Here is a 57457-nt window from a genome sequence, read left to right on the forward strand (position 1 = left end):
CAATTAATGCGTTAGTTTTGAAATCTAAAACATAAACCGTAGGTGAATATGTACTGATTACATAAACTTCCTGACCCTCTTCATACTCATCAATAGTTAATGGCTTTGTGAATGTAATGCCAGCCAGTTCAATAGTTTCGATTTTGATGCAGAATTCAAAACCCGGTTTGCCAAAAACAGAAGCGGGGAATTGATCTAAATCGGCAAAGTCCAACATGTCTCCGGCTGGACGACATAGAACAGTTTTACCGTTTTGAAGAGCTGCAAATGCTTCAGCTGCAGTTAGTAAGTTAGACATAAATAGCTCTCCTTTTAGTGATGTAACGACTGTTGTTGCTGAACTTGCTGAGGATTGTTTTTAGGTGCCCAACCCATCTGATCGGCACGTGCTTGGCATGCTCTATTGATACCCGCCTCATACGTAGTACCTTTAAACTTCTTAATCGCAGCATTTAAGATGTTGGTGTCTGGTGCATCTTTAATTGCTTTTAATGCATCTTGATATAGTTGGTCCTGAGTACGAGGCGGCTTCTGGTTACCACCCTGAGCGATTGTCTGATTATTTTGATTTGTATTTTGACCTGCTGGGGTAGAGGCATTTTGCTCTAGATAGGCATAGTCATAGTTGTATAGATATTTACTTCCATCAAAATTACCGAGGTAGACATCAGCTGCCACACCAATAGCTTTAAACGCTACACCAAGAGCATCAGTAACGGCCTTTTTATAACCTTCATCAATCGCTACTAATTTGCCCTTTTGAACTTCAACAATTGCTGAACCGCCGTTGCCGAAAAATTCCTCACCCCAAACACCATCAATCTTGGTTTTTACTGCTACTTCAGCAAAAGCCATAATGGTTCCATCTGGCGCAGTTTCGGACCACAAACGCACATGTCTATAAGTCCAGCCATGACCAACAGGTCCAAAGGCCTGAGTCATAGCCATTAATCGCCATTGAGGGTTAATATCTGATTTACCTTTTAAATAACCAAACTCAATTTTTTTAAGAAAATTGGTAGGCGTTTGCTTAACTGCATTCCAGATATGTAAGTTGTCTTTTGAGTTTTCAGTTGTCATTTTTCTTATCCTCATCTAGAGCCGGTGAAGCCGCGTTTTTGCTTGTAAGCTTTGCGGTCATAAGTAGGGATATTTGTTTCACGCAGTTTTATAGCGAGCTGCTTTCTGCGCTGAAAATCGATTTCTTGGGTGAGTTCATTCCAAACTTTTGGATAAGAAGTTTGGAACCTAAACACATTTAAAGGCGTCTTAACTCCGTCTTTAACTTTGTAAAGAACTGAGCCATTAGCATTAGATGCGTACACTTGCCAGCCAATACGAACTGAATACGGCCCTTTATCATCACGGCCTAAAAATGACTTGTAGCCGTCAGGGTGTTTTTTGAAATTAGTCATCTTTAAGCCTCCACCAACTTGTTACGTTCGATGAAGCCTTTTAGAAGGCCATTGATGTTTCGGATGTCTTCAAATTCGGTGAAATCGTTATATGACTTACCATTAACATCAGTAATTTCATTTACTGTGAGTTGAGTAATTTCAACAGCAGTGAATTCAGAACCCGGAACGCCGTAGCTGTCTGGATGAGCTTCAAAATCAAAGCTAACGTTTAAACGGAAGCTATCTAATTTAATTACAGCAACGCCAGAATGTTTACCTGTGATTTTTGCGGTTAAAACCCTGTAAGTACTTGGTTGCGTTTTTGGAGTAAATAGAGAAGGAGCTTCTTTTGTTTGGAAAGCTGGCTGCAATTGGCAAGCAACTAAAGAACCACCAGAGATTGCAAGAGCAGCCATGCTGACAAATGCAAATGAGTTGAATGAGTTTACTTTTACGTTCATAATTGATCTCGCAGTTTGCAAAAGCACATCGAGAGGTAGGAGGTTCGGTGTGCTTTTTTGTTGTCTACGAGACAAATACTACTTTAAGTAGAAATTAAGTCAATACATAGTAGGGATTATTTCCTACTTAAAGTTGTATATTATTAGTTTTAAATAATAAAAAACCCACAAAAAGTGGGTTTAAAGTAAAAAATTAATAATTGGTTTCAAAGAAAATAAGCTGAAATTCAATAAATATCTCGGTACAAGCCAACCACTTTTCCAACAAGGCGGCAATCTTCGGAAAGTTTAATAATTTTATCAGGCCAGTCTGGGTTCAATGGTTCCAAGAATTTACTTGTTCCTTCGCCCTCAATGATAAGCTTTTTAAAAGTCGCCTCTGAATCGCCAGCGCAAGCTACAATTACAAGATCATCTGTTTTAAGATCAAATGTTTGAATGTCTGGATTCACATATATTCTATCACCCGGTAGAAAGGTTGGAGCCATAGAATATCCTACTACTTTTAAAGCATATCCATTTTTCCCGCATCTTTTATTTGGCGGTAAATATTCTTCAATTTCCGTATCTTTCAAAACTGTCTCAATCGGTGTAAATGAACCAGCCGCAACCCAAGAGATTACTGGAACCCTGCGTCCTTCGAAACCAACTTTATCTGATAAATCAATATTATTGTCTAACTTAGTGCCATGGTCTAAGTAACTAATTTCCACTCCAAAAATATCAGCCAATGTTTGTAGCTTTTCAATTCTTGGTTTAGCAGAACCGAGTGTATATCTACGAGCCATCTCATAAGAAACACCAATAGCATTTTTTAACTCATTGATAGTTTTAATTGGAGAGTCTTTTGCCTTCATCAATGCGTTGAGTCGGTCCGCAAAGTCTTTGTATTTAGCGTCATCCATCAAAATAGGCTTCTTTTCTACTGTGGGTAGAATTTTACTATCAATTTTTAGTTGCACCAATTCTATTTTTGGTAGTATATTTCTTTCTACTTTAAGTAGGTTTTTTGGTGTCATTTATGACTACTCCACATGAAGCATTTAATAACGCTGTGACTTTTGCAGGGAGCATCTCAGCTTTAGCTCGAAAAATAGGGGTTACACCTTGGGCTGCTAGCAAATGGAATCCTGAGAAAATTCCAGAAGATCGCTGTTTGAAAATTGAGGAAATTACTCAGGGTCAAGTTAAGGCAGAACAATTACGACCAGATATTAACTGGGAATATGTTCGCAAGAACCTTAAGAAGCAAAACCAATCCGTGAGCTAATTCTCACAAATTAGCAAACGTGCGTATACGTGAAATTTAAAGAGGGATTCACATATGAGTGAAATCAACTTAAGCCCAGAGGCTAAAACAGCAATTTACAAGATGATTCACCAGTCACAAGGAGTTACGCCGCAAGAAATTGCAAACGTACTTGGTGACTCTTACAAGAGCGTACTTAATTACGCAAACCCAAATATGGAAAGCCATTTACCAAGTATTAAGAAGCTTGAGGCAATGATTCAGTTTACACGCAACCCAGCTTTAGTTAAGGCATGGGCACACATGCTTGGTTATGTTCTAGTGCCAGCTAATCAAGTGGATGAGAAAGGCCATGAAGTCAGCATTGTTGAAACCTTGCTACATATAAATATTAACAATGGCCAAACCAATCAACAGGTCCACAAAGTTTTAGAGGATGGAGTTGTTACACCTGCGGAATTAGCAGATACAGAAGAAATCTTAGAAGAAATGGAAAACCACATTCACCAGTTGCGTGAAGCACTTAAATCAGAAGCAGCAATCTACATTTCAAAATCACAAAAAGAAAAAGCTTGATCTGCGAAATCAAGCTTTTAGGTGATTCATTAATTTCAAGGGTCAATGAATATGCAAACTAATTTAGCAAACCAAACAGCTAAAGGCAATCTGCAAGAGCAGAAACGTCAGCAAAGTTACCAGTCGTGGCATGAACCAGCTTTAAAAACTTTGTCGGATTTGTTGGAAGGACGCAAAGCGAACTTAAAAAAACGAAACCATGACGTAAATCAAGCGGCAGTAACGCGTGATGAGTTTATGCAAGGTCTGGTGGATGAGTACGGAGTGCATGGCATAAATCTCTACCATGCTGGCGTAATTATATCGAGTCTTTATAGAGCTAAGCGGATCCGCTATTTGGGCTCATTCATTCAGGCGAATGAAGAGGGGGATAAATGAGCTTAGACGCTACTGTGTGGGCTTGGAAAAAGAAATTCACTCAAGCTAAGGGTGGTTCGTCTCCAGCTCTAAAAAAATTAGTGCTGCTTTCAATGGCTGATCGTGCGGATGAGCAACATTGCTGTTATCCGAGTTCAACACGTTTGGCTGATGACTGTCAGATTAATAAAAAAACCCTTTTTAAGATTCTGGATGAGCTCTGTTCTGAGGGATTAATTTTCGATACTGGTGAAAGAAAAGGCAGAACAAAGCAGGTAATTGTCTATCGTTTAATTGGTGTACAAGGTCGAGAAAATACAGTACCAACGTTGGAACAGTTAGGCTCAGAAAGCCTTGATACACAAGGGGAAGATTTTGAAACAGTACCAACATTGGAACAGTACCAACATTTCCAGCAAACAGTACCAACATTTCCAGTAAACAGTACCAACGTTGGTACACGGAATCTATCAAGTAATCTTTCAGATGAATCTAAAAATAAAAAAACTTGGCTTTGTTTTAAAAAACTTCGTGAAGAAATTTTACTTTCTGACAAGTCTGTAGATTTTGATCAACTCGTAATGGAGTCATGGTACCACCGTGAATTAAGAGCATTTGAACTCAACAATGCATCAAAGAATCTTTGTGATGATCTTTTGATTTTCCATTTTGCTGATTGGTTGCTGAATGCAAAAGCTAAATACGAACGCCGTCAAAAAGCATCACAACCGGCTAAGTCATTTTCTGGTGAACAAAACAATTCAACCGGTTTAAGTCAAAAGCAGATTGCTGTCTTCGCTGACAAGCTTTCTAAACATCCTGAGTTTTCTAGCAAGTATGCCGAAGGTAACGAGAGCTATGAACAACTTGCAGCACGGATCGCAGTAAAACTCGCAGATCCTGCACAACAGCAAAAATGGATGCCTTACCTCATTCAAGTTGGATTTCAACAAGGCAAAGGAGCAGCAGCATGAATAAATTCGAGATTTTAGCGTGGGGGTTACTCATTTCATGTTTTACCGCAGCTATTAGCGGTGCGGTGGTTTTGTGGTGGTTGGCACGTAAAGAACATGATGAGGTGAAACAATGATTAAAGCAGAAGTTACTGTTGAGGGCGACTGGTTAAAAATTGGTAATCGCAGTATTCGAATGAACCAATATCTTGATTGGGTTGTTCTATTAGATGGGGTAGCAGAAAAACAATTTCGCTTACTTGAAGATGCTATCAAACATTGTTTGGAGCAAAAATATGATTGGTCTGTAATTCCTGCACACGTCAAATTTATGGCCACAGATGAGGATGGGATGGCATGTGGTTGGTTGGTTGAGCCTCATATTGTTGGTAATGCTTGGAGAAATCAATCACATCTTTCAGCGTTTTTTAACTTAACGAAACGCCAAAACCCCTTCAGAGGTGATTGGAAAGACTCACTTGAGAAACGTCCTGAATATGTAGAGCCAGTGCTTAAGGATGGTGAAAAATGAGTCATTTTCAAGATGTGCAAACTATTCAGGTTGATAAAGACAAGCAGGTTATTCAATTCACACTCAAGCGTGAAATTAGTGAATGTGATCATGGCCATATCCAAATTTCTGAAGAAGACAGTGAAGTTTTATGCACTGACTGCAATACGAAATTAAACCCTGTTTTATGGATAGCAAAATATTTAAAAGATCTAAATCAAGTTACTCAGCGCAATAACCGGATGTTAGCGGAGGTAAGAGTAATTCAGGCAAAACTTCAAAATAAAAACAAATTTATGTGCAAGCACTGCCATGAAGTAAATGAAATTGACTTTAAAAAATTACCTTCACAAGCAGCTGTTACACGTGGAATGTCTGTAATAGACCAAGAGTTTGAAGGTATGAAAGTGGAGATAAGCCAATGAGCAAATTAACGCATCGTCAGCTTTGTGAAATTGGTGCCAAGTTTTTAAAACGTCCTGAGTCAGCAAACGGTCATGGCTGTCATTTCACCATTATTGAGGCTTCATGCTATGGCGAGAACCCTGATGTTTTCGGTGTACGTCACGGTATCCATTCGCACGGACTTGGAACGTTCTTACTTGAAGCTAAAACAAGCCGGTCAGATTTCTTAGCGGACCGCTGTAAACCACATCGTTTAAATCCTGAAATGGGTATGGGCAAATACCGATATTACATTTGCCCAACTGGATTAATTAAGCCAGAAGAGCTACCAGCTAAATGGGGCCTAATTTACGTAAGTGAAAAAGGCACTTGTAAAGTAATTGCTGGGGTTTTATCAGCGCCCAAAATTAAATATTTCTGCCAATGGTCAAAGAAAAATAAAAGTCATTTCGATCATGGGAAAGTAGAAGAGAACTTTAAGACTTTAGCTTTTGAAGTACGAAACATCCAAAACGAGATGAATCTTTTAACGATGGCCTTAGCACGTTTACAGGATCCTGAGCAGATCCTCTACATGCAGCGCAACTACACCCGTTTAGAGCAAAAGAACTTTGAGCAAGAAGGGCAGATCAGGAAATTACAGCAAGATTTGAAACATAGAGGCTTAGTTTCAACTGTACATGAATTGGGTAAAGGGGGATTAGCCCATGATTGAAAAAGTAATTCTTTTAGGCGTAATCGCCTTAATCCTCATCGGTTTTATTAAGTCTATGGCTTATTTCTTGGCGCCTACTGTAATGCTTAAACATTCCGTTGAATACCACAATGAAAGCGCCAGAGGGAAAAAGCGCACCTTGTTTAATATCAAGAATGGCAAATTAAAAGTTGTTTTCTTAAGGGTGATCGCTTTGGTTGTTTTTGTATTTTTTGCTTTAGCTCTAAAAGTTTTAATTAAGTTTCTGTAGTGGGGCTAAGTAATGACATCGATGAGCCTTGTTGATTACCGTGCAAAAGTTAAAAAAAACCGAGAGGGGGATAAACCTAAACAAAAGCGAAATAAGTTTAATGCATCAAAAATCAAATTGGATGGGATGACTTTTGACAGTAATAAGGAATTTAAGCGCTACATAGAGCTTAAAGCCATGCAGCAAAGGGGAGAGATTAAAGACTTGCGGCACCATACAAAATTTGAGTTAGCACCAAGAACCAAAATTGAGGGGGAAAAGAGAGTTAAGCCCGCATTACGTTACTTTGCTGATTTTACGTATTTCACCGCTTTGGGTGTTTACGTTGTGGAAGATGTGAAATCAGTAGCTACAAGAAAACTGCCGAGTTATCGCAATAAAAAACACTTGATGAAAACTGTACACAATATCGATGTAAAAGAGGTCTAAATGGAAAAGCATAATGAATTAAGAGTAGCACATGATTTACATCGATTACTTTTTTCACCGAGCAATCCGAGAGTAGATTTCACATTGCTAGACTTGGCACAAAAAACTATGGATGGATTTAAGGACAGTGTAGGGGGCGCACCGACTTATGGAAGTAAAGCAAATTCAGCCGCTTTAATGATGCAGGATATGGCAGCAGAACAATATGCATTGTTGTGGGCTTTGGTGCGTTCAATTACGCCGTCAGATCGACATTTTGTTTTATTGCATAATTTACTTACCAGTGAAATACGTTTGAAGTTTCAAAAGGACGGTTTTAAAACAAAGCAGATCACTACCAAAGAAGCCGCTAAAGGTGTGGCCAGATCTGCATTAATTCAATTTCTGTTTAAACGTGGGTTGTGCACTAAGTGCAATGGTAAGGGTTTTGTATATTCAAAACTTGAGCTGAAACATATTGATTGCAGTAAATGCGAAGGCAAAAAAGAAAATGCCTACAATCAATCCGAGAGATACCGGCTTTCAAATTTAACTATTGATCGTAAAGCCTATATCCGTACTTATGAACAGTATGAAAAATTTGCTATTGATGTGCTAGGGAAATGGCGTATAGACCTTGATTCACATTTACGTGGTTTTTTTCGTCATGCTTCAGAAGAATATGATTTATGATTGCATAGTCCCAAAATTACGGGTATATTTTTCTATACTGGTCGTAGCTGTAAGCATCTGACCAACTTTAAATTAAGCCTGCATTTATTTGCGGGCTTTTTTATTGCCTATAGAAAAGTGAGCAAAGAAATGCACAACCAACATCAAAAGATCAAAGGTTATCGTGACCTAAGTAAAGAAGAAATTGATTTAATGAACCGCATTAAAGAGAAAGGTGCGGAATTACTTGCGCTTCAAGCTGAATTGGCTGGACGTCTTGATACTGATGCAGAAGTTAAATTAGCTAACGCACGTCGATCTATTGAAGGGCATGAGTACGAAGGTCGTCCTTATAATGTTTATAACGGCAATACGGATGAATGTCGTGAATATCGACGTTTTGAAGAAGCTGAGCCATTGCGCTGGGCAGCGATTGGGAAAACTGATATTCAAACAGGCATCATGGCTTTAGTTCGTGCAGTAGGCCAGCAAGCTACAATTCAAATCACTGCATCCATATCAGGAGTATAGGGCATGGGTAATACATGGCATGCTGACCAAGACAATAATATGCGCCCAGATGTTGAAGGGTTGCCCTGTCCATTCTGTGGATGTACTCATGGTTTAGCAGTAGATTCAGATTCTCATGATTTAAAAGAACATGGAGTGATTTGGTCAGCTCGCGCTTTTTGTCATGAATGTGGTTCGCAAAGTCCATCTACACATGTAACCACTTGGCCCGATCACCCATTAAGTGATGAAAGAATTTATGTTGATTGGGAAAACGAACGTGAGGTCGTAAATCTCGCCGTTAAGATCTGGAATATAAGAGCCAATGCAGAATAGATATTAAATTTGATATGATTGGGTAAGAAGTTTTAATAAAAATTGAAAGGATATTCCATGACTTCAAGAGAATTTAAAACAATTACTGGCAAAACATTAGTTATTGAATTGCCTAATGAAGGCCCTTGTAGGCATAAAGAAATTGCCCCAATAAGTCTTGCTGAGGCTATGGGATACCATTGGGGATACATGCATAGATGTGTGAGTTGTGGGATGAATTTTAATGCTGAAGAGCTAGCTAATTTGAAGGAAAGTTAAAAGAACTTCAAAAAGCCTGTATTTTATTTTGGGGGCGCTGAGATTGCGCCTTTTTGCTGCATTGTGCAGCGGTATGGCCCCGCTAAATATCGATTATTGGCGGGGCCTTTTATTTTCTGGTGGATTTATGACAGACAAAGTTGAAGCAAAAAAATCTTTAGAGTTCTGTCGTACTGAACTCGGTAAATACCAAAGCCTTGCAAGACAGGGATTAAGCATTGAAGAGCTAATGACCATTGATAAAATTATTATCCGGTTCAAGGAAAGTATTAAAAATATAGAGGATGCCTTAAATGGATCCTGATAAATATTTTAAGCTGACCGGCAAAAAGGAGCCTAAGGCTAAACCGAAAACTAGACCTTTGCCTAAGGCTACTCAAAAATATTTAGAAGCTGAAGCAACACTACAAGAAGAATTAACGGATCTGGCAATTGGTTTTGAAAGCAAGTTTCAACCAATACATACCAAAAATTGGCGTTTTGATTTTCATATTGTGAAATTGCGCTTGCTTATTGAAATAGCGGGTGGCCCTTGGTCTGGTGGCCGTAGCGGTAAGCTATCAAATAAGGCTTGGAGTCTTGATCGATATGATCAGGTTGAAGAATTGGGATATAAGATTGAGCGGTTTCATCCAGACTCAGTTTTGTCAGGTCATGTAATTAATTGGATTACAGCCAAATTAGAGAGTTTAGAAAATGGAACAGATCCGACCATTTCCACCAATTGACTTACTTGAACAGGCAGAAGCTGAAGAAGCTTTACGCTTAGCACCGGCACAAGATCTTAAAGAATGGGTGGTAAAGAATTTTTTAACTATTGGTGGGCCACTTCATAATCCTGACCATGACCACATAGCAGAGCTGCTGCATGATAGTGATGAGTTTTTAGCATTTGCATGGGCGTCTTCTGCATATAAGAGCAAACAGTCTGCTGTACTGGGCCAATGTGAAAAGGTCATGTTTAATGTCGGAGGCTGGCGCAAAGCCCGCCAAGAGCAGCAAATGCGGGATTGGTTTGGTTTTGTTCCAACATATTTAATTACTATCGATGCTTCATTTTGTGATGAAGCTAACGACAATGAATTTTGTGCATTGTTAGAACATGAGCTCTATCACATCGGCGTATTAAAAGATGATGATGGGGAAATTATCTATAGTGATCATACTGGCCTACCTAAACATTATTTAGCTGGCCATGACGTTGAAGAGTTCATCGGTGTTGTGAAACGCTGGGGCGCAAGTGAAAGCGTCAAGCGTCTTGTTGAAGTTGCGAAAAACCCGCCGTTTGTATCAGAGCGGGATATTTCAAAATGCTGCGGTAACTGTGTAATTAATTGAGCCTTAGGGCTCTTTTTTTTGCCTTGTTTGTTGTACGTAGTTGTACGGAGTTGAATTTATGGCAGCACTAAAAGAGCCTGTAAAAATCTTTATTGTTCAGTCTCTTGCTTGCCGTGATACCCCTCAAGATGTAGTGGAGAGCGTCAAACAAGAATTTGATGTAGTTATTACCCGAAGCCAGTGCCAAGCATATGACCCAACGAAATATCAAGGCCGCAATTTAAGCCCAAAATTCAAGGAGCTTTTTGAGAAAACTAGAAAAGATTTTGATGCCGGCTTGGTGGACATTCCGATTGCAAATAAGTACTACCGTTTGAGGCAGTACCAAAAGTTTTTGGAACGAACACGAAATCTAAAAACGGGTATGAATATCCTCAAACAGGCAGCTCAAGACATTGGCGGGCAATTTACCAATCGTCAAGAAATTACAGGTAAGGACGGCGGGCCAGTTGAAACGGTCCAGTCAGCGATTACAAAAGAAGAGTTTCTTAAGGCGAGGAGGGAAGTACTAGATGAGTACTAATGCGGCTCGGGATGAAGCAATTCAAATTGAGGCGCAAGAAGACTTATATTTTTTTACTAGGTACATGTTTAAAGAGCGCCGTGGGTACAAATGGTTGCAAAACTGGCACCACTTAGAAATCTGTAAGGCTTTAATGAAAGTCTATAACGGGGAGACTAAGCGGTTAATTATTAATGTTCCACCTCGCTACTCTAAAACAGAAATTGCTGTAATTAATTTTATGGCTTGGTGTTTCGGCAAAAAGCCTGATTCTGAGTTTATTCACATCAGTTATTCGGCAATGCTGGCCGCTAATAATGCATTCCAAATCAGGGGCCTTGTACAAGAGGAAGCTTATAAAAAGGTTTTTCCAGATTTAGCATTACGCGAGGATAGTAAAGCCAAAGACTTTTGGCGTACATCTAAAAATGGTGTCTGCTATGCCACTGGTACTGGCGGTACCATCACCGGCTTCGGTGCGGGGAAGATGCGAGAAGGCTTTGGCGGGTGCATCATTATCGATGACCCACACAAAGCACATGAGGCATCATCTAAAACAATCCGCGAAGGTGTTATTGAATGGTTTCAAAATACCCTTGAGTCTCGTACAAACTCACCAGATACCCCGATTATTGTCATTATGCAGCGTCTGCATGAGGATGATTTGGCCGGGTGGTTATTAGGTAAGAGAAAAGACGGCGTACCGGTTGCTGGTGGTAACGGTGATGTATGGGAGCACCTTTGTTTATCTGCTATTCAGCCTGATGGTTCAGCATTATGGCCAGCTAAGCACTCAATAGAGCGACTTAAGATAATGGAGCAGGCCGCGCCGTATGTCTTTGCTGGCCAATATCGACAATTACCGGCACCACCTGCGGGTGGTTTCTTTAAGCCGCACATGATTAGTGTTGTTGATGCATTGCCGGCAACAACAAAACAAGGTTGTCGAGCATGGGATCTAGGCGCTACTGCTGATGGTGGAGACTATACCGCAGGTCCTAAAATCTTTGATGGTGGAGATGGTTATTGGTACATCGCTGATATGGTCCGTGGTCAGTTTGGACCTGATGAGGTGGAGACAACCATTAAAAATACTGCATCCCGTGATGGGGTGAATATCAAAATCAGATTGCCGCAAGACCCCGGTCAGGCAGGCAAGTCACAAGCTAAAAGTTTTGTTAAAAAACTATCAGGTTATTCCGTTGTTGCTAAACCTGTTTCGGGCGATAAGGCAACAAGAGCACAGCCTTTTGCAGCTCAAGTAAATATCGGAAATGTGCGTATGTTACGTGGGGCTTGGAACGATGACTTAATTGAAGAATTAAGGAATTTCCCTAACGGTACTCATGATGACCAGATAGACGGGTGCTCCGATGCATTCAATGAGCTTAACGAGGGTAATTTGGGCTTATTAGAACATCTGGAGGAACAGGCAAGACTTGCAGAAGAATCACAATCTAAACAGGATACAGCGCAATCATGGCTAGATCTAATGGAAAAATAACGTCACTTGCTGCTGATGTGGTGCAAATGTTTGCTCATGGTGTTTCAAATATTGGTAACGCTTGGTTTGGGCCTTCCCAACCTTTGGAGCCAGTGGCACCAAAAGAACAAACCTCAGGGCGGCAATTTGATTACGCAACATCTTTCAACGTCAATTCCAGACCTCGGCAGGGTGAGGCTTTAACTTATGACCATTTAAGGGCGTTTGCAGATAACTATGATCTTTTACGAATCATTATTGAGACACGTAAAGATCAGATGGCCAAGCTTCCTTGGGTTATTCGTCTTAAAGACAAACCCAATACTGATGCAGATGAAGCGCTTGTACATGATGCACGTTGTGAGGAATTAACAAACTTCTTTGCATTTCCTGATAAGGAGCACTCTTGGGATGCGTGGTTGCGTATGTTGCTTGAGGATCTATTGGTTATAGATGCACCTGTAGTTTATACACGCAGAACACGGGGCGGTGAAGTGTATGCAGTTGAACCAATTGACGGCGCAACTATTAAACGAGTATTGGACATTTATGGCCGTACACCGTTGCCGCCTGAGGCAGCATATCAACAGATCTTAAAGGGCTTACCAGCAGTAAATTACACCCGTGATGAGTTGATTTATTTGCCACGTAATCCACGTACACACAAGGTATATGGATTCTCACCAGTTGAGCAGATTGTCACGACAATTAACATTGCTCTACGCCGTCAAGCTCATCAATTGGGATTTTATACCGATGGTAGTACACCAGACTTAATTTTTCAGGTTCCCGCTGAATGGACGCCTGAACAGATTAAACGCTTTGAGGATTACTGGAACTCGTTACTTTCTGGAAATATCCATGAACGACGGAAGACACGTTTTGTGCCTCAGGGTGTTACGCCATTCGATACTAAAGATAAGGCAATGAAAGACGAGTATGACGAGTGGATAGCTCGGATTGTCTGTTTTGCCTTTTCAATTAGCCCTCAGGCTTTTGTGAAGGAGATGAACCGAGCAACGGCCCAAACAGCACAGGAAGCAGCTTTAGCCGAAGGATTAGCGCCGTTAATGCTTTGGGTAAAATCCTTGATGGATCGGATAATTCAGCAAGTATTTGGTTATTTAGATATAGAGTTCAAATGGGATACTGAAGAATCTGCTAAACCAAAAGAGCAAGCGGAAATCGATAAAATCTATGTTGAAGCAAAAGTGCTGCACCCTGATGAGGTGAGGGCCGAGCGGTTTAACATGCAGCCTATGGATCCTGCATTAAGGTCTTCATTGAACCCAGCGACATTATTGCTGCAGCCGCAGCAAGTGGATGAAAGCAAGCCTACTGATGAAGCAAAGGAGAAGTTTGCAAAGTCAAAAAAGTATGTAGCTCCAATCGATCGGGAACGGGAAAAAGTGGAGCAAGTACGGGAACAACTAAAGCAGCAGATTCACCAGTTCTTTCAGGAACAAGCCAAGGATGTAGCCATACAGGTTGTGACAGCAAAGGATCAACTTGGGAAAAGTATTAAGGATAATGTCAGTAATATTCTTGATGGGCTTAGTTTTGGTGCTTGGTCTGGTATAGCTGCATGGATTAGCGATTTAACAAGTCAATTGGCAGTTGATGGGGTAGAGGTTGCTTTAACCCAAATCAATGCAGAGCTTGAGAAAAAGGCGCTTAATCTGGCAAATGAGCAGGCAATTAAGTTTGCCGAAGATCGAGCAGCTGAGCTAGTCGGAATGATTTGGCGTAACGGCGTTTTGGTCGAAAACCCAAGCCCAATATTTAGTATCACTGAATCAACTCGGGAAATGCTGAGAGCTACAATCACACAAGCATTAGAGGAAGGCTGGAGTAATGACAAATTAGCCGATGAAATTGGCAATAGTCATGCATTTAGTGAAGATCGTGCGGAAATGATTGCAAGAACTGAAACAGCCATAGCAGACGTACAGGGCAACATGATTGCCTATAAAGCTGCTGGGGTTGAGTCAAAAGAATGGATGGCCGCACCAGATTGCTGTGACGCATGTCAGGAATTGGATGGAAAAATTATTCCTATCAATGAATCTTTTGTGGCTGGCAGCTACTTCAAAGACGCACCACTTCACCCTCATTGCCGATGTGACACATTGCCAGTAGTGACATGATTTTTAACTTTAACTGAACCACCTTAACCGGTGGTTTTTTTACATCTGAGGTTTTCTTATGAAATTAAAAAAACTTTTTGGAGCAATCCAGAAAATTCAAGATCAGGACGATGGAACAATCATTGTTGAAGGTGTGGCATCTACTGAAGATGAAGACAGCGATAAGGAAATTGTGAAAGCTGATGCCATGCGTTCAGCTATTCCTGATTACATGAAGTTCGGTGCAGTCCGTGAAATGCATCAACCCCTTGCAGCTGGCACGGCGTTAGAAATTAATGTAGATGACAATAATATCACTACTTTAAAAGCTCACATTGTTGATAGTGAAGCAATCAAAAAAGTTAAAACTGGTGTCTACAAGGGTTTCAGTATTGGTGGAAGTGTTACCAAACGGGATGATCTTAACAAATCAATTGTTACGGGCATTCAGTTGGTAGAAATCTCACTGGTAGACCGCCCAGCAAACCCAAGCGCCGTGATTACCTGTTATAAAGCGGATGGTTTATCTGCTGGCGAAGAAAACGCAATTGATCCGCTAACTAAGAGCATGGGCGATGTAAAGGAGATGGCCAATGTACTACAAGACATCATGTGGCTCATTTACTCCGTTAAAGACGAATCTCGCTGGCGTGGAGATGACAGCCCAATCCCTGAGCAACTCCGTGCATGGATTGAATCAGGCGCTGAAATCTTTAGCACTATGGCTCAAGAGGAAGTTGCCACAATGGTTGCACGCGCTAATGAAATTTGTAAGGCCGAAGGGTGTGAAAACTTACGAAAGGCCGAAGTCATCGTATCGAATCCAACAAAAGCAGAGTTGGATGATATTCGTCAGACCATTGAAAAATGTGCAGAGAAAATTTCTAACATCAAAGCCTATAGCCCAGAAGATGCGAGTGCTCCAAATGATGCGGCGCAAACTCAAATCGAGAAAGGAGCGGACGCAGGTGAACTTAAAAAGGTCACAGATGATTTAACTTTAACTAAAGCAAATCTGGCCAAAGTCGAACAAGAGCGCGATACGTTGCAAAAGCGTGTCACTGAACTGGAGAAACAACCTGAAACACCAAAAGCTGCGTTAATGAACCTTAGTAAAGCGGAAGATACAACCGTTATTAAAAAAGATCAGGTTGAGCCGGTGCTAGATGGTAACGGCGAGGTCAATGAAATCGCAACAATGATTAAAAGCGCGCAAGCACAACGTATTTAATCAATTAGTCCTAAATTAAATTTTATGCCCGCTTTTGCGGGCTTTTCTTTGGCGGGAGATAACACATGCCAGATTTAAATGACGCTCTAGATGCAATCAAAACCGCTCAGGGTAAAGCAATGCAAGATACTAATGACTTAACCAAGTCATTTACACAACCCGATGGCCCAACTACAGGCCTACAGGCATATGACTTAGAAGCTCCTTCTAAAAAGTTTTATCCTGTATTAACTCCTTTACGTAACAGTATTTCCCGCGTGACGAATGGTTTTGCAACTCAAGCGAACTGGCGTGTAATTACTGCAATTAACGTAAATAACCAACGTGCAGGGGTTTCTGAAGGGCGCCGTGGTGGAGTTATCCAACATAAAACAGAAGATTACTTTGCTTCTTTTCGTGGTTGGGGCTTAGAAAATAGCGTTACTTGGGAAGCTGATTATGCTGCTAAAAATTTTGAAGATGTCAAAGCTTTGGCAGTACAACAAACCCTTGAAGCAACTATGATCGAAGAAGAGCGACTAATCATTGGTGGTAATACTTCTTTGGCTATGGGTACTACACCAACACCAACACTTGCAGCAGTTGGCACAGGTGGTACGTTGGCTGCTCAAACATGGTCGGTTATCTGTGTTGCCCTTGGTCCACAAGCTTATTTAGATGTGGTTGGGGTGAATAACGGCGGGATTGGTCAGCAATTCGATGCAAGCTCAAAAGTACCAAGCAAAATTACCCGTACAAATGCAGATGGTACTACTGAAGAGTTTGGCGGTGGTTCGGCTCGTAAATCAACGGCAGCCACTGTAGCCACTACAGGTACAACCAGCTCTATCACAGCTACAGTAACACCAGTTATTGGGGCAGTTGGTTATGCTTGGTATATCGGGGCGGCAGGATCTGAGCGTCTAGTAGTGGTTTCAACTGTTAACAGTGTGATTCTCAAGCAAGCGGCAGATCCAAACGCACAGTTAGCAAGTACGTTAGTGGATGAAGATAACTCTACAAGTACAATTGATTTTGACGGACTTTTAATCCAAGCATTTAAACCTAGTAGCAATGCATATGTAAAAGTTATGCCTACAGGTACTGCTGGTGTTGGTACCACACTAACAAGTGATGGTGCTGGCGGTATAGTGGAGTTTGAAGAAGCTTTTGAATATTTCTACCGCAAATATCGCTTAAGCCCTGATGTGATTTACGTTAGTACGCAAGAGTTATTAACCATTACATCTTTAATCATCAAAAATGGTGGTGCTCCATTACTACACTTGAATGTAGATGCTAATAACCCTGCATCTCTTCAAGCAGGTGTGGTGGTTGGTAGCTATCAGAACAAGATTACTGGCCAGCGCGTTCCTTTGCGTATTCACCCTAACTTAGCGGCTGGTACCATCTTTATGTTTACCTCACGCTTGCCTTATCCATTGGCGAACGTTGGTAACATCGTACAGATGAAAATGCGCCGTGATTATCATCAAATTGAATGGCCACTACGTACACGCCGCTATGAATATGGTGTGTATGCAGATGGGGTGCTTCAACATTACGCACCTTTCTCGATGGGTATCATCACCAATATTGCAAAACCAGTTCAATCTTAAATTTATTGCCCAGCCTAATCCGCTGGGCATTTTCTTGGAGTAAAGCAAATGGGATTATTTAAAGCCCCTGAGGGTGTGACATCGGTTAGTGTCGCAGGTGTAGAGCTTGAAGTTAAAGACGGTTTTGTTGAGACAGATGAGAATATCTGGCCATTTGTAGAGCCGTTAGGTTTTACGGTTGGGAAGCCGGATGATTTGGTAGCTCTTCGTGAAGCCGCAGCTAAAGCCGCTAAAGCAGCTGAGGCCGCAGCCAAAGAAGCGGCAGAAAATGAAAAGCTGGCTAAGGCTAAAGCCGAGGAAGAGGCCAAGGCAAAAGCGCAGGCAAAAGCGGATGCAGCCGACAAAGCTAAAGCGGAGGCTGAGGCCGCAGCTGCTGCTAATGCATCAGCTCCAGCTGAAGCAGATGCCGACAAAGCTAAAGGTAAAAAGGCGTAATCAATATGGCACTTACAACATTAGAAAAAGTTAAGGAGTTTTTAGGGCTTAAATCGTCTCAACTTGAAGCAGATGCCTTACTTTCACGCATGATCGATGCTGCAAGTGCCTTTATTGAAAATTGGCTAGAGCGGGAAGTCTTAAGACATTCAGTAACTGAATATCGAGATGGAAACGGAAAATCTGAACTAGTTCTAAAAGAGCCTGATATACGCCTTATTAGCAAAGTTCTTGTAAATGGTAGGGTAATACCAGAATCGTCCAATTTTCACGACTACGGTTATCGATGGGCTGATTGGTGGTTAATTTTGCAAGGTGATTGCTTTCATCATGGCCGGCGAAATATTCAGATTGAATATGAAGCCGGATTTGATGAAGTCCCGAGTGATATTGAACAAGCTGTAATTGACCTTGTAGCGCTACGTTACAAGGAAAAAGACAGAATCGGTATACAGTCTAAAACATTGGCAAATGAAACTATTTCATTTTTCATAGGCGAATTAACTCCATCGGCAAGAGCAACACTACAGCAATATAAGCGAGTTGTTCCAATATGATGATTAATTATCATGTTGATGGTGATGCAAAGCTAACAGGTACAGTTGATCAGATTGATGAAGCGGTTAGGCAATCTATTGTCAGATCCACTCTTAAACTTTTGATCAAGGTGAAACGAGAGAAGCTTAGCGGCCAAGTACTCAATGTACGAACTGGACGTTTGCGCAGATCCATCACACAAAAAGTTATAGATCTAAGCAATGGTGTTACAGGTATTGTCGGTACTAACGTTGAATATGCTCCTCCTCATGAGTATGGATTCAATGGTGACGTAACAGTAAAGGCTCATTTGAGAATGATCAAAATGGCTTTTGGTAAATCTATTAGTCCTAAGCAAGTCAGTATTAAGACTCACACACGTAAGGTTGATTTGCCTGAAAAATCTTTTTTAAGGTCTGCCTTAGAAGAGATGAGAAAGGAGATTAAACAGGATCTGGAAGTATCAATACGGCGGGGCATAGCATGAGTATTAATCGTGAAGCAATTTTTATAGCTCTCTTTGATCTATTAAAAAATATTGATGGTTTTGTTACTGCTGAACGGCGTTTAAGACATTGGAATGATGTGCCTGACATTGAACAGCCATATTTATGTTTAGCCCAAGGGCAGCAAAGCGTAGCTCAAGGCAGCCCAGCTACTGGTGTAAAGCCTAAATGGACGTTATATGCAGACATTTATTTATACGCACGTACAACCGGTGAGCAGGTTCCATCTAGTGTGCTTAATCCATTAGTCGATGCTATTGAAGCAGCTTTACAACCGGAATTTCCAGAAATTGAAAAATGTCAGACTTTAAATAGTTTAGTTACTCATTGCTGGATTGATGGAACCATTGAAACAGATGAGGGTACGTTAGGTGATCAAGCCGTCGCCGTCATACCGATCAGCATTTTAGTTAATTAATTAAATTTTCACCAAAGACCTGCTTTTTAGCAGGTTTTTTTATGGAGTATTACATATGGCTCAGTATTCATTTGGTGTGGGTAATCTATTTGCTACACCATTATCTGATGCATACGGCGCACAGATTGCCAAACCAACATCTTTCGAGCTTGGGATTTTACAAGATAACTCGGTTGATTTTAGCTTCGATGTAAAAGAGCTTTATGGTCAAGGGCAGTTCCCTGTAGATATTGCACGTGGTAAAGGCAAGATTACAGGTAAAGCAAAAGTTGCTCGTTTAAATGGTCTTCTGGTTAATAGCATTTTATTTGGTCAAGCCATGTCTACGGGTTCAGCTACAGCAGTGGCGCGCTCACTGACTGCTACACCAGTGCCTGTAGGTGGAACCGTTACACCAACCCCGCCAAATGCTGGGGTTTTTGTTGCGGATCTAGGTGTAACTAATGCAAAGGCTGTTCCATTAACGCGTGTAGCATCTGCACCCGCAGCAGGGCAATACTCAGTTGATGAGTCTACAGGTGCATATACATTTGCTACAGCTGATGCAAATTTGCCGGTGTTTATTAATTATCGGTATTCCACAACTATGGCCGGTGCGAAGTCTTCAACAGTTATGAATTTGCCAATGGGTGAGGCGCCGTCATTCTCGTTAGATCTTCATAAGGAGTATCACGGCAAAATCTTAACTCTGCACCTCTTCAAATGTGTCAGTACAAAAATGTCTCTTGCCGGCAAGCAAGACGATTACGATACGCCAGAATTTGAGTTTCAGGCGTTTGCTGATGATTTAGGTCGTGTATTTGATTGGTCAATTTCGGAGTAAAAGTAAATGCAATTTAACCAAGTTGATAACCCACGCGGAAACGAAAAAAAAATTGCTGGCCAGAAATGGATTTTTGCACCGGCTCCTTTGGGGGCTATTGAGCGTTTTCAGGATCAATTAAGCTCGGCTTCAGTGCCGGTAGCAGTCATTATTGATATGGCCCACATTTGTTTAAAGCGAAATTATCCTGACATTACCCGTGAATTTATTGCGGATGAATTGATTGATATCGGCAATATGCAAGAAATTTTGGATCTTGTGGTAAACGTTTCTGGTCTTGACCATAAAGGCGACAAAGAGGCAACCGATTCGGGGGAATAGACTGGGAGGAGCTTTACACTCATTTAGTGCTTAAAACTGGTAAGGACTATGATTACGTACGTAATGAAATGGACTTACCACGTTTAAGAGCAATGAATGCTTATAACAAAAAGTTTCCTCCCGAAGAGGTTAATCTTCATCGAATTTACTTGATGCTGGCTTGTTTCTTTGGTGTAGATAAAGATGAGCCAGAGGATGATATACCAGAGGAAGATTTGCCAGATATTTTAGAAACATTAAAAGCATTCCCGCAGGGGTAACTTAGGTTGCCCTTGTATTTTTAAAAGACAATAAATAATGAGTTTGTTATCTTATTTTTGACTTTATAAAATTTGGTAAAAACCAATGAATAAACTATTCATTCTTTTAACTGGACTATTGTTTTCTGTTTCCTACTCACATGCTAGTACTGAGTTGCAAGATAAACAAAAAATATTGGAGATGATGAAACAATATTCAGGCTTAGTTTCTTGTATGTCATCCTTTTCAAATGATCCTGAAAATAAAGACCCTACCACAATTAAAGATATTCAAACAGTCGAATACGATCCTAAACAATCCACCTTTGTATTTTATGTTTTATGGTCTGGTGATCATGGGTGTGGTGGTGGATCAGGTAGTATGTCAAGTTTTGTGACTGAAGTTGCCAAATATGGCGATTGGAAGCCATACACAATACAAACTGATTATGCTTTTGGGGAAAATATAGGCTTTAACTATGTTTATATTGAGTCAATAAGAAAAATTAATACTAATAAATACGAGGTTGTTAGTTGGGATTACGCAGACGATAAATATGGCGGCGAGGATGGTGGAAGCAATTTTCCTGCAAATAAGTTTAAATATACTTTAGAGCGCGAACGGTTTGAACCTTGGAAAATTACCCATCAAGCACTATTAGAACAAAGAAAATAGTCTCTTAAATTTATGAAATAAAGGCACCAATTGGTGCCTTTTTTATTGGAAGTAATGACCCGCTTAAGCGGGTTTTCTTATGCCTGCGAGGTCAATATGGCAAGTAATGAAAATCGTGTTGAAGTACAGGTAGGTGCAAACACTGCGGAGCTTCAGCGTGGAATGCATGAAGGTGAAGCAATTGTAGAGCGTTCAGCCAATAATATTGAAAATATTGGGCGCAATATTGATTTTAGAGTTGATTTATCCAGTATGGAAGAAAGCTTTGATCGAGTTTCAACTTCCATCAACAGCAGAATCAAAACTTTAGGTATGAACATTGCCTCTACACTTGCACAAAGTTTAGCAATCGGTGGCCTCGTAGCTTTTGCTAAGCAAACTATTGATACAGGCAATGAAGTAGATAAATTAGCAAAATTGGTCGGCACTTCAGCTGAAAAGTTTCAGTATTATTCTAAAGGCGCTGAAATGGCTGGCCTATCTATGGACCAGTTTGGCTCTATGGGCAAAGATGCTTTAGATAAACTTGGTGAAGCTCGCCGTGGTGAAGGCGAGATGATGGATTTTTTTGAAAAGATTGGTCCAAAAGTTGGCGTCACCATTGATCAATTTAAGGATCTAAGTGGGCCAGATGTTTTGCAGGCTTATTATAACGGCTTAGAAAAAGCGAACATATCCCATGCTGAAATTGTCACCTACATGGAGCAGCTTGTAGATGACGGAAGCGCATTAATTCCAATGCTACAAAATGGTGGAGCGGGATTTAAAAAATGGGGGGATGAAGCTAAGGCGGCTGGAGCAATTATGTCTACAGAGATGATTGCCAACTTAAAAACAGCAAAAGAAAATGTATTTAAGTTGCAGTTGCAGTTCCAAGGCCTACAAGCAATTCTTGTTAATAATATTACCCCTGTAGTAACTGCTATCTCTAAAAATTTCGACACTATTAAAACTGTTTTAGTTGTTTTGGCCGCAGTTATTGCGACACGTTTAGCAGTTCAACTAGCAATTCTGACAAGAGAGTTTGTAATTGGTGTTGCTCAGGGAGTGGCCTATCAGGTGCAGCTATCAGCATTGCAAGGTCAAGCTATTCGTACAGCCACAGCTATGGGAGTGTTGCGTAGCGCGTCAGCTTTATTAGGTGGTCCAGCTGGTTTAGCTATGCTGGCCGTTCAAGGCGTTGCTGCAGGTGCAGCATTTCTCTATATGAAAAATAGTAGTGATGATTTAGCGCCGTCTTTGGATACTCAAAAAAAGTCTGTTACTGAACTTCGTGATGAATATGAAAAACTTGAAGCCTCACAGCAGCGGGTTTTGACACGTAAAGCTACAGATGAGTTGCAAAAAACGAGTACAGCCTATCGTAACCAGAGAAATGAATTGCTAGGGCTCGTAGATGCAATTACTCGTAATTCTGATGTGTCTGATGAGGATCGAGCAGCAGCCAGTTATCTTTTTGAGGAATACCGAAAAGGTAGAATTGTTGCTGAGCAATTAGCTGGGGGTATCAATCAGTTAAAAACAGTTAATGCTAATGCGAAAGGAAGTATTGATGACAAGGTGTTTTCTCTAAAGGAAGAGGCAAAGAAAGTCGTTGAGGCTGATCGGGTACTGAAAATTTATAACGGTACTATTAAGCAAGGGACAACAGACAATAATGATCATGCCAAGTCAGTTGATAAAGTTACTGAAGCATATACCAACTTAAGCGCTAAGCAAGTTGAATATGTTAAAGGCGTTGAGTTAGCTAAAGAGAAAGAAAAGTATATTCAAGATTTAATGAAACAAGGATATACGCGTGAAAAAGCCGAGTTTTATGCGGATGCAAAGGAGAAATCTGGAACGGCATTTAATGCACAAACTCCGAAGGGATTGGGAGATTCAATAAATCAAGCCTACAAACTCAAACAGCAAGAAGATGCCAGAGTTGAAAGTGAAAAGAATGCTGCTGAGGAGGTAAAAAAACAAAATGAGTTGTTAGAAAAACAGCAAAAAATCTTACAGGTTAATGAACGTGTAAAAGCCAATGCTGCTAAGTATAACTATTCAGGAATTGAGCAAAAGTACAATTTACCAAGTGGCATGTTATCGGCAATTAACATGCAGGAAACTAAAGGGAAAAATGTAGAAGGCCCCCAAACTAAATACGGTACTGCTAAGGGTAACTTCCAGTTACTTGATGCTACGGCCAAGCGTTTTGGTGTTTTGAATCCATTTGACACTAAACAGGCCGCAGATGGGGCAGCACAATATTTAAGATTTTTACTCGATAAGTTTGGCGATATTAATAAAGCAATTTCAGCATACCATGCTGGAGAGGGGAACGTAGAGAGGGGCACTGGTTTAGGGCCAATCAATAAGCAGTATGTCAAAAATGTAAAAGGGTATATGGCGGGTAGCAATGGCGTTGCTGCTGGAACTGAGTCTAATGAATATGATAAGGCACTACAAGCTCAGTTAAATGAAATTGAAAAAGCTGAAAAACTTAAACTTCAATTGCAATATAAATATGCTGATGCTCAAAAGAAGGTTGAAATTGACCTTAAAAACGAATTGGAATTGATAGAAAGTTCTAAACTTTCAATATCAGAAAAATCTGACTCTAAAGCAAAAGCCGAGAAGGATGCTAATGACAAAATTTTAGCATTACGATTAGAGTTGCTTGAAAAAACCAAGGTTATGCGCGAGGCTGAAATTGATCATTTTCAGCGTGTTGCTGAGCGTACATATCAAATTGAAATGGCACAAGTTCAAGCAGATTTTGATGCAAATAAGATTTCCCATGTTCAAAAAGTTCAGAGAGAAAAGTTTTTAGAAGACACGCTTACGGCGATAAAACGCCAAGGTCTTCTAGACCGCCTAGATCTTGAAAATGAACTTTCAGGGATTTCTGGTAAGCAAGGAAATCAAGGGCAAATACTTGAGAGTATTTCAGGTCTAGATACGGGCAAACAAGTATCTGATACAAAATCTACAGGGCTTTTAACAGAAGCTCAAATGAAAGACTTTGAGGCTAAATTTGGTGGTTTAACTTCTCGTATGTCGGGTCTGTGGGATAAGGGTATTCAGTCCATGTTGAATGGTACGCTGACGTGGAAAAATGCCATGAATGCTATCTTCTCTGAGCTTTCAGCTGAGTTCATTCAAAATATGGTCACAGCACCACTTAAAAAATATATGGCAAGCCTTGGTCCACGCTTAGCTGCAAAACTTGGTCTTATTAAAGCTGAAACCGTAGCCGAGGCATCTGGCCAAGCTGCACAAACAGGAGCAACTATTGCAGGTGAAGCGACTCGTACCGGTGTAACCGCTTCAGGTGGTTTAGCACGATTAGGCCTAAAAGCAACCGAGGCGATTAAAGGCATCATGATGAGCGCATGGGAGGCAATGGCCGGAGCATTTAAGGCAATGGTTTCCATTCCCTATATTGGTCCAGTTCTCGCCGTAGGTGCCGGTGCTGCTGCGTTCGGTTTAGTTGCTGGTCTAGCCGGCAAGATTAAATCTGCTCGGGGCGGTTACGATATTCCATCCGGTGTTAATCCTATAACCCAACTTCATGAAGATGAAATGGTATTACCCGCACAACATGCGAACACTATCCGTGAGCTAGGGAAATCTACATTCAACTCAGGTATGTCAGATAATTCTGATCTTACTGGCCAAGGTGGTGAAAATGCTGTGTTTAATATTCAGGCTTGGGATTCAAGAGATATTAAACGCTTCATGAAAAAGCACGGACGTGAAGTAGCAGGTGGTTTAAAGGGTTATCGCCGTGGCTTTGGTAAATAAGGAGGATTCATGTCAGACGTATTGTTTCCTGAACTGCCGGGTTTAGAGTGGGATCTCACCAAAACCCCGATGTTTAATACCAAGATCATGCAATCAGTAAATGGTCGTGAATTACGGGCAAGTTATCAGGCTGTACCCAAGTATGAAATTTCAATGTCCTATGCGTTCTTACGGGAAAACAAAGGAAGAAAAGAGTTTCAACAGTTAGAGGGTTTCTTTTTAGAGCGCCGTGGTGCTTTTGATTCGTTTCTTTTCAAAATGCCAGATGATTTTGAGTTTAACTGCACCTTTACAGGTGATGGTATAACGACATCTTTTCAGCTTTATAAAACCCTCTATACCAGTCAGATTCCATTAAATAATACTGAAGCCAAGATCATTGGAAATGTTGATCCGAACATGTGGAATAAGTTGGCCAGTAAAAATATGTGGAGCACAAACACTGAAAAACTTATGTGGAGTAAGGCAACAGCACAAATTACTCCAGATGGTAAGTATGAAGTTTCCGAACCGATTGAAGAAGGTATCGAAGTCACTGTTTCAGGAACATTCTATTATCGATGCCGCTTTAAAGATGATGAGCAAGAGTTTGTCAACTTTATGGACAAGTTGTGGAAAGCCGGAAAGGTTGAATTGATTGGTTCACTAGGAAATAAGATATGAGACAAGCTTCCCCGAAACTTATTGCCTTATTAGATGCTAATCAATTCATAATGGCAGATCTATATACGATTACCACGATTCAGGGCATTAAGTATCGATTTACAAATTATGACTTTGATTTAACCGTGGGCGGTAAAGTATTTTCGTCACAAGGTCCAATTATAAGCCGTGAGGGTATTAGTCTTTCTTTGGGCATTGAAGTAGATAATTTATCTATCACGATTGGTACTAATGAGAGTACTAAATTTGGTGAAGTGCCAGTGGCTCAAGCATTTCATAATGGCGTACTCGATGGTGCACGGTTTAAATTAGAACGTATCTTTATGGATGCTCAGACACCAACTGATACAAGTGCCGGCACATTGGTTTTATTTGAAGGTCGAATTGTAGAGCCAGAGTTTGACCGTTACGAAATTAAAGCCAGTGTGGTTTCAGATGTTGACGGATTAAAACTTCAGATGCCACGCAACCTTTACCAACCGGGCTGCTTAAACACCTTGTTTGATAGCGCTTGTGGTTTACGTAGTGCTGACTTTGCCGTTAATACTACTATTGGAGCAAATAGTACGCCTAACAGAATTCTGTGTGATTTAAGCCAACCTCAAGGATGGTTTACGCAAGGTGTTGTAGAGTTTTTAGAAGGGGTAAATATTGGAATTAAACGCACTGTACGCTTACATGAAACAGGTGCATTACTTCTAACTTTGCCGCTTTTAGAAATGCCAGCAATTGGTGAAGCTATTCGTGTTTATCCGGGTTGTGATAAACGACTTGATACCTGTACTAATCGATTTAATAACCGAGCTCGCTTCCGTGGAGCGCCGTTTGTACCGGTTCCAGAAACATCAATTTAACAATTTTATATTCAATCAAAGCCCAGCAAATCGCAGGGCTTTTTATTTGGGAAATATATTATGGCAGTACCTGATAAAGACGCCTTAATTGGGCCTACGGTTACAGAGGCGCAATTCAAAACTAATCTTGGTGCTATTGTAGACTTCATTAAGCCAATTGAATCTCAAAGCCCTATTTATGCAACGACTACTTTGTTAACTGCTTCTAGGCCAAAAGAAAACCAAATTTATGCAAAAGCATTAGATACCGGAAAAGTATGGTATTGGAATAAGCCCGCTGGCTCACCTGAGGGGAATTTTTGGACTGAGACAAATTTAAGTGATCTCGATCAAGCAAGTTCTTATGTTGATGAGAAAGTATATGAATCTGAAAAAAATTCAATAGAACATGTTAATAAACTAATCCAGAAATTCGACAATATTGAATCGATTTATCACTTTGAAGATCTTCTCCGTTACGTTATTGGCGTAATTGAAAGAAGTGGAAATCTAAACTGGTTTTTTGATGTTATTGCAAAAGACTTCAAGACTGAAACTACATCCTTAAGCGAAGTAGAATCTAATATTAAAGAAACACTAAACCGAATCTTTACTGAAGATAGTGAAAAATCGCTAATTATTGCAGATGTTTTTTACAATGAAATAATTACAGTGTTGTTGGATGGTCGCTTTTACATTCCAAACCTGAAGCGCTCAGTACAAGAGGAGCTTGCAGCTTTAAAAAATCAAAATGACTTTTCAGTACAAGTGGCTGTCGCATTAAATAGTTATCAAACTACAGCTAAATCTAGATTGTTAACATTTCTTGACAAAGCAAAGAAGCAAACTGGAATGCTTGGGTATAAACGTGTTTCTGCCGCAGGGGAGAACGGGTCTGGTTATCAGAAAATACCTGCAATTCTTAAGACCTCAAATAATTCAGCAATCTTGTTTTTTAATCGAGGAATAAATGGTTATAACGGTGATTTTGAAGGGGCAGAGTTATATCGATGCACAATCACTTGGGATAGTGCATATAACATCACACGGACAGAACCAGTACTTTTTTACAGTGTAAAAAATATAGTCGAAAGGGGCATTGTTAAACATGCAACGCTGGGTAATACGAATGATGGTCGACTAATACTTTTATTTGAAGTTTCAGCCGAAACAACCGGTATTAAGTATGTTCAATACATTTCGTATTCAAGTGACAATGGCCAGACTTGGACCAATCCCGTAATACTTGATCTATCTCATTTACTTCCTGTTAATGCACAATATTTTGTATTGGGTACTGGTTCAAAAATTATTAAAAATGCACAAGGCAGATTATTAACTACAGTCTATTTTGTGGGAATTAACGGCATTGCAATTATTTATTCAGATGATAATGGCACGACTTGGCAGATGAGTAATGTTGCAACAATTACAAATACGGTTAATGAGAGTTCGCTAGTAATTCTAAGTGACGGTTCAATACTTATCACTGTGCGAGATGAAACTAAGCCGGGCTATAAACAGTATTTCAAATCTACAGATAATGGTCTGACTGTAAGCTATGTTGGGCCTTCAACTATTACAAGTCCACATTGCCAATCGTCACTTAACAAATTTTCTGATGGCACGTTAGTAGTAGCTACCCCAACAAATCCCCAATCAAGAAGTAAGTTTCAGGTTTTATTTAGCTTTGATGACGGGCAAACATGGAATTTACGACGTTATCAATATTATTCAGATGTTGTATATGCGGGCTATTCTTCACTTGAAGTCATTAACGATGATTTAGTTCTTGTTGCAGTTGAGGGCGGCATACAAACATCGAGCGTTATTGAATATCGAGACAATATCGACGTTTTATTAATTAATTTAAAAGAGGTTTATCAAAATGGCATTAGTTCTTAAATCTGACAAGCCTATTTTGTCGAATACAAACACGTTTAATACGCTAGATTTGCTCACTGCATCTGAATTAGCTCAACTCTATATTGATCGCGTTGCGGCAGATGGCGGGACTATTTCTGATCTAGATTATTTAAATCGCATTTGCAATTTTTTGGCGACAAATAAATTAGCTTCCAAAGTTCACACTATTGCTTCAGCAAGTTTGGGTGTCAAAGTTTCTGAAAATAATGATGTCAGTAAAATGTACAACTTAATTAATGATTATGATTTAAAGCTTGTGCAGCTAAATGCGACAATGGGTATTATTGATAATCCAGCAAAGCCAAAATTTATTGCAAAAACATCAGGTAATCGTGCGCAAGTTTGGCAAGGTAGCTCAACTACAGCAAACTCAAGCACATCATTGGGAAATGTCTTTATACAAGATCAACAGTATTTATCAACAAACGAATGTGTATCTGTGAGTATTGTCGCTGAAATGACAGGCGTAGATAGCTTTTCTGGGCTAAGCATATTTTCGTTCGCAAACAGTGATAATAAAACACGTTACAATCGAGTTTTTCACGGAACATCGAACTACACAAGTAATACTGCGCTCGGCAATATTACTGCCTATATGTCTGATGCAAGAAGTGATGAAGATGACTCACAACAAGAATATGTCATTTATGCGTCACGTGGTACTACGAGTGGTGCTGCAATTAAAAAAGATGGAGTACTTCACTTTTTTACAGGCAAGGATGCTAATGCTAGAGTAGCTGTAAGCAATAAACTTGCTAGCAATTCTGATGTATATACAAATACATTAAATAATTCTACAGCAGCAAAAACAAAGCAATTCAAAGAAAAGCGTAACTTTAATCTTGGAACTTCATATCATCCCACAAATAATCGATTCAGCAATCTGAAGTTTTATGATGTATTTGTTTTTCGAGATTTAAATGACTTTAATCAGTCTCTGCTGGTGAGAGACTTTATTGAGAGTGAACTTAAATTGTTTTATGGCAATAGATCATGATAAATTTATAAAGATTATTACGAAAATCCTTATAAATTATTATGAAAAGATATGAAAGTTTAGATTGGTTGCGAGGGTTAATGGCCTTCGCAATCATGATATATCACTTAGTAAGTTGGAAATTTTTTCACGCTGAAGCAGGAGGCTTATTAGGAAATTTAGGAATTTATGGAGTTTCTATATTTTTTGTTTTAAGTGGATTAAGTATGGCTATTGTATATAACAATTATATAAAGGACTCTCAGACAGCTATTGTTTTCTTTGTAAGGCGGCTATTTAGATTATTACCATTACTTTGGGTAACTATCTTTTTAGCATCATGTGCAGCATATTATTTAAGAGGTGAACTAGATTTATATAAAATATTCCTAAATGTTACGCTCTTATTTGGATTTGTTGCGCCAGAAGCGTACATTAATACTGGTGCATGGAGCATTGGAAACGAGGTGTTTTATTATGCTTTCACGCCATTTTTCATCATGCTTTATTCTAAAAGCAAGCATCTAGGTAACTTTGCAGTACTGGCTTTAACAATAATTGGGATGTATTTTGCTTTTTTGCAATAGATTCAAATTCAACACTAAAAGATCAGTGGGAAACTTATATAAATCCATTTAATAATTTCTTTTTATACGCATGTGGGTTGGCTCTCTACTATAATTTTCATAATTTTGACATGAATTATATGTCAAATTTCTTGATCATATTAAGTACAGCAGTTTTTTGCCTTTATCCCGCAGAGGGCGATCAAATTAGTATTGTTACAGGATTTAATAGAGTTGTTTTTGCCACATCAGCAATTGCGCTTACTTTAGGTTTTTACAAGCTATGCATACACCCTCCAACATTTGTTGCAAATTCTTTAGCAAATTTAGGTGAGGCAACTTACGGTGTGTATTTATTACATCCAATTGTTTTTTTTGCCACCAATAAAGTAATTGATGATCCATATTTTTGTGTAGTCATTACAGTGGTTGGTACTATTGTTGCTGCAAATATTTCATACCATGTTTATGAGAAAAAGTTTATTAAACTTGGTAAAAAGGTAACTACATTTGAAACGAAAGTAGTTCAGCAGGTTAATTAAATGTTAGCAAAACTGGTGTTTTGTTTATTTATAATTTTCTCATGTATTCTGATTTTTATTGGAGTAGTGATCACAGATAATTTAATTTTAGCTGCAGGTGGCCTTTTGATTTTTGGAGCACTCTTAATTAAAAGCATTTTTAAAATTAGATTCTTTAACACATATTAGAGTCTAGTTTATTTCTAGTAAGCCCTATCTAAAGAGATTAGGGCTTTTTTATTTATTTATTTTTTTGGTGACTTATGAAAAACATTGAAGCAGTTCAAGAGGCTTTAACGTGGCTCGGCACACCATATCATCACCAAGGCCGTGTTAAGGGTGTTGGTGTGGATTGCGGAACTTTGATCTGTGAGGTCTACGAAAAAGTAGGGCTTATGGACCATTTAGATCCGCGACCATACCCACCAGACTGGCACCTGCATCAGATGGGGCAGCGCTATTTAGAGCTTATCTTAGGTGTATGTGATCCTGTAGAAGGACCACCACAACCGGGTGACATCGTTTTATATCAATTTGGCAAGTGCATCAGTCATGGTGCAATTGTCATCGAATGGCCACAGGTCATTCACAGTTATCTCCATCAGGGAGTGATTATCCAAGATGGAACAAAAGGAAGTTTAGCCCGGCGAATTGCCGGGTTTTTTCGTATGAAGAGGCTTAAATAAATGGGTGGATTATTTGGCGGTACCACGATTAGTACTACTGATACCCGTATTAACTCAATGCGAATCCAGCAATCAGCTTACGGGCTTTGTCAGCCTTTGGTGTATGGAAAAACCCGAGTTGCTGCCAACATGTTTTGGTACGGAGATTTCTTAGCTACGCCTCACACTACGGTTGAGAAATCAGGTGGCAAAGGGGGGAGCACTAAAACTAGTAACACTACTTTTAGTTATAGTGCTTCGCTCATGTTGGGATTATGTGAGAATCAGATTAAAAAGATTGGCTTGATATGGGTTGATAAAGATCAGTACATCACAAAGCAGGAAGGCTCTATAACATTAGATCCAATCGACCAGTTAAAGTTTGAATTATTCGATGGGAACAATAACCCGCCTTGGGGCTGGTTAGTTTCAAAGCATCCGGATCAGGCGATTAATTATCCTTATCTCGGTTATGTGGCATGTGCTAATTATGAGATGGGAAATAGCGCCAGCCTTTCAAATCATAACTTTGAAGTGATCAGTACTATTACATTGTCAGAAACTATTGACGATGCTAATCCGGCTGATGTGATTGAAGACTTTATTACACATCCTCGGCACGGTGCAGCACCTAATCTAAACATGGCGGATTTAGAAGAGTTTCGTACTTATTGCCGTGCAGCCAATCTCTTAATTAGTCCAGCATTTACCGAGCAACGAGCAGCGTATGAAACAATCAATGAGATTGTCGAAGCTGTAAATTGCGCTGTGGTACCAAGTCCAGACGGTTTAAAAATTCGTTCTTTTGGCGATTCTGCAATTACTGGAAACGGTGTTACTTTTACTCCGGATCTCACACCGGTTTATCACTTAACTGATGATGATTTTATTAGCGATGATGAGCCGGTGCGAGTTCGCCGCAGCCGTGATACGGATGCTTATAATCATGTGCAGATTGAATACATCAATCGCTACAACCAGTACAACACAGAAACAACTGAGGCCAAGGACCAAGCAAATATTGAGATGTTTGGTTTAAGGACAGAGGATCCAGTAGAAAGCCATTATTTTTGTGAACCTAAAATAGCCCGTCATGCTGCTCAGCTCCGTTTACAAAGATTGCTTTATGTACGTAATGAATATGAGTTTACTTTGGGTTGGAAGTACTGCCGGCTTGAGCCGATGGATATTGTCACCATTACTGATGAAGCATTGGGCTTAAATCAATTTCCTGTACGTATTACACGTATTGAGGAAGATGAGTTCGGTGAATTAACTATTACGGCGGAGGAACTTGCTGTAGGTTCAAGATCTGCCATTGAATACGATTCACAAGCATCTAATGGTTATCAAGGCGGTAACGAAGAACCGGGTAATGTGAATGCTCCAGCTATCTTTGAACCTCCGTTAGATTTAACTGATGGAAAGAATCAAGTATGGGTAGCTGTGTCAGGTGGGATTAATTGGGGTGGGTGTAACGTTTGGGCCAGCCTTGATAATACAACTTACGAAATGATCGGTACTATTTACGGTTCCGCACGATATGGCCAATTGGTTACGGCGATTGATGCAGATGATACAGCCTTGCAAGTTGAGCTCAATACAGCAAGTCGTATCTTCAGTGGAACCTTACAAGATGCTCAAGCCGATCAAACGCTTTGTAAAGTAGGTGACGAGTATTTTAATTATCAAGTGGCCACCTTAAACGGTTCTGGTCTTTATACCTTAAGTGACGTTTTGCGGGGGCGTTTTGACGATGCTCAGATTCATAACGCTGGTGAGCCTTTTGTGCGTCTTGATCGGGCTATTTTTGAGTATGAATTTAGTGAAAATCTTATAGGTAAACAGATCTTCTTGAAGTTCACTAGCTTTAATGGATTGGAGCGCAAAGAACAAACATTAGATGAGGTAACAGCTTATAGCTATACATTATCTGGTGGACGTCCAGCAGGTGTTAAAGGTCTTTCCCTTCAATCACCGTTTGTTGGTACCACTTTCAAGGTTCAATGGCAAAGCTCAACTGGTGCAGATGGCTATCGTGTTCAGGTCTGGTCTAATGGGGCTATGATTCGTCAAGTTGATACAACCAATACGGATTATAGCTATTCGATAGAAGAAGCTAAGACTGATGGAGTAGGACGAGCTTATACAATACGTGTAGCAAGTAAGAACGGCGACCAGATTAGTACTTTTGCTGAATTAAGTATTAGCAATCCGGTACCGCCAGTACTTCTAAATGTTTATACAGCTGCTACGGTAGATTCTATTACAGTGAATTGGGTACCGAGCGAAGTACCAGACCTGAAAGATTATGCAGTGTGGCTAAGTCCTACTCCTAATTTTGATCCTACACAAATGCCGCCTACGTGGACCGGCACAGATTTAACAACTACATTTGGAGGACTACAACCAACTACTCCATATTACATTCGTGTTGCTGCACGAGATGTATGGGAAAACACAGTCTGGAACTATACAAATCAGATTACTCAAAGTACTTCTGAAGGTTAATTTAAATTTTTACATAGCACCCGATCGGGTGCTTTTTTTTGCCTACTTCTGGAGCAAAAGGCATGGAACCAGTTTCTACAAGCGGTTTAACAGCAATTTTAAAATTTTATGGTGCAGCAATCATGGTGACTTTAGCGGTCGCTTTAGTTGCAGCAGTTGTATTAATGACGCGTATGCCACGCTCACCACAAGAGTGGGCCGTAGGCTTGATTTGTACGGTTGTATCAAGTTTGGCTGGTGGCTCATTCATTATTGTGAAGTGGGGGCTTCATGAATGGGTTACTGATGTATGGGGGATGATTGCACTTGGTGGGTTCTTCTTTGTTTGTGGTTTACCTGGTTGGGCTTTAGTCCGTTGGATCTTTAATTTCATAGATAAACAGGAAGGGAAAACGATTGTTGAAGTGATTAAAGAGTTTAAGAAAGCCAGAAAAGACATTGAAAACAGCTAATGCCGCCTTCGGCCGGTTTTTTATTATCTAAAGGAAAGTGAAATGAACATTGAACAATATCTTGATGAATTGATTAAGCGTGAAGGCGGGTATGTAAATAACCCAGCTGATCGCGGCGGTGCAACTAAGTATGGAATTACTGAAGCAGTTGCTCGAGCAAATGGATTCAAAGGTAGTATGCGAGATTTACCTCTGGATGTGGCCAAAGCAATTTATCGCAAAAACTATTGGACTGCTCCACGTTTTGATCAGGTTAATGCAATTTCCTCTGCTGTAGCTGAAGAACTTTTAGATACTGGTGTGAATTGCGGTACCGGCTTTGCAAAACCACTTTTACAACGAGCTTTGAACTTGCTTAATAACCAAGGTAAAGCAGGTTGGCCAGATTTAACAGTTGACGGAATTTATGGTCCAGCAACTCTTAGTGCACTCAAAACTTATCTGGCCAAGCGTGGAAAAGACGGCGAAAAAGTCCTGGTGCGTGTTCTTAATATCATGCAAGGCCAGCGCTACATCGAAATCTGTGAGCGAAATCCTAGTCAGGAACAGTTTTTTTATGGCTGGATTAACAATCGAATTTCCCTATAATTCTTATATTTGCTGTGCATTCTAATAATAGAGTGCACAGCTTTTATACCCATCTAACAATATATAAACTCTTTCATTCATAATGACATCTTATTGCTCTGTCTTATCAAATAGGGATACAACCTCTGATTTGAAGATTATGTTTACTCGCAAATTTAGCGGCAGATATTGACTCTGTTGCATACTTCGCTGCACCATATGGTCCTCGGAAAAGTTTTGCAGCATTAATAGAATAATCTTCACAGAATTCAAGTACTTTTAAGACTTCTGAGTTTTTGATAGTAAATTTAAAAAGACCACTTACTTGTTTTTCATGCATTAAATCTGAAATTAATTTTAACTCAGTGATTTTAAAACTTTGATGTGTGAGATTTGCTCTAGCATCTAATGTTTGTCTTACTAGAGTGAAACAACCTTCCTGAGAAGATATATTAATATTATGGGCCCTTGGTACATCTATTATTTCGAAATTTAATTTATCACTACTATTCAATAAATTTTTCTTTTCTGTATCTATAACCCATATTGAAAAGCTATCTTCTAAATTTGAACTACCATTGATCACACCTGTAGCAGCAAAATACATAGCAACTAAAGGGTTGTAACTCCAGTCAAGTAACTCGGTCGGATATCCATAATGTTGTGCAAAAGCTAGCAACTCGAATAGTTGTCTCTGTGGCCAACTTGATGGGTTCAAGAATACTTTATCATGACACTCATTTAGTGTTTCAGTTCTAAAAATATAAGAATCATTTGGAATTGAGACTGCATTAATATCACACCCTTTAACAAATGTTTTTAAATAAGTTAGTTGTAAAAAACACAGATCATTATATGAGTTTGATAGAGTTGAGTGAGCAAATACATTTCTATATAAAGATGGAACTAATTCATGCGTTGAATTTGATTGTCCTCGGTAAATGAAATTATGATTTGCTGAACCAGTTTTTTCTGCCAATTTCATTTTATTTTCAGGTTTGAGAACTTCCTTAAATTCATCAAAAGACACTAAAAATTCTTTGTAACCGTTATGCATTATTTCTTTCAAAAGAAAAACTCCATTGTTGTGATTTCAAAAGATATGTTAAGTAATTCATTTTTTTGAATAATGTATTCTATATTTTTTTAATCTATTTCCAATAGGGTATGATCAATAAAATATTAATTTTATTGATAAAAGTTCTTCTCTCTGGAAAAAATCTACTCAATCAATCTCGGCTCAATGACCAAATACGACCTAGTTCATTACTGATACCCACTGTAAAATATTCTTTCTATTTTTTTGTTGACTGTCTTTAGGATATATTGCTTACACAAAATATGAAAATTAGCACTAATGCTATTTAAGGAGGGCCTATTATTCAATTTTTGTAATCTTTTTTCCTAAGGTTATCGCTTCATTAAGAATTGAATAGGTTTCTTTATAAGCTTCTATACTCGAATAAGCAGGATTGTTTAGTAGGCCATTTGAATTTGTGTCGATTAAAACAGATTCTAACAAGGCATAAAACATAACAATTTCAGATGTTAAATCTGCATTCTATATGGCCATATTTAGAAAAAATAAGAGGGCAGTCGTAACCAGGATAAACATCATTTTTATATTCAAATGTCGGCTCAAGCAAATCTAGTAGATGTACTCGGTCTTTTGATATAGGTTCATAATTAGCGCACATAGACCACCTATTAATTAGCCCAACTATCTACGATATTAGCCCAGTCTTGTAGCATTTTTCGTCTGCTTTCAAGATATTTTGCATGGTTATATGTAGCTCTGGTTTTATTTCCATCCGCATGGGCTAGTTGTTTTTCAATCCATTTATCATCGTAATCTTTTTCATTTAGTAATGTGGATGCTGTAGCGCGAAAATCATGAGCTGTTACATCAGACAAACCAATATAATCAAGCATTTTGTTCAATGTAGTAGCTGAGAGCATTCCATCTTGATAAATTGCTGGGAAAACATATTCACGATTTCCAACAATATTGCGTTGCTCTTGAAGAATATTAAAAACTTGATCGGACATAGGAACGATATGAATACGTTTCTTTTTCATCATCTCTTTTGGAAAGGTGATTGTTCTTTCTTCAAAATCGACATATTCCCATTTCATGCGACGGATCTCGATAGTCCTAAGCATTGAGTAGAGCATTACAAGACCAGCATTTTTAACTGTAGTAGATCCACCATAACTATTTAATTTATTCCTGAGTTGCACAGCTTCATGTTTTTCCATTGGTCTGGCATGTTCTATTTCAGGACGCTCAACAACGTTTTTAACTGCATACGTTGGGTCATACTCAGCTCTAAGTGTAGCGATTGCATAACGCATTACACCACCAATAAAAGTACGATTTTGGATTGCTGATACTTCGCCAGTACCATGGTTTTTTTGACGCTTAACTCGCGCAATCGTCTTTTTCATAATTGTCAAAACGTCTGCTGAGGTAACCTCTTTAATATCCTTATCACCAATAACTTTTAAAATATCTTTATCTAAAGCACGTTGAAAAGCTTCTTGATATCTTTCTGAACGATTTTTTAGTTTTTCAGCTTTATATTCTGCAGCAACATGTTTAAAGAGAACTCTATTTTCATATTCATCAGATTTAGCTTTTTTTTGATTTTCTTTTTCTTCAACTGGATTTATACCGCTTGCTACTAAAGATTTAGCTTCATCTCTTTTTGTACGAGCTTCGGCTAATCCCACAATAGGGTACTCGCCTAAACTCATCATTTGAGTTTTTTTAAGCCACTGGAAACGATAGCGCCAATACTTCTTTCCATTAGGTTTAATTTCAATACATAAACCATCCGAATCACCAATTCGATAAAGCTTTTCTTTTGGTTTTGCACTTCTAATTTTAGAGTCACTTAACATGAAATCTTGAGTATCCAATTATCATTTTTAGGGCCATACTCAAAATGATACTCAAGATTAGAGATTTTGCATAGTTTGCTTAGATTTGCTTAGATTTGTATTTTTAATAATTTTCAATAATTTGTGATTTTTAAAATTTTGCTAGATTTTTTTAGATTTGTTCAATACTTCTTTTCGATCATTAGAAGCATGATGAACTTAACCTCATGATAATTAAAATATATTTAATGAGTGGTTGAAATATTACTCACATTCATACTCACTGTTTAGAAAAGACTTTTTAGGTTTGAAAAATAAGAAGTCGCTTTCTAATGGGCTAATATAGCAAAAAAAGAAGTAACCAGTTTAACTATTTCATTCGTTAGAAATTTGCAGAAAAAACGGCTTTAAGAAGTGAGTTTTTGAAATTATAGATAACTACAAATAAGGCAGAATAAGCTTCTATTGTAAATAAAAAACTATTCTGCCTTAATCAAAAAGAAGATTAAATCTTACGTGTGTTATAAATCAACCAATCTAAAACATCGCCAAATAAATGTTCAGCCAGTCTTTCTTGAACAGTTTGATGATAACCATTTAACCAGTCTTTCTCTTCATCCGTTAGCATGTCAACGACGATACAATCTAAATGAATCGGGCAAAGGGTCAGCGTTTCAAACTCTAAGAAATCGCCGTAGGTTTTCTCAAACCCTGAGTGAAGTCTGTTTGCAACCAGATTCTCAATACGAATACCGTATTGTCCCTCATGGTATAAGCCCGGCTCGTTAGAAAGAATCATACCTTCACGCAACTTACTATAGGCATGAATAGGTGCGTAATAAGAAAGCACTTGTGGTCCTTCATGCACGTTAAGCGCAAAGCCTACGCCATGACCTGTACCGTGACGATAATCTAAACCATATTGCCATAACGTATGGCGACAAATTGAATCGAGTAGTGGGGCAGCTAAACCTTCTGGATAAATCGTTTTTGCCAAAGCAATATGACATTTTAAAACCAGAGTATAGTCACGTTTTTGTTGCTCTGTTGGTGTTCCTGCAGGAACAACACGGGTAATGTCGGTAGTGCCTTCTACGTATTGTCCACCAGAATCAATCAGCAATAAACCATCGCCTTCGATAAATGAATAGTGCTCTTCAGTTGCACGGTAGTGAGGTAGAGCACCATTGGCATTAAAGCCGGCAATTGTTGAAAAGCTTGGGCCTATAAAACCCTCTTGTTGAGCACGGAAGGCTGTAATCTTTTCATCAATGGTGAGTTCTGAAATGCGTTGACTTTGATGAAGTGCTTTTTCTAACCAGTGGAAGAAATGGCAAAGGGCAACACCATCTTTCACCATGGCATGACGGATATGAGCTATTTCACTTTCATGCTTACGCGATTTAAAAAGTGTACTTGGGTTGATGTCGTAGACAACCTGAATATCTTTTGCGATAGCTTGCTCATGAAAAATCGATACTTTGGCTGGATCTAACAGCACAGATGCATTAGAAATATTTGCTAAAAACTGAGCTGAATCTTGATAGTCACGAATCTCAATGCCATCAGCTTTAAAAGCCTGTTGAGTGGTTGAATCGACTTTGTTGCTATCAATGAATAAAACAGCCTGTTGAGTACTGATATATAAATGTGAAAGGAATACAGGGTTGTATTCTACATCTTGCCCACGTGCATTTAAGGCCCATGCAATATCATCTAAAGATGAAATGAAATGTCCTTCAATCGCTTTAGTTTTTAATGTTTCGCGTATTGCCTGAATTTTTTCTTTACGAGATAGGGCATTTAACCCTTCAGGCATTAAATGAATCTGCTCTAAAGGAAGTTCTGGACGATTAGACCAGATCGAACCGATTAAATCTTGCTGTGTTTCAAGCTTAAAGCCACGTTGCTTTGCTGTATTTTCCAACGCTTTAAATTGCTGGATTGAAAGTGTTTGCCCATTTACTGAAATAACCGAACCCGCCGGTAGATTTTTCTCAATCCATGCGAGATGTGTAGAAGATTCATCACTGGTCAGTTTTTGTAATTGAAAGCCAGTTCCAGCGAGTTGTTGTTCGGCTTGTACCCAATAGCGCCCATCGGCCCAGAGTCCTGCAAAGTTTTGGGTCACAACTAAAGTGCCAACAGAGCCACTAAAACCGCTTAACCACTGCCTTGCTTTCCAATAGTCTGGTAAATATTCAGACATATGGGGATCTGCACTCATAACAACCAAAGCATCAATACTTTGATTGGTCATGAGTTCTCGAAGTTTCGCTAGTTTTTCTGGAACAGTTAAGTCGTTCATATCGTTTCCAAATCAGGTTGAACTTTGTTGGTACTTTTGTCCATTAATTTATTCATTGGTTTCTTTAATAAAAATAACACGATTGCGCCAATAACCAAGGCTAATACACAGCGCATAAATAGGCTAGGTAAATGATTAATACCATCTGCCGAGACTTGCCCGCCAATTAAACCTGCCATGAGGTTGCCAAGAGCTGTACCTGTAAACCATAAACCCATAATTTGACTACGTATGACATCAGGTGCAAGTTTGGTCATGGTTGATAAGCCAATTGGGCTTAAGCAAAGTTCACCTATGGTAAGAAGAAATAAAGTACCGACTAACCAAAATGGTGAAACTACTCCGCCATGAATAGCAAAATGACTGGCTAGAGACATAAGTAAAAAGCCACCTGCTGCGAATAACAACGCAATAATAAATTTGCTGATATAGCTTGGATCTTTATTCGCTTTACCTAGCTTCGCCCATAGCCAAGCTGCAACGGGAGCAAAGATAATAATAAAAAGAGCATTGATTGATTCAAACCATACAGTTGGGATTTCAAATCCGAAAACAATACGGTCCGTATAATCTTGCGCAAATAAAGTAAAAGTCGTGGGTTTTTGCTCGAAAGCTGACCAAAATAGGGCAGAGGCTGCTAATAAAACGAAGCAAATAATTATTTTAAATTTTTCATGTTGCTCTAAGTTCAGGAAAAGTAGTAAATATGCAAAATAAGCAATAATCCCAATGCTAATACCTACGGTTAAATAGGTTGCGACAGCGACGGGATTGATGTGAATGATACCAAGGAAGGTTAGCGCAATAACGACTGCAACTGCGAATAAAAAGCTAAATACAATTTTAGGCGCATTTTTATTTTCTACAACAGGTTTGCTACAGCTATTAGCTTCTTGGCGTAGCTCATTAAATGTTTGGAGCTGAGGCATTGCCATAAAACGGAAAATTAATAAAGCAATTAACATCCCAATGCCACCAATACCAAAGCCTAAATGCCAGCCATGGTCTTTCGCCAAAAGCCCTGTAATAAGTGGGGCAATAAATGACCCCATGTTAATTCCCATATAGAAAATGGAAAAACCTGCATCACGTCTTGCATCATTGGCTTTATATAGTGTTCCCACGATCACGGAAATACATGTTTTAAATAATCCGGTACCTAAAACAATCAGTACTAAACCTAAGTAAAAGAAAGATTGATCAAATACAGATGTAAGGGCAATTGATAAGTGACCTAAGGCAATAATAATTGAACCGTACCAGACAGCACGTGCTTGGCCTAACCAGTTATCAGCAACCCACCCCCCAAAAACGGTCATTAAATACATGGAGCCTGCAAATAATCCAACAATCGCTGCGGCAGTTGGTCGATCAAGTGCTAGACCGCCGTCATTGACCATCGCAATCATATAAAGAACGAGTAAGGGCCGGATTCCATAATAAGAAAATCTTTCCCAAAGCTCTGTAAAAAATAGCGTTTGTAATGGTTTAGGATGGCCGAAAAAAGCTTTATCCGATTGTTCAAAGTCATATTTCATTATTCAAATCCTTGAATGCTTTTAAGTTTTTTATAAACATAACTTTTGGTTTGTTTATTTATAACAAAAATTTATGCATATAGTTTTTAGTTTTTTTTAATAATAAAAGCAAGTTTGGCCTGTATAAAAAAAGTGAATGAAAAAGAACATGAATAGTAAAATTTATTTTTTGCTGAGTAATGTGAGCTCTACTATATGTGGTCTTATTAACTGCTTAAATAGCGACTAAATAGTGCGTTTATTTAGAGAAATTCATAAAAATGAAAAATAATTATTAGATTTTAACTAAAGCAGAAGGCATTTAACTGATGGTTTAAGTCATAAATTTAAGTTGCTGAAATAAACCAAAGGAACTCATTGGGGAAGATCGATGTCAAAGGAGTGATTATTTTCAAGTAATCAGATAAGAATCTCAGCATTATATATAAGAAAGTATTATGATCATGGACGACTGTTAGAAATTGATGCAGCGGTTTATATCAGTGCAACAATTTTGCACTAAATTAGGGCAATAATGAGCTATTTAAATATGCCATAATTTGAAAATGTGTGAATATGGTGCATTTACACAAGCAAACAGTATAATGGGTTCAAGACAAGGGGCCTAAATCATGAATACTTATAAGTAATTCAATGTTTTAGGTAAGTCTTATAAAGTTGGTATGAGAATTGCTTAATAAATACCAGCAACTAACACGCACTCAACAAGTGCAACAAAATTTCATTGGAGCAAAATGAGCATGGCGAACAAGGTCCTTCAACTCATACAAGAAAGTGGCGCAAAATGGGTCGATTTTCGCTTTACTGATACTAAGGGTAAAGAACAGCACGTAACTTACCCAGCTGATTCTATTGATGAAGATACTTTTGAAGACGGTAAAATGTTCGATGGTTCTTCAATCGCTGGTTGGAAAGGTATTGAAGCATCTGACATGATTTTACGTCCGGATGCAGAAACTGGTTTCATCGACCCGTTCTTTGCTGAGCCAACAGTAGTTGTGACTTGTGACGTTATTGAACCTTCAACTGGTCAAGGTTATGAACGTGACCCACGTTCGATTGCTCGCCGTGCAGAAGAATACTTAAAATCTACAGGTATCGGTGATACTGCATTCTTTGGTCCAGAGCCAGAATTCTTTGTATTTGACGAAGTGAAATGGGACATCGATATGTCTGGCGCTCGTCATACATTAATCGCTGAAGAAGCTGCTTGGTCTACTGGTAAAGATTACGAGTCTGGTAACTCAGGTCACCGTCCACGTGTTAAAGGTGGTTACTTCCCAGTTCCTCCAGTTGACTCTGCACAAGATATGCGTGCAGAAATGTGTGCAAAAATTGAAGACATCATGGGCCCAGGTCGTGTAGAAGTACACCACCACGAAGTTGCTTCTTGCCAATTAGAAATTGGTGTGAGCTTCAATACCCTTGTACGTAAAGCTGACGAAGTTCAACAGTTCAAATATGCTGTTTGGAACGTTGCACATCAATATGCAAAAACAGCTACGTTTATGCCTAAACCAATGGTAGGTGATAACGGTTCTGGTATGCACGTTCACATGTCTATCTCTAAAGATGGCAAGAACTTGTTTGCTGGTGATGAATATGCAGGCCTTTCAGAAATGGCGTTGTACTTCATCGGTGGTATCATCAAGCACGCTCGTGCATTGAATGCAATCACAAACCCATCTACAAACTCATACAAGCGTTTGGTTCCTCACTTCGAAGCACCAATTATGCTTGCTTACTCAGCGCGTAACCGTTCTGCGTCTATCCGTATTCCTTACGTTTCTAACCCTAAAGGCAAACGTATCGAAGCTCGTTTCCCAGACCCAATGATGAACCCGTACTTAGGTTTCGCTGCGTTATTAATGGCTGGTATCGACGGTATCCAAAACAAGATCCATCCGGGCGAAGCTGCTGACAAAAACTTGTACGATCTTCCTCCAGAAGAAGAAGCAAAAATCCCAACAGTTGCTCATAGCCTAGATATGGCTCTTGAAGCACTTCAAGCAGATCACGAATTCTTGTTAAAAGGCGGCGTGTTCACTAAAGAAATGCTTGATGCATACATCGAACTTAAAACTGAAGATGTACGTCGTCTTAACACGACTACTCACCCAGTTGAATTCGATATGTACTATAGCCTGTAATACATACTTCATAAAAAAGCCTGCTTATGCAGGCTTTTTTATTGCTTGGAATGTTGATTGAATTCTCTACGTTTTTTATCAAAAAATTGGGGTAAACTAGGTGCGAGTTTTCATGTGAGCAGATTATGCGTAAACGACAACCAGTACTTAAGCAGGAAAAGACTTTAAATCCTGAATTGAAAACATGGTTGTATGCGTCTGGTTCTCTGACACAACAACTCACTGAGCTGGGTGGGGGGAAGTTCAGCGTAAAGCCTTTCAAAGAACATTTCCAGCGTTTAACTTTTGCCGATAGTCAATGGATGAACATGCCTCATACCCACACTTCTTGGGTAAGGGAAACCTATTTATATGGCAGTGATGTAGAGCCGTGGGTGAAAGCAAAAAGTATTTTTCCCATTCAAAGTTTACAAAAAAAAGCCCGTATATTTCAGCATATTGGTTCTAAGCCGATAGGTCTTTTTTTATTTCAAAGAACAACACCACTTTGTGATCGCCGGGTTATTCGTTTACCAGAAGGCTGGACGCGACAAAGTTGCTATACTTGGCATGGATGTAAATTTATTGTTCAAGAAACATTCTTACCGGCTTTTGAAGCTTTTTTATATCAGCAGCACGACAAGGAATTACTATGACGACTGCAACAGGTACAACATGGCGTCAGCGTTTAGAAGCTTATTATTATCTATGCCGATTTGATAAGCCAATTGGTACTGAACTGGTGTTTTGGCCAACCATGTGGGCACTTTGGGTTGCATCAAAAGGAATACCGAATTTAGGTATTTTATTCGTCATGATTTTAGGCGTCATTTTTATGCGCGCTGCTGGATGTGCCATTAATGACTTTGCTGATCGTAAAGTAGATGGTCATGTAGAGCGTACAAAAACACGTCCGTTAGCAACAGGGGTTATTCGAGCCAGAGAAGCAGTATATGTATTCTTGGGTCTTGTTTTAGCAAGTGCATGTTTGTTGTTCTTTTTACCCATAGAAACTTTCTACTGGTCATTTGGAGCATTATTTTTAGCTTTCATTTATCCATTTATGAAACGCTATACCAACTTACCGCAAGTTTTTTTAGGAGCAGCATTTTCATGGTCAATTCCAATGGCCTTTACTGCGGTAGGTAAAACTCCGGATCTGACTTGCTGGTTGCTCTATTTTGGTAATTTGGCTTGGACAGTGGCTTATGACACTCAATATGCAATTACAGATCGCGAATATGATTTAAAGATTGGTGTGAAATCTACAGCTATTCTTTTTGGTCGATATGACATGCAGATTATTGCGCTTTTACAAGCAATAAGTCTTGTTTTGATTGGTACAGCGCTATATTTAGAAAATATCTTATTTCCTTGGGCCATTATTGCTTTAGTTGTAGTAGCATTTGATTTTATATATCAAACAATTAAAACCAAAGACCGCAACCCTCAGGTATGTTTTTGGGCATTCCGTCACAATCGTTGGGTTGGATTAATCATTTTTCTAGGAATATTTTTAAATTTCATATAGTAAAAATGACCGTGAGGTTGAAAAGTGTTCTATGCAGAGCACTTTTTTTATGTCTTAATATTTGTGCATGAAAAATATGCGGAATAAATAACACATAAAAAGGATATTCTATGAAACGGTCAAAAATTGCTTTAGCTATAACATTATCAATTTCAGCATTATTTCTTACAGCATGTAATGACGATGATGATGATTACATTGGAGTAAATCCTGATAAAACGTACATCTCTGAAAAAAACTATTCTCAAGATACTTTAAGTGGTGCTGCCTCTATCAAAGTGATGACCTATAACATGGAGAATGTACAAGGAAAAACAGCTCAAGCAACGGCACTGGTCATGTTTCCTAAAGTTACTCAACCTAAGGATGGTTATCGAGTAGTAGTGTGGGAACATGGAACTGTAGGTGTAGGGGACAGTTGTGCACCAAGTAATAATACAATTAATCCACGGTTTAAGATCTTAGCCGATACATTGTTGGCGGCTGGTTATGTCGTGATTGCCCCAGATTATGAAGGATTGGGCACCCGGGGAATGCATCCATATTTGAATCTATCAAGTGAGGCTAAATCAGCATTAGCTGCTGTTAAGGCAGCGAAAGATCATTATGGTAATCAGTTAAATGGTGCATGGATGTCGATTGGGCAGTCTCAAGGTGGACATGCTTCATTAGGCACAGCGGAATTTGCTAATAATGATGCTAATTACAAAGGGGCGGTTGCAGGAGCGCCAGCTTCAAGCCTCGGATATATTATTTCTACAGTTGCACCACAAGCAATTCAAGATATTCTTAAAAAAGAGCAGGCTGGTACTGTACCTGTTGGTACGGCTGTAGAAGTATATGCTGAGCTTCTTGCATATGCCGCATATACTACCGTAGGTATTACTGCGTATGAGCCTAAATTTAATTATCGTGAAATTTTCCAACAACGTTCTCAAAGTATAGCGGAGTTCGCAGAGGGGACTACAGGTGAAAATGGTGTATGTTTAACCGATTTGCATAATAAATTTGCGGATGATATTCGAGATTTCCTGGCTACTAATGCCGGTAAAACAGTTTTAGATTATCCCGGTTTAGCTGGTAATTTCCAAGAAAACCCGACTGTGAAAAAGTTCTTGGCAGATAATCAGCCAGCTACTAAAAAAATCAATTCACCAGTCATGATTGTACAGGGTACTGCGGATATGGCTGTACCATATCCTGTTACTAATACCTTACAAGAGGGACTTAAAAAAATGGGAACTGATGTGACATTTGTACCTGTTTTAGGGGCTGCTCATACTCAAGCGATTGTATGTAGAAATGCTGAAATTTATCAATTTGTTCAATCTAAGATGCCAGCTAAAACAAATATAGTGCTTGATCCATCAGTAATAGATGCTAGTAAGAATGTTGAATGTACTGGAATAGCACAATAATTTTTTGCATTTAAGATATTCAAATTAAAAGGGTCTTAAAGAAGGCCCTTTTTTGTTATATTGTTACGCATTCTGAAATCGATACCATTTGAGTTTGAAAAACTTATGAGCCAGCAATCTGTTGAAAAAAAAACTGTTCCTTGGTTATTAATGGGATTAGGTTTACTTATTCCTTTTCTGATTATTGGAATACTTTTTTTGGCTGCAAAAAGTGATGCTCAGAATAAGAAACAATATGAACAGCAGCGTTTAGAAATGGAAAAAAGAATAGCTGAGAAAGAAGCTGCCAATTCTGACAAGAAATAACAGTAGTTTTTAATAAATATCTTTTTGTAGCTGGCGTACACTCGGGATACTTGTATAGCGTCTTACGATATAACCTGCCTCTATGAGCATTTGATCACGAAGACGATCTTCTTCTACTTTCTCAAGGTGAGTAGGGTCATCTAGCTCAATAATGGCTATTACTTCCATGTTTTCATCAAGCAAAACAAAATCAGTGACTTTACGGTTGAACTGACTACGAATCTTATAATCATTACTGGTTATTAATGCGCTAAAAGCCACTTGTGCTAGAACATGATAACTTGGGAAACTCTGTTTTAAGCGTATAAACATTTGAGTTTCAAAATTAGTAATAACAGGACGGGCGAAGAACTTTTGTTTTGGAAATAAATAAGGGCGTAAACAAACAAGAAGAAAAATACAGGTGCTTAAGCAACCTAAAATAATAAAAAATAAGTGACTCGATTCGAACATGTGAAGACATCATACAAGTAAAAACCCACTCATGATGAGTGGGTTTTTAAGAATCTTGGCTCTCCCACCTGGGCTCGAACCAGGGACCTGCGGATTAACAGTCCGTCGCTCTACCGACTGAGCTATGGGAGAATCTGGAAAGGGATTTTAGGCAGGAAAGGGGGCGAGGTCAAGGGTTAATAATGGAATTAGTGAGAATATCTAACTGATTGGTTTAAAAATATTCGAAACATTGATTTTATTCAAAATAATAGAAAAATATTAAATGATTAGAAAAGAAAAAGCCCACAATGAATGTGGGCTTTTAGAATCTTGGCTCTCCCACCTGGGCTCGAACCAGGGACCTGCGGATTAACAGTCCGTCGCTCTACCGACTGAGCTATGGGAGATTAGTAGATGGCTCTCCAACCTGGGCTCGAACCAGGGACCTGCGGATTAACAGTCCGTCGCTCTACCGACTGAGCTATTGGAGAATCTGATGCGCATTTTATGGATGAAATCTAAAAGCGTCAATAAGAATATTAAAGAAAATGAATCGTTTGCTTGATTAATATGCTTTTGTTGTACTAAAAATAAAAAAACCACCCAAAACAGGGTGGTTTTTTATAAAGAAATAAAATTATTTCTCTACACCAGCTGGTTGGCCTGCAAGTTTTGCATTTGCATAGTCCCAGTTCACAAGGTTTTCTAAGAAAGTTGCGATGTATTTAGGACGTAAGTTACGGAAATCGATGTAGTAAGCATGTTCCCATACGTCAATTGTTAATACAGCAATTTGACCATGTGCAAGTGGAGTGTCTGCATTAGAAGTTTTAGTAATAGAAAGTTTACCGTTTACTTCATCAGCAACTAACCAAGCCCAACCTGAACCGAATTGAGTTGTTGCAGCAGCAGTAAATTCTTCTGCAAATTTTTCGTAGCTACCAAAAGCTTCGTCAATTTTAGCAGCGATTGCGCCAGTAGGCTTACCACCACCGTTTGGCTTCATGCTGTTCCAGTAGAAAGTGTGGTTCCAAACTTGAGCAGCATTGTTGAAAATACCAGCTTTAGATGCATCACCAGCAGTTGCTTTAATGATTTCTTCTAAAGTTTTACCTTCAAGGTCAGTACCTTTGATTAAGTTGTTTAAGTTAACAACATAGGTATTGTGGTGTTTATCGTGATGGTATTCTAAAGTTTCTTTACTGATATGTGGCGCTAAATCATCATAGCCATATGGAAGTGCAGGTAAAGTAATGGTTGTCATGTTCCTATTCCTTGCATTTGCTGGGTTATACAATTAAGTGGCTCTATTGTAAATGATTCTGGATGCAATAGGGCAGCCTTTTAAAGAACTATACACAATAAAGATCTAATTAATACGCATAACACAGATTGAAAAAAAGACTTAATTAAATCGGATTATTCAATTCAAAATATTCACTTTCAATAGCAAACTGCTTTGAAATTGCTTGTGCTAAACGTTGAACCCCATAACGTTCGGTTGCATGGTGACCACAGGCAAAATAATGAACGCCTAATTCTTTTGCTTCATAAAAAGTTCGTTCACTGACTTCGCCTGAAATATAAGCATCGCAACTTTGTAAAGCAGCTTTAGCAATAAAATCTTGAGCACCGCCTGTACAGAAGCCTACTTTTTGAATACTTTGTTTTTCAGCCGGTAAATGGATCACTTTAAAATCAAAACTGTTTTGTAGTTTTGCTTTAAATTCCTCTACAGAAAGCGTTTGCTCTAAATAACCGATATTACCAATTGGATGTTTCTCGGTTAGATCAAGTGGTTCTAAATTTTGTAAGTTTAGTTTTTCTGCAATAGCGATATTATTACCTAAACTCGGATGTGCATCTAAAGGCAGATGGTAAGCGACTAATGAGATATTATTTTGAATAAGTTTTTTTATACGGTTACCTCGCATACCAGTAATTGGGTACGGTTCGCCCTTCCAAAAATAACCGTGGTGTACGAGTAAGAGATCGGCATTCTGAGCAATGGCTGCATCAATTGCATCTTCAGAAGCAGTTACTGCACAAAGAATACGTTTTACTTCAGTTGAACCTTCAATTTGCAGGCCATTTGGTGCGTAATCTTTAAATTCTGCTGCTTTTAAGGTTTGGTCGCACCACTGAATAATTTCATGCAAATTTGCCATGATATTTCCTGAATTGAGTAGTAAAAGTTGCTAAAGCTATAGAAACATATTTTGTTGTGTAACTAAAGCTAGACAAATCTTTTTTGACTTTTTTATGTATATCGACATATTTAATTTAAAATGCTTAACTGAAAACTCTTTTTGTTCAATATATTAATTTAATTAAAAACTTCTTTGCGTAGAGGATATGAACGTGCGCCGCACCTTTACATGGTTACCTTGGGTGTTACTTATTATTGTAATTGCCAGTTTTATTGCATGGCAAAAATACCATCAGCCGAAACCAACTGTTGCAGTTGATGGGGTGCAAATGCCAGCTGAGAAAGTTGAGCCACTGGTTGATACTTCTCGAACGGGCGGGGTGGTGTCTTATAGTGCTGCGGTAAAAGTTGCAGCACCAGCAGTAGTTAATATTTTTACGACCCAGAAAGTTAAACAAAATCATCCTTTATTAAGTGATCCGGTATTCCGTGAATTTTTTGGAAATCAGGTTCCTGAGCAACAACAGCAAAATGAAAATAGTTTAGGTTCAGGGGTTATTGTTCGCGCCGATGGTTATATTCTCACCAATAATCATGTGATTGCTCAAGCTGACCAGATTGTGGTGGCATTACATGATGGACGTCGAGCAGAAGCTACAATTGTTGGTACCGACCCTGATACGGATTTGGCGGTTATTAAAATCGATTTAGATAAATTGCCAGTATTGCCTTTTAAGCTCAGTGGTAATGAAGTTGGTGATGTTGTTTTAGCAATTGGTAACCCATTTGGCGTAGGGCAAACTGTAACTCAAGGGATTATTTCAGCAACCGGTCGCTCTGATTTAGGTATTAATACCTATGAAGACTTTATCCAAACTGATGCTGCAATTAACCCAGGTAACTCAGGTGGCGCATTAATCGATGTGGCTGGTAACTTGATTGGTGTAAATACGGCGATTTTCTCACAATCGGGTGGCTCTTTAGGTATTGGCTTCGCGATTCCGGCAAAGGTTTGTCAGCAAGTATTAAACTCGATTTTAAAAGATGGTCGTGTTGTTCGTGGTTGGTTGGGTATTAGTTTACTTCCACCTATACAAGACGATGTATTGGCACCTAAGCAGCAAGTAGGTGTAGTGGTTGCTGATGTCTTAAAAAATGGTCCGGCAGATGCTGCAGGAATTAAAGTTGGCGATAAAATTGTTCAGGTGAATAATGAGCCGATCACTTCAGCTTCTCATTTAATTAATTATGTCGCTTTGCAAGCACCAAATAGCGAAATTAATGTTCTGGTTGAAAGAGAAGGTAAACAACAAAACTATGTGGTAACGGTAGGTGAGCGAAAAGCACAGAATACACAATCTCAGTATATTCCGCTTCCAAGACGTTAAAACCTAAATAAAAAAAGCCTCATTTTGAGGCTTTTTTTATTGTTGTTTATTAGGAGTGACTAAGACTTTGATGCTGATTTTTAAATTCAGCTAAAGCTTCAATTCGATATTGAATAAGCATTTCACCAATTTCAGCACCCTTAATGTTCTCTGGTAAATCTTGAACTTTAATGGAGCGAACAATTTGCATGGCTTCACGCATGTATTGAGCTTGAGGATATGGACGATCTTCTAGTCCTAATCTGCCTTTTGCATCACACTCGCAGGCTTGTACAAAAGCTTCCACTCTTTCTGGGCGACGTAAAACATCTAAGCGTTGCAATAGACGCCATAAAGTACCAGGTTTCAAGGACATAATCTGATGACATTTTAAATGTTCTTTGCACACTGATAATGCCAATTGTTTGGTCTGTGTCGGAACTCTTAAACGTTCACATAATTGGGTAACTGGCTTAATTCCACGTTCTTCATGCATGATATGACGAGGAAGTTCTTCAGCTGGAGTGAGGGCCTTACCAAGATCATGCACTAAAACAGCGAAACGTACATCAAGCGAGTAGTTCGACTTACAAGCTTGCTGTAATGACATTAAAGTATGAATGCCACAATCCACTTCAGGATGATATTCGGGGCGTTGAGGCACACCGAATAAAGCATCAATCTCAGGGAAAAGATGTTTTAAGGCCCCACAATCACGCAAAGTTTGGAAATAAATATCGGCATGATTTTCCATTAAAGCGCGTGAAGTTTCTTTCCAGACGCGCTCTGGTGTTAGTGCATCAAGTTCACCTGAATCTGCCATGGTTTGCATAAGTTGCAATGTCTCTGGCGCAATTTGAAAACCATATGGGAAATATCGGGCGGCAAAACGTGCGACTCGCAATACCCGTAGAGGGTCTTCAGCAAAAGCTTCTGAAACGTGGCGCAGAATTTTATTTTCTAAGTCGTTTTGGCCACCATATGGATCATATATTTTACCGTCTTGATCCATTGCAATCGCATTAATGGTTAAGTCTCGACGAATTAAGTCATCTTCTAAACTAACGGTTGTATCAGTAAAGAATTGAAACCCGTGATATCCCTGTCCAGACTTTCGTTCGGTTCGTGCAAGTGCGTATTCTTCTTTGGTTTCGGGATGAAGAAATACAGGGAAATCTTTGCCTACAGGTTGAAAACCTTGGGCGAGCATGTGTTCCGGCGTTGCACCGACCACAACATAGTCTTTTTCTTGATAGGGATGCCCAAGTAAATAATCTCGAACAGCACCGCCTACTAAATACACTTGCATGAAAAAACCTCTATTCTTCAAGCAATCATGCTACAGAATAGAGGTTTTCTCAAGTCATTAGAAAGGCTTTTCGTAAAAAGCGGTTTCTAAATTACTTTTCTTGCTGTTGAATTTCAGCAACTGTTAAAGCAGTCATATTGATAAGACGGCGAGTCGTCGCTGTCGGAGTCAAAATATGAACTGGTTTAGCAGCACCTAGCAAAATTGGACCAATTGTTACGTTGTTACCAGAAGTTGCTTTTAACAAGTTGAACGAAATATTTGCTGCATCTAGGTTCGGCATAATCAACAAGTTCGCTGAACCTTTGAAACGAGAACCAGGGAATGCAAAATGACGAATATTTTCGTCTAATGCTGCATCACCATGCATTTCACCTTCAACTTCAAGCTCTGGAGCTTGCTCAGATAAAATACGATAAACTTCACGCATTTTTTGAGCGCTTGAGTCTGTCTGGTCACTACCGAAGCTTGAATGAGAAAGTAGCGCGACGCGTGGTGTAATACCAAAGCGACGTACTTCTTCAGCCGCTAAAATAGTCATTTCAGCAAGTTGTTCAGCAGTAGGATTAGTGTTTACATAAGTATCAGCAATAAACAAGTTGCGATCTTCAAGCATTAATGCATTAAGCGTGAAGAAGTTGTTCATGCCTTCTTTAAGACCAATTACATTACGTACGAAGTCAAGGTGGATGTTGTAGCTACTGTAAGTACCACATAACATACCATCTGCTTTGCCAAACTTAACTAGAAGCGCAGCAATGAGTGTTGAACGACGGCGAGCTTCACGTTGAGCATATTCAACAGTGATGCCTTTGCGTTGCATAGTTTGATAGTAGTCTTTCCAGAACTCTTCGTATAACGGATTTTGTTCTTGATCTACAATTTCGATATTTACGCCGTGTTGTAAACGTAAGCCTAATTTTTTGATGTTTGCTTCAATGACTGCTGTACGACCAACTAAGATTGGTTTAGCTAAATCTTCATCAACTGCAATTTGAACAGCACGTAATACGCGCTCATCTTCACCTTCAGCGTATGCAATACGTTTAGGATCTGTTTTTGCTTGAGCAAAAATCGGTTTCATCAAGAATGCTGAGTTATAAACAAACTCAGAAAGTTTTTGACGATATGCAGAGAAATCTTCGATAGGACGAGTTGCAACACCTGAATCCATTGCTGCTTTAGCAACAGCAGGCGCAATTTCTAAAATCAAACGTTGATCAAGTGGACGTGGAATTAAGTAGTCACGACCAAATGAAGCAGATTTTTCACCATAAGTAGCTGCGTCAGCTTCTACGTGAGCCATACGTGCAATTGCATGTACACATGCAATTTTCATATCTTCGTTAATTGTTGTAGCACCTACATCAAGTGCACCACGGAAGATATAAGGGAAACATAAAGCATTGTTTACTTGGTTCGGGTAGTCCGAACGACCAGTTGCCATGATTACATCTGGACGTACTTCATGTGCATGTTCAGGCAGAATTTCTGGATCCGGGTTTGCTAATGCAAAAATAATCGGATTTTCAGCCATTTGTTTCACCATATCTTTGGTGAGAATACCGGCAGCTGAAAGACCTAAGAACATATCCGCGCCAGCCATTACTTCATGTAATTGGGTCGCTTTAATGTCTTGTACATAACGTTTTTTCGATTCATCCAAGCCTTCACGTGAAGTTGTAAGAAGACCACGAGAATCGGCAACAATGATGTTTTCTTTATTTACGCCTAAAGCACAAAGTAAATCTAAACAAGAAAGGGCAGCAGCACCTGCACCTGAAGCAACGATTTTGATTTCTTCAATTTTCTTATTAACGATTTGTAGAGCATTTAATAATGCTGAACCTACAATAATACTTGTTCCGTGTTGGTCATCATGGAACACAGGAATTTTCATGCGTTCACGAAGTTTCTTTTCAATGTAGAAACATTCAGGCGCTTTGATATCTTCAAGGTTAATACCGCCGAAAGTTGGTTCTAATGAAGCAACAATATCAACGATTTTATCTGGATCGTTTTCAGCAATTTCAATATCAAATACATCGACACCAGCGAACTTTTTGAACAGAACGCCTTTACCTTCCATTACCGGTTTAGAAGCTAATGGACCAATATTACCTAAACCAAGAACCGCAGTACCGTTACTGACAACAGCAACCAAGTTACCACGCGCTGTATATTTTGCAGCAGCCGAAGGATCACGTTCAATCTCTAAACATGGAGCAGCAACCCCTGGTGAATAAGCTAGAGCCAAATCTCGTTGGTTGACAAGTTGCTTACTTGGCGTGACGCTGATTTTCCCTGGATTTGGATATTCGTGGTAATTTAAAGCGGCCTGTTTTAAAGATTGATCGTCCATCTGAGTCTCTATTGATACAAAAAAGCAAACTAGTCAAGTTGCTCACAAAGGTTGGTAATTTATCTGCCTACTATGTACAAAATTATATCAAGTAACATAATAGGTAGACGAATGGCCAATAGCCTCATGGTGAGCTAAATGCTAAAGAATATAACACTACTTCTCTATTTCTCACAGTCAAAAACGCTCATTTTTGGAAAAACCAGCGCATGTAAAATAGACTGTTAAAACAATTATCAAATATGCGTATTTGTTTGTAGATATTGAAGAATCTGATTTGGATGAAGTGGACGGCTAAAGAAAAAGCCTTGTAAAAAATCACATTGCTGCTTTTGTAGATAAATAACTTGTTCTTCGGTTTCCACACCTTCTGCAACTAGCTTTAATCCCATGCTTTTACCCATCGCAATCATCGCATTCACAATTGCTTCTTGTTTTTGATCACCGATTTTCGAAACAAAGGCCCGGTCAATTTTTAAAACATCGATTGGGTATTCTGTTAAATAAGCTAGCGATGAATATCCAGTGCCAAAATCATCTAGTGCAATTGAAATATTACGTTCTTTAATGGAGTGCAATAGTTTTTTTACATTGTCAGTATTATCTAATAAAGCAGATTCCGTGATTTCTAGTTCTAAATTTGAACCATCAAGATGATATGTGTCTAAAACTTCGTCTAAATCACTGAGTAAAAGACCTCGATGAATTTGTTGAGCAACAATATTTACAGAAACTCGGACATCGGCATAGCCAGCTTTTTTCCATTCTTGTAGCTGTTTGCCAACTTTATCTAAAACAACTTTACCAATATCGGAAATAAGGCTACTACGTTCAGCAAAAGGAATGAACATATTTGGCATAACTAACCCTTTTTCAGGATGCTGCCAGCGAATGAGGGCTTCAAAACCTTTAATCGATTTGTCATTTAAATTAATTTTTGGTTGGTAATACACAACAAATTCATCATTTTGAATGGCTTTACGCAACTCTTGTTCTAAGTCTGCTGTCTTGTATGGGTTTGTAGTTTTATTACAGTAATAGCTGATAGTATTGCCACCTAAACGTTTTGCTTCCGACAACGCTTGTTCGGCATGATTGTTGAGGTGATCAATTTGCCGGCCATGCTCAGGGAAACAAGCAACCCCAATAGAAGCTGTAATGAAATATTCTTGTTCATCAATATAAAAAGGCGCATTTAAAGCTTGTAATATATTTTGGCAATATTGCTCAATGTTGGGATGAATAGGTGATATTTCATAAATAATTGCAAAATCATCGCCGTTTAAGTAAGCCACTAAAATTGCATTGATATTGGTCAGTCGTAGTCGCTGTGCAAATTGTTTAAGTAACTCATCCCCACTATCATTATTTAGAAACTCATTAAATGCTCTAAATCTATCGATATTAATACGTATTAAAGCCAAATTTTTAAAACTATAAGATGGATTAACAAGATATTGATGTAATTGATTATAATAGTAAAAGCGGTTAGGAAGGTGAGTCAAACTATCATAGTTTTTTAAATAAGATAAATGCTGCTCTTGTCGCTTTTGGTCGGTTAAATCACGTGCAAAACCAATATAATTAATAATCTGGTTGTACTCATCTTTAACTGCATTAATATGAAGCCATAAATAGACACTTTTACCCGATGTAAACTTTTCATCAAATTGGCCCATATATTCGCCAGTTTTTAGAAGTTGTTGAGTAATGGAGTCGTGAAATTGTTGTTGCTGTAGCTTCTGATTTATTGTGATATTAAATAGCTGCTGACTTAATAATTCAGATTTTGAAAAGCCAGTTAATTTCTCATAATAGGGGTTAACTTCAATATAGTTGAGTTTTTCATCTAGAATAAAAATTCCTTCAGCTGCCTGCTCAAGCACAATCGCAGAAAGTCTCAAATGTTCTTGATCTTTTTTTTCCTGATGAATATCTCTGGTCATTCCGACCATACGTAAAGCTTTATTAGTTTTAGGATCACGGCTAATGACACGTCCTACGTCATGAATCCAACGCCACGAACCATTACGACGTAGAATACGGAAGGTAATATTGAAGTGATCAGATTTTCCTTCCAAGTGTTCTTTTAAACGTTCATCAAATAACTTTCGGTCATTGGGATGAATGCGCTCTAAAATTGACTTGAGGTGTAAAGGAGTATTTTGAGTTTGTTTTTGTTGATCAAAAAACGTTATTTCTAATTTTTGTTTCTCAATATCCCAATCCCACGGTCGGATACCTGCTGTTTCATGTGCAAATGCTAAATTATGATGATGGCTTTCAAGCCTCTCATTCATTTTAGTGAGGTCATATGTCCTTTCCCGAACCTTTTGTTCGAGCAAATGATTATTAAATTGAAGCTGTGCTTCAATATCTTTAGATTTATTTACTTCTTGTTGGAGCTGTACACATAACTCTTCAGCCCATTGAGTATGCTGTTCTGCTACTTGAACAAGTTGTTTATTTTTAAATAATAGTTGAGAAATTTTTTGATAGTTACGCTGAGTTGCATAAGCACAAAGTAAAGTTGCGACGAAAGCTAAATTATACGCAAAGTAAAAGGGGAGTTGGGTGATTTGAGAGTGAGTAAACTGTCCAATAATGAGTGGAACTGTACTTGGAATAAAGAGTAAATAAAAATATCGAGGTTGTTGAGTTAAAAATGTAAGACCAATTATGTGAGCTGAGGTAATAAATAATGCTATGAGGATATGAACATCAGAAACAGATATTAAAGTGTCAGGAAGGGAAAAATGCAGAACAATGATATTTATTCCCATTAAAATTCCAGACGCCAAACAAATGCCTTGTAGCACTAAATCTGTTTTCTTAATGAAATGAATATCACGATAATGTGTTAATAGCTTTGGGACAAATAATAGACAAGTAAGCGTCAAAATAGTAAAGCCAATTGACCAAATAAAGTTTGTAATGTAAGAAGTAAAGTAACAAAAGAAAA

The 57457-nt window shown here is 38.9% G+C and carries 61 protein-coding genes, 3 tRNA genes and 2 pseudogenes (1 of these 66 cut by a window edge); 47 read left to right on the forward strand and 19 right to left on the reverse strand.

All coding sequences use genetic code 11. The features are described from left to right. The 5 genes and pseudogenes from NQ782_RS00005 to NQ782_RS00025 form a co-directional block, all read right to left on the reverse strand. Window positions 1-298, reverse strand: a pseudogene (locus NQ782_RS00005) (hypothetical protein); the annotation flags it as partial. A 14-nt stretch (window positions 299-312) separates the two neighbouring features. Then, the gene (locus NQ782_RS00010) at window positions 313-1080 is read right to left on the reverse strand and encodes a hypothetical protein (RefSeq protein ID WP_000206152.1); all 768 of its coding nucleotides are present in this window, start codon (window positions 1078-1080) and stop codon (window positions 313-315) included. Window positions 1081-1091: 11 nt separating this feature from the next. Continuing rightward, on the reverse strand, window positions 1092-1415 hold the full coding sequence (locus NQ782_RS00015; protein ID WP_267581135.1) for a hypothetical protein: 324 nt from the start codon (window positions 1413-1415) through the stop codon (window positions 1092-1094). 2 nt (window positions 1416-1417) lie between these two features. Further along, the gene (locus NQ782_RS00020) at window positions 1418-1858 is read right to left on the reverse strand and encodes a hypothetical protein (RefSeq protein WP_267581137.1); all 441 of its coding nucleotides are present in this window, start codon (window positions 1856-1858) and stop codon (window positions 1418-1420) included. Window positions 1859-2085: 227 nt separating this feature from the next. Then, window positions 2086-2877, reverse strand: a complete 792-nt coding sequence (locus NQ782_RS00025; RefSeq protein WP_031946637.1) for a LexA family transcriptional regulator — start codon at window positions 2875-2877, stop codon at window positions 2086-2088. Window positions 2878-2879: 2 nt separating this feature from the next. Here NQ782_RS00025 and NQ782_RS00030 point away from each other — a divergent pair, with 2 nt between their 5' ends. The 41 genes from NQ782_RS00030 to NQ782_RS00230 all read left to right on the forward strand — a co-directional run bounded on the left by NQ782_RS00030 (window position 2880) and on the right by NQ782_RS00230 (window position 34781). Next, entirely contained in the window at window positions 2880-3128 is a 249-nt protein-coding gene (locus tag NQ782_RS00030) for a Cro/CI family transcriptional regulator (protein WP_000210973.1), read from the forward strand. 54 nt (window positions 3129-3182) lie between these two features. Continuing rightward, on the forward strand, window positions 3183-3683 hold the full coding sequence (locus tag NQ782_RS00035) for a phage regulatory CII family protein (RefSeq protein ID WP_267581138.1): 501 nt from the start codon (window positions 3183-3185) through the stop codon (window positions 3681-3683). A gap of 51 nt (window positions 3684-3734) precedes the next feature. After that, entirely contained in the window at window positions 3735-4061 is a 327-nt protein-coding gene (locus NQ782_RS00040) for a hypothetical protein (protein WP_032050713.1), read from the forward strand. Further along, complete coding sequence (locus tag NQ782_RS00045) at window positions 4058-5014, forward strand: helix-turn-helix domain-containing protein (RefSeq protein ID WP_267581140.1); 957 nt, start codon at window positions 4058-4060, stop codon at window positions 5012-5014. The genes NQ782_RS00040 and NQ782_RS00045 overlap by 4 nt, the downstream gene beginning before the upstream one ends. Beyond that, entirely contained in the window at window positions 5011-5130 is a 120-nt protein-coding gene (locus tag NQ782_RS00050) for a putative phage replication protein (RefSeq protein ID WP_139844218.1), read from the forward strand. Before NQ782_RS00045 ends, NQ782_RS00050 begins: the two co-directional genes overlap by 4 nt. Continuing rightward, on the forward strand, window positions 5127-5525 hold the full coding sequence (locus NQ782_RS00055; protein WP_086335803.1) for a hypothetical protein: 399 nt from the start codon (window positions 5127-5129) through the stop codon (window positions 5523-5525). The genes NQ782_RS00050 and NQ782_RS00055 overlap by 4 nt, the downstream gene beginning before the upstream one ends. Next, window positions 5522-5929, forward strand: coding sequence for a hypothetical protein (locus NQ782_RS00060; protein ID WP_267581142.1), 408 nt, complete (start codon window positions 5522-5524; stop codon window positions 5927-5929). Before NQ782_RS00055 ends, NQ782_RS00060 begins: the two co-directional genes overlap by 4 nt. Next, a complete protein-coding gene (locus NQ782_RS00065) occupies window positions 5926-6624 on the forward strand; it encodes an adenylosuccinate synthase (RefSeq protein ID WP_267581143.1) in 699 nt (232 codons plus the stop codon). Before NQ782_RS00060 ends, NQ782_RS00065 begins: the two co-directional genes overlap by 4 nt. After that, complete coding sequence (locus NQ782_RS00070) at window positions 6617-6874, forward strand: hypothetical protein (protein ID WP_267581144.1); 258 nt, start codon at window positions 6617-6619, stop codon at window positions 6872-6874. The genes NQ782_RS00065 and NQ782_RS00070 overlap by 8 nt, the downstream gene beginning before the upstream one ends. 12 nt (window positions 6875-6886) lie before the next feature. Then, the gene (locus NQ782_RS00075) at window positions 6887-7303 is read left to right on the forward strand and encodes a DUF1064 domain-containing protein (RefSeq protein ID WP_267581145.1); all 417 of its coding nucleotides are present in this window, start codon (window positions 6887-6889) and stop codon (window positions 7301-7303) included. Continuing rightward, complete coding sequence (locus tag NQ782_RS00080) at window positions 7304-7975, forward strand: hypothetical protein (protein WP_267581146.1); 672 nt, start codon at window positions 7304-7306, stop codon at window positions 7973-7975. A 129-nt stretch (window positions 7976-8104) separates the two neighbouring features. After that, window positions 8105-8485: a hypothetical protein gene (locus tag NQ782_RS00085; protein WP_267581175.1), complete on the forward strand. Its 381-nt coding sequence runs from the start codon at window positions 8105-8107 to the stop codon at window positions 8483-8485. Window positions 8486-8488: 3 nt separating this feature from the next. Next, complete coding sequence (locus NQ782_RS00090) at window positions 8489-8800, forward strand: hypothetical protein (RefSeq protein WP_125268250.1); 312 nt, start codon at window positions 8489-8491, stop codon at window positions 8798-8800. A 57-nt stretch (window positions 8801-8857) separates the two neighbouring features. After that, complete coding sequence (locus NQ782_RS00095) at window positions 8858-9058, forward strand: hypothetical protein (protein WP_125268249.1); 201 nt, start codon at window positions 8858-8860, stop codon at window positions 9056-9058. A gap of 43 nt (window positions 9059-9101) precedes the next feature. Next, window positions 9102-9362: a hypothetical protein gene (locus tag NQ782_RS00100; protein ID WP_125268248.1), complete on the forward strand. Its 261-nt coding sequence runs from the start codon at window positions 9102-9104 to the stop codon at window positions 9360-9362. Beyond that, window positions 9352-9786: a hypothetical protein gene (locus NQ782_RS00105; protein ID WP_125268247.1), complete on the forward strand. Its 435-nt coding sequence runs from the start codon at window positions 9352-9354 to the stop codon at window positions 9784-9786. Before NQ782_RS00100 ends, NQ782_RS00105 begins: the two co-directional genes overlap by 11 nt. Next, the gene (locus tag NQ782_RS00110; RefSeq protein WP_125268246.1) at window positions 9755-10396 is read left to right on the forward strand and encodes a putative metallopeptidase; all 642 of its coding nucleotides are present in this window, start codon (window positions 9755-9757) and stop codon (window positions 10394-10396) included. Before NQ782_RS00105 ends, NQ782_RS00110 begins: the two co-directional genes overlap by 32 nt. A 58-nt stretch (window positions 10397-10454) precedes the next feature. Continuing rightward, entirely contained in the window at window positions 10455-10919 is a 465-nt protein-coding gene (locus NQ782_RS00115) for a DUF2280 domain-containing protein (RefSeq protein WP_019767562.1), read from the forward strand. After that, window positions 10909-12402 (forward strand): phage terminase large subunit, encoded by a 1494-nt coding sequence (gene terL, locus NQ782_RS00120; protein ID WP_002120468.1) that lies wholly within the window; start codon window positions 10909-10911, stop codon window positions 12400-12402. The genes NQ782_RS00115 and terL overlap by 11 nt, the downstream gene beginning before the upstream one ends. Further along, window positions 12378-14528 (forward strand): phage portal protein, encoded by a 2151-nt coding sequence (locus NQ782_RS00125; RefSeq protein WP_267581150.1) that lies wholly within the window; start codon window positions 12378-12380, stop codon window positions 14526-14528. The genes terL and NQ782_RS00125 overlap by 25 nt, the downstream gene beginning before the upstream one ends. 58 nt (window positions 14529-14586) lie before the next feature. Further along, window positions 14587-15738: an HK97 family phage prohead protease gene (locus NQ782_RS00130; protein WP_057061375.1), complete on the forward strand. Its 1152-nt coding sequence runs from the start codon at window positions 14587-14589 to the stop codon at window positions 15736-15738. A 65-nt stretch (window positions 15739-15803) separates the two neighbouring features. Continuing rightward, window positions 15804-17336: a hypothetical protein gene (locus NQ782_RS00135; protein WP_023187815.1), complete on the forward strand. Its 1533-nt coding sequence runs from the start codon at window positions 15804-15806 to the stop codon at window positions 17334-17336. A 48-nt stretch (window positions 17337-17384) separates the two neighbouring features. Then, the gene (locus NQ782_RS00140; protein ID WP_086249925.1) at window positions 17385-17771 is read left to right on the forward strand and encodes a hypothetical protein; all 387 of its coding nucleotides are present in this window, start codon (window positions 17385-17387) and stop codon (window positions 17769-17771) included. Between the two features lie 5 nt (window positions 17772-17776). Further along, window positions 17777-18328, forward strand: coding sequence for a head-tail connector protein (locus NQ782_RS00145; protein WP_267581153.1), 552 nt, complete (start codon window positions 17777-17779; stop codon window positions 18326-18328). After that, window positions 18325-18795 carry an HK97 gp10 family phage protein gene (locus tag NQ782_RS00150; protein ID WP_267581154.1) on the forward strand — a complete coding sequence of 157 codons (471 nt, stop codon included), beginning with the start codon at window positions 18325-18327 and terminating at the stop codon, window positions 18793-18795. The genes NQ782_RS00145 and NQ782_RS00150 overlap by 4 nt, the downstream gene beginning before the upstream one ends. After that, window positions 18792-19232: a hypothetical protein gene (locus tag NQ782_RS00155; protein ID WP_050676547.1), complete on the forward strand. Its 441-nt coding sequence runs from the start codon at window positions 18792-18794 to the stop codon at window positions 19230-19232. The genes NQ782_RS00150 and NQ782_RS00155 overlap by 4 nt, the downstream gene beginning before the upstream one ends. Before the next feature lie 55 nt (window positions 19233-19287). After that, on the forward strand, window positions 19288-20055 hold the full coding sequence (locus NQ782_RS00160) for a hypothetical protein (RefSeq protein WP_016802933.1): 768 nt from the start codon (window positions 19288-19290) through the stop codon (window positions 20053-20055). A gap of 6 nt (window positions 20056-20061) precedes the next feature. After that, window positions 20062-20376 carry a hypothetical protein gene (locus NQ782_RS00165; protein WP_068553284.1) on the forward strand — a complete coding sequence of 105 codons (315 nt, stop codon included), beginning with the start codon at window positions 20062-20064 and terminating at the stop codon, window positions 20374-20376. A gap of 68 nt (window positions 20377-20444) precedes the next feature. Then, window positions 20445-20636 carry a hypothetical protein gene (locus NQ782_RS00170; RefSeq protein WP_050459172.1) on the forward strand — a complete coding sequence of 64 codons (192 nt, stop codon included), beginning with the start codon at window positions 20445-20447 and terminating at the stop codon, window positions 20634-20636. 85 nt (window positions 20637-20721) lie between these two features. Beyond that, window positions 20722-21291, forward strand: a complete 570-nt coding sequence (locus NQ782_RS00175) for a hypothetical protein (protein ID WP_002114637.1) — start codon at window positions 20722-20724, stop codon at window positions 21289-21291. Window positions 21292-21387: 96 nt separating this feature from the next. Beyond that, complete coding sequence (locus NQ782_RS00180) at window positions 21388-25080, forward strand: transglycosylase SLT domain-containing protein (protein WP_267581155.1); 3693 nt, start codon at window positions 21388-21390, stop codon at window positions 25078-25080. A gap of 9 nt (window positions 25081-25089) precedes the next feature. Then, window positions 25090-25743, forward strand: coding sequence for a DUF2460 domain-containing protein (locus tag NQ782_RS00185; protein WP_267581156.1), 654 nt, complete (start codon window positions 25090-25092; stop codon window positions 25741-25743). Next, window positions 25740-26597, forward strand: coding sequence for a DUF2163 domain-containing protein (locus NQ782_RS00190; protein WP_267581158.1), 858 nt, complete (start codon window positions 25740-25742; stop codon window positions 26595-26597). Before NQ782_RS00185 ends, NQ782_RS00190 begins: the two co-directional genes overlap by 4 nt. A 60-nt stretch (window positions 26598-26657) precedes the next feature. Further along, window positions 26658-28481 (forward strand): sialidase family protein, encoded by a 1824-nt coding sequence (locus NQ782_RS00195; RefSeq protein ID WP_267581160.1) that lies wholly within the window; start codon window positions 26658-26660, stop codon window positions 28479-28481. Next, window positions 28465-29499, forward strand: a complete 1035-nt coding sequence (locus NQ782_RS00200) for a hypothetical protein (protein ID WP_267581161.1) — start codon at window positions 28465-28467, stop codon at window positions 29497-29499. Before NQ782_RS00195 ends, NQ782_RS00200 begins: the two co-directional genes overlap by 17 nt. A gap of 41 nt (window positions 29500-29540) precedes the next feature. After that, the gene (locus tag NQ782_RS00205) at window positions 29541-30065 is read left to right on the forward strand and encodes an acyltransferase family protein (RefSeq protein WP_346311316.1); all 525 of its coding nucleotides are present in this window, start codon (window positions 29541-29543) and stop codon (window positions 30063-30065) included. Between the two features lie 119 nt (window positions 30066-30184). Then, window positions 30185-30586: a hypothetical protein gene (locus tag NQ782_RS00210; RefSeq protein WP_267581163.1), complete on the forward strand. Its 402-nt coding sequence runs from the start codon at window positions 30185-30187 to the stop codon at window positions 30584-30586. 242 nt (window positions 30587-30828) lie between these two features. Further along, the gene (locus NQ782_RS00215; protein WP_267581164.1) at window positions 30829-31251 is read left to right on the forward strand and encodes a C40 family peptidase; all 423 of its coding nucleotides are present in this window, start codon (window positions 30829-30831) and stop codon (window positions 31249-31251) included. Further along, window positions 31252-33741, forward strand: a complete 2490-nt coding sequence (locus tag NQ782_RS00220; protein ID WP_267581165.1) for a phage tail protein — start codon at window positions 31252-31254, stop codon at window positions 33739-33741. Between the two features lie 62 nt (window positions 33742-33803). After that, a complete protein-coding gene (locus NQ782_RS00225; RefSeq protein ID WP_000433918.1) occupies window positions 33804-34193 on the forward strand; it encodes a hypothetical protein in 390 nt (129 codons plus the stop codon). Between the two features lie 42 nt (window positions 34194-34235). Further along, window positions 34236-34781, forward strand: coding sequence for a glycoside hydrolase family 108 protein (locus NQ782_RS00230; protein WP_001019721.1), 546 nt, complete (start codon window positions 34236-34238; stop codon window positions 34779-34781). A 106-nt stretch (window positions 34782-34887) separates the two neighbouring features. Here the strand turns inward: NQ782_RS00230 and NQ782_RS00235 are convergent, their stop codons facing one another. The 5 genes and pseudogenes from NQ782_RS00235 to NQ782_RS00255 form a co-directional block, all read right to left on the reverse strand. Beyond that, window positions 34888-35829 (reverse strand): FRG domain-containing protein, encoded by a 942-nt coding sequence (locus tag NQ782_RS00235; protein WP_002119058.1) that lies wholly within the window; start codon window positions 35827-35829, stop codon window positions 34888-34890. A gap of 484 nt (window positions 35830-36313) precedes the next feature. Then, a pseudogene (locus NQ782_RS00240) lies at window positions 36314-36457 on the reverse strand (SOS response-associated peptidase); the annotation flags it as partial. Between the two features lie 10 nt (window positions 36458-36467). Then, on the reverse strand, window positions 36468-37664 hold the full coding sequence (locus NQ782_RS00245) for an integrase arm-type DNA-binding domain-containing protein (RefSeq protein WP_000947609.1): 1197 nt from the start codon (window positions 37662-37664) through the stop codon (window positions 36468-36470). A 484-nt stretch (window positions 37665-38148) separates the two neighbouring features. Next, window positions 38149-39951 (reverse strand): aminopeptidase P family protein, encoded by a 1803-nt coding sequence (locus NQ782_RS00250; RefSeq protein ID WP_057093355.1) that lies wholly within the window; start codon window positions 39949-39951, stop codon window positions 38149-38151. Next, window positions 39948-41489 carry a peptide MFS transporter gene (locus NQ782_RS00255; protein ID WP_000872622.1) on the reverse strand — a complete coding sequence of 514 codons (1542 nt, stop codon included), beginning with the start codon at window positions 41487-41489 and terminating at the stop codon, window positions 39948-39950. Before NQ782_RS00255 ends, NQ782_RS00250 begins: the two co-directional genes overlap by 4 nt. Window positions 41490-42223: 734 nt before the next feature. Between NQ782_RS00255 and glnA the strand changes: the two genes are divergently transcribed. The 5 genes from glnA (at window position 42224) to NQ782_RS00280 (ending at window position 46873) form a co-directional block, all read left to right on the forward strand. After that, a complete protein-coding gene (glnA, locus tag NQ782_RS00260) occupies window positions 42224-43639 on the forward strand; it encodes a type I glutamate--ammonia ligase (protein WP_000061267.1) in 1416 nt (471 codons plus the stop codon). A gap of 125 nt (window positions 43640-43764) precedes the next feature. Beyond that, on the forward strand, window positions 43765-44274 hold the full coding sequence (locus tag NQ782_RS00265; protein ID WP_001231791.1) for a chorismate lyase: 510 nt from the start codon (window positions 43765-43767) through the stop codon (window positions 44272-44274). After that, window positions 44271-45149 carry a 4-hydroxybenzoate octaprenyltransferase gene (ubiA, locus tag NQ782_RS00270; RefSeq protein WP_057094364.1) on the forward strand — a complete coding sequence of 293 codons (879 nt, stop codon included), beginning with the start codon at window positions 44271-44273 and terminating at the stop codon, window positions 45147-45149. Before NQ782_RS00265 ends, ubiA begins: the two co-directional genes overlap by 4 nt. A gap of 110 nt (window positions 45150-45259) precedes the next feature. Beyond that, window positions 45260-46567, forward strand: coding sequence for a lipase family protein (locus NQ782_RS00275; RefSeq protein ID WP_000830583.1), 1308 nt, complete (start codon window positions 45260-45262; stop codon window positions 46565-46567). Window positions 46568-46672: 105 nt separating this feature from the next. Beyond that, entirely contained in the window at window positions 46673-46873 is a 201-nt protein-coding gene (locus NQ782_RS00280) for a hypothetical protein (RefSeq protein WP_057094362.1), read from the forward strand. 9 nt (window positions 46874-46882) lie between these two features. Here the strand turns inward: NQ782_RS00280 and NQ782_RS00285 are convergent, their stop codons facing one another. The 6 genes from NQ782_RS00285 to NQ782_RS00310 form a co-directional block, all read right to left on the reverse strand. Then, entirely contained in the window at window positions 46883-47326 is a 444-nt protein-coding gene (locus NQ782_RS00285; protein WP_000464148.1) for a DUF2726 domain-containing protein, read from the reverse strand. Window positions 47327-47382: 56 nt separating this feature from the next. Further along, a tRNA-Asn gene (locus tag NQ782_RS00290) sits at window positions 47383-47458 on the reverse strand. A 181-nt stretch (window positions 47459-47639) separates the two neighbouring features. Beyond that, window positions 47640-47715: transfer RNA gene (locus NQ782_RS00295), tRNA-Asn, on the reverse strand. Window positions 47716-47723: 8 nt separating this feature from the next. Then, window positions 47724-47799 (reverse strand) — tRNA-Asn (locus NQ782_RS00300). A gap of 146 nt (window positions 47800-47945) precedes the next feature. Further along, window positions 47946-48572 (reverse strand): superoxide dismutase, encoded by a 627-nt coding sequence (locus NQ782_RS00305; protein ID WP_000208082.1) that lies wholly within the window; start codon window positions 48570-48572, stop codon window positions 47946-47948. Window positions 48573-48717: 145 nt separating this feature from the next. Beyond that, window positions 48718-49476, reverse strand: a complete 759-nt coding sequence (locus tag NQ782_RS00310) for a Nif3-like dinuclear metal center hexameric protein (RefSeq protein ID WP_001284931.1) — start codon at window positions 49474-49476, stop codon at window positions 48718-48720. 193 nt (window positions 49477-49669) lie between these two features. Here NQ782_RS00310 and NQ782_RS00315 point away from each other — a divergent pair, with 193 nt between their 5' ends. After that, the gene (locus NQ782_RS00315) at window positions 49670-50845 is read left to right on the forward strand and encodes a S1C family serine protease (protein ID WP_267581166.1); all 1176 of its coding nucleotides are present in this window, start codon (window positions 49670-49672) and stop codon (window positions 50843-50845) included. Between the two features lie 49 nt (window positions 50846-50894). Here the strand turns inward: NQ782_RS00315 and NQ782_RS00320 are convergent, their stop codons facing one another. The 3 genes from NQ782_RS00320 to NQ782_RS00330 form a co-directional block, all read right to left on the reverse strand. Continuing rightward, window positions 50895-52133 carry a multifunctional CCA addition/repair protein gene (locus NQ782_RS00320; protein WP_001198539.1) on the reverse strand — a complete coding sequence of 413 codons (1239 nt, stop codon included), beginning with the start codon at window positions 52131-52133 and terminating at the stop codon, window positions 50895-50897. A gap of 91 nt (window positions 52134-52224) precedes the next feature. Further along, complete coding sequence (locus tag NQ782_RS00325; protein ID WP_000342684.1) at window positions 52225-54495, reverse strand: NADP-dependent malic enzyme; 2271 nt, start codon at window positions 54493-54495, stop codon at window positions 52225-52227. 236 nt (window positions 54496-54731) lie between these two features. Further along, window positions 54732-57457, reverse strand: the 3' portion of a protein-coding gene (locus tag NQ782_RS00330; protein ID WP_000016038.1) for a bifunctional diguanylate cyclase/phosphodiesterase. The gene runs 124 nt beyond the window's last position; only the last 2726 of its 2850 coding nucleotides appear in the window; the start codon falls outside the window, past its right edge; it ends in the stop codon at window positions 54732-54734.

The organism is Acinetobacter sp. BD54, from assembly GCF_044778325.1.
Lineage (GTDB): Bacteria > Pseudomonadota > Gammaproteobacteria > Pseudomonadales > Moraxellaceae > Acinetobacter > Acinetobacter baumannii.

Bases quoted from the DNA above. Each gene is read 5' to 3' on its own strand.
- NQ782_RS00010 (WP_000206152.1), bottom strand. From the start codon at position 1,080: ATGACAACTGAAAACTCAAAAGACAACTTACATATCTGGAATGCAGTT.
- NQ782_RS00015 (WP_267581135.1), bottom strand. From the start codon at position 1,415: ATGACTAATTTCAAAAAACACCCTGACGGCTACAAGTCATTTTTAGGC.
- NQ782_RS00020 (WP_267581137.1), bottom strand. From the start codon at position 1,858: ATGAACGTAAAAGTAAACTCATTCAACTCATTTGCATTTGTCAGCATG.
- NQ782_RS00025 (WP_031946637.1), bottom strand. From the start codon at position 2,877: ATGACACCAAAAAACCTACTTAAAGTAGAAAGAAATATACTACCAAAA.
- NQ782_RS00030 (WP_000210973.1), top strand. From the start codon at position 2,880: ATGACTACTCCACATGAAGCATTTAATAACGCTGTGACTTTTGCAGGG.
- NQ782_RS00035 (WP_267581138.1), top strand. From the start codon at position 3,183: ATGAGTGAAATCAACTTAAGCCCAGAGGCTAAAACAGCAATTTACAAG.
- NQ782_RS00040 (WP_032050713.1), top strand. From the start codon at position 3,735: ATGCAAACTAATTTAGCAAACCAAACAGCTAAAGGCAATCTGCAAGAG.
- NQ782_RS00045 (WP_267581140.1), top strand. From the start codon at position 4,058: ATGAGCTTAGACGCTACTGTGTGGGCTTGGAAAAAGAAATTCACTCAA.
- NQ782_RS00050 (WP_139844218.1), top strand. From the start codon at position 5,011: ATGAATAAATTCGAGATTTTAGCGTGGGGGTTACTCATTTCATGTTTT.
- NQ782_RS00055 (WP_086335803.1), top strand. From the start codon at position 5,127: ATGATTAAAGCAGAAGTTACTGTTGAGGGCGACTGGTTAAAAATTGGT.
- NQ782_RS00060 (WP_267581142.1), top strand. From the start codon at position 5,522: ATGAGTCATTTTCAAGATGTGCAAACTATTCAGGTTGATAAAGACAAG.
- NQ782_RS00065 (WP_267581143.1), top strand. From the start codon at position 5,926: ATGAGCAAATTAACGCATCGTCAGCTTTGTGAAATTGGTGCCAAGTTT.
- NQ782_RS00070 (WP_267581144.1), top strand. From the start codon at position 6,617: ATGATTGAAAAAGTAATTCTTTTAGGCGTAATCGCCTTAATCCTCATC.
- NQ782_RS00075 (WP_267581145.1), top strand. From the start codon at position 6,887: ATGACATCGATGAGCCTTGTTGATTACCGTGCAAAAGTTAAAAAAAAC.
- NQ782_RS00080 (WP_267581146.1), top strand. From the start codon at position 7,304: ATGGAAAAGCATAATGAATTAAGAGTAGCACATGATTTACATCGATTA.
- NQ782_RS00085 (WP_267581175.1), top strand. From the start codon at position 8,105: ATGCACAACCAACATCAAAAGATCAAAGGTTATCGTGACCTAAGTAAA.
- NQ782_RS00090 (WP_125268250.1), top strand. From the start codon at position 8,489: ATGGGTAATACATGGCATGCTGACCAAGACAATAATATGCGCCCAGAT.
- NQ782_RS00095 (WP_125268249.1), top strand. From the start codon at position 8,858: ATGACTTCAAGAGAATTTAAAACAATTACTGGCAAAACATTAGTTATT.
- NQ782_RS00105 (WP_125268247.1), top strand. From the start codon at position 9,352: ATGGATCCTGATAAATATTTTAAGCTGACCGGCAAAAAGGAGCCTAAG.
- NQ782_RS00110 (WP_125268246.1), top strand. From the start codon at position 9,755: ATGGAACAGATCCGACCATTTCCACCAATTGACTTACTTGAACAGGCA.
- NQ782_RS00115 (WP_019767562.1), top strand. From the start codon at position 10,455: ATGGCAGCACTAAAAGAGCCTGTAAAAATCTTTATTGTTCAGTCTCTT.
- terL (WP_002120468.1), top strand. From the start codon at position 10,909: ATGAGTACTAATGCGGCTCGGGATGAAGCAATTCAAATTGAGGCGCAA.
- NQ782_RS00125 (WP_267581150.1), top strand. From the start codon at position 12,378: ATGGCTAGATCTAATGGAAAAATAACGTCACTTGCTGCTGATGTGGTG.
- NQ782_RS00130 (WP_057061375.1), top strand. From the start codon at position 14,587: ATGAAATTAAAAAAACTTTTTGGAGCAATCCAGAAAATTCAAGATCAG.
- NQ782_RS00135 (WP_023187815.1), top strand. From the start codon at position 15,804: ATGCCAGATTTAAATGACGCTCTAGATGCAATCAAAACCGCTCAGGGT.
- NQ782_RS00140 (WP_086249925.1), top strand. From the start codon at position 17,385: ATGGGATTATTTAAAGCCCCTGAGGGTGTGACATCGGTTAGTGTCGCA.
- NQ782_RS00145 (WP_267581153.1), top strand. From the start codon at position 17,777: ATGGCACTTACAACATTAGAAAAAGTTAAGGAGTTTTTAGGGCTTAAA.
- NQ782_RS00150 (WP_267581154.1), top strand. From the start codon at position 18,325: ATGATGATTAATTATCATGTTGATGGTGATGCAAAGCTAACAGGTACA.
- NQ782_RS00155 (WP_050676547.1), top strand. From the start codon at position 18,792: ATGAGTATTAATCGTGAAGCAATTTTTATAGCTCTCTTTGATCTATTA.
- NQ782_RS00160 (WP_016802933.1), top strand. From the start codon at position 19,288: ATGGCTCAGTATTCATTTGGTGTGGGTAATCTATTTGCTACACCATTA.
- NQ782_RS00165 (WP_068553284.1), top strand. From the start codon at position 20,062: ATGCAATTTAACCAAGTTGATAACCCACGCGGAAACGAAAAAAAAATT.
- NQ782_RS00170 (WP_050459172.1), top strand. From the start codon at position 20,445: ATGGACTTACCACGTTTAAGAGCAATGAATGCTTATAACAAAAAGTTT.
- NQ782_RS00175 (WP_002114637.1), top strand. From the start codon at position 20,722: ATGAATAAACTATTCATTCTTTTAACTGGACTATTGTTTTCTGTTTCC.
- NQ782_RS00180 (WP_267581155.1), top strand. From the start codon at position 21,388: ATGGCAAGTAATGAAAATCGTGTTGAAGTACAGGTAGGTGCAAACACT.
- NQ782_RS00185 (WP_267581156.1), top strand. From the start codon at position 25,090: ATGTCAGACGTATTGTTTCCTGAACTGCCGGGTTTAGAGTGGGATCTC.
- NQ782_RS00190 (WP_267581158.1), top strand. From the start codon at position 25,740: ATGAGACAAGCTTCCCCGAAACTTATTGCCTTATTAGATGCTAATCAA.
- NQ782_RS00195 (WP_267581160.1), top strand. From the start codon at position 26,658: ATGGCAGTACCTGATAAAGACGCCTTAATTGGGCCTACGGTTACAGAG.
- NQ782_RS00200 (WP_267581161.1), top strand. From the start codon at position 28,465: ATGGCATTAGTTCTTAAATCTGACAAGCCTATTTTGTCGAATACAAAC.
- NQ782_RS00205 (WP_346311316.1), top strand. From the start codon at position 29,541: ATGAAAAGATATGAAAGTTTAGATTGGTTGCGAGGGTTAATGGCCTTC.
- NQ782_RS00210 (WP_267581163.1), top strand. From the start codon at position 30,185: ATGTCAAATTTCTTGATCATATTAAGTACAGCAGTTTTTTGCCTTTAT.
- NQ782_RS00215 (WP_267581164.1), top strand. From the start codon at position 30,829: ATGAAAAACATTGAAGCAGTTCAAGAGGCTTTAACGTGGCTCGGCACA.
- NQ782_RS00220 (WP_267581165.1), top strand. From the start codon at position 31,252: ATGGGTGGATTATTTGGCGGTACCACGATTAGTACTACTGATACCCGT.
- NQ782_RS00225 (WP_000433918.1), top strand. From the start codon at position 33,804: ATGGAACCAGTTTCTACAAGCGGTTTAACAGCAATTTTAAAATTTTAT.
- NQ782_RS00230 (WP_001019721.1), top strand. From the start codon at position 34,236: ATGAACATTGAACAATATCTTGATGAATTGATTAAGCGTGAAGGCGGG.
- NQ782_RS00245 (WP_000947609.1), bottom strand. From the start codon at position 37,664: ATGTTAAGTGACTCTAAAATTAGAAGTGCAAAACCAAAAGAAAAGCTT.
- NQ782_RS00250 (WP_057093355.1), bottom strand. From the start codon at position 39,951: ATGAACGACTTAACTGTTCCAGAAAAACTAGCGAAACTTCGAGAACTC.
- NQ782_RS00255 (WP_000872622.1), bottom strand. From the start codon at position 41,489: ATGAAATATGACTTTGAACAATCGGATAAAGCTTTTTTCGGCCATCCT.
- glnA (WP_000061267.1), top strand. From the start codon at position 42,224: ATGAGCATGGCGAACAAGGTCCTTCAACTCATACAAGAAAGTGGCGCA.
- NQ782_RS00265 (WP_001231791.1), top strand. From the start codon at position 43,765: ATGCGTAAACGACAACCAGTACTTAAGCAGGAAAAGACTTTAAATCCT.
- ubiA (WP_057094364.1), top strand. From the start codon at position 44,271: ATGACGACTGCAACAGGTACAACATGGCGTCAGCGTTTAGAAGCTTAT.
- NQ782_RS00275 (WP_000830583.1), top strand. From the start codon at position 45,260: ATGAAACGGTCAAAAATTGCTTTAGCTATAACATTATCAATTTCAGCA.
- NQ782_RS00280 (WP_057094362.1), top strand. From the start codon at position 46,673: ATGAGCCAGCAATCTGTTGAAAAAAAAACTGTTCCTTGGTTATTAATG.
- NQ782_RS00285 (WP_000464148.1), bottom strand. From the start codon at position 47,326: ATGTTCGAATCGAGTCACTTATTTTTTATTATTTTAGGTTGCTTAAGC.
- NQ782_RS00305 (WP_000208082.1), bottom strand. From the start codon at position 48,572: ATGACAACCATTACTTTACCTGCACTTCCATATGGCTATGATGATTTA.
- NQ782_RS00310 (WP_001284931.1), bottom strand. From the start codon at position 49,476: ATGGCAAATTTGCATGAAATTATTCAGTGGTGCGACCAAACCTTAAAA.
- NQ782_RS00320 (WP_001198539.1), bottom strand. From the start codon at position 52,133: ATGCAAGTGTATTTAGTAGGCGGTGCTGTTCGAGATTATTTACTTGGG.
- NQ782_RS00325 (WP_000342684.1), bottom strand. From the start codon at position 54,495: ATGGACGATCAATCTTTAAAACAGGCCGCTTTAAATTACCACGAATAT.